The sequence below is a fragment of the Hydrogenovibrio marinus genome (assembly GCF_013340845.1).
GTDB classification, from domain to species: domain Bacteria; phylum Pseudomonadota; class Gammaproteobacteria; order Thiomicrospirales; family Thiomicrospiraceae; genus Hydrogenovibrio; species Hydrogenovibrio marinus.
In genome coordinates this window covers 57,672-115,342 of sequence record NZ_AP020335.1, presented here as the reverse complement: position 1 = coordinate 115,342, position 57,671 = coordinate 57,672, and the positions used below count along the sequence as shown (strand labels likewise).

43 protein-coding genes (1 of these 43 only partly in view) are annotated in these 57,671 nt (G+C 46.3%); 26 read left to right on the top strand and 17 right to left on the bottom strand.

All coding sequences use genetic code 11. The features are described from left to right. Positions 1-8,254, bottom strand: the 5' portion of a protein-coding gene (locus tag HVMH_RS00480) for an Ig-like domain-containing protein (RefSeq protein WP_029911263.1). 2,927 nt of this gene lie to the left of the window's left edge; 8,254 of the gene's 11,181 nt are visible here — the first part of the coding sequence; it begins with the start codon at positions 8,252-8,254; its stop codon lies beyond the left edge, outside the window. 234 nt (positions 8,255-8,488) lie between these two features. On the opposite strand from HVMH_RS00480, the gene HVMH_RS00475 reads away from it, so the two are divergent. The 4 genes from HVMH_RS00475 to HVMH_RS00460 all read left to right on the top strand — a co-directional run bounded on the left by HVMH_RS00475 (position 8,489) and on the right by HVMH_RS00460 (position 10,396). After that, positions 8,489-8,824, top strand: a complete 336-nt coding sequence (locus tag HVMH_RS00475) for a hypothetical protein (RefSeq protein WP_035628979.1) — start codon at positions 8,489-8,491, stop codon at positions 8,822-8,824. 338 nt (positions 8,825-9,162) lie between these two features. Then, a complete protein-coding gene (locus tag HVMH_RS00470; protein WP_029911269.1) occupies positions 9,163-9,618 on the top strand; it encodes a hypothetical protein in 456 nt (151 codons plus the stop codon). Positions 9,619-9,705: 87 nt separating this feature from the next. Next, positions 9,706-10,128 carry a thioredoxin TrxC gene (gene trxC / locus HVMH_RS00465; RefSeq protein WP_029911272.1) on the top strand — a complete coding sequence of 141 codons (423 nt, stop codon included), beginning with the start codon at positions 9,706-9,708 and terminating at the stop codon, positions 10,126-10,128. A 28-nt stretch (positions 10,129-10,156) separates the two neighbouring features. Further along, positions 10,157-10,396 (top strand): hypothetical protein, encoded by a 240-nt coding sequence (locus HVMH_RS00460; protein WP_029911275.1) that lies wholly within the window; start codon positions 10,157-10,159, stop codon positions 10,394-10,396. Between the two features lie 22 nt (positions 10,397-10,418). Here the strand turns inward: HVMH_RS00460 and HVMH_RS00455 are convergent, their stop codons facing one another. From HVMH_RS00455 to HVMH_RS00425, 7 genes are all read right to left on the bottom strand, one after another. Further along, positions 10,419-11,891, bottom strand: coding sequence for a BatD family protein (locus HVMH_RS00455; protein ID WP_029911278.1), 1,473 nt, complete (start codon positions 11,889-11,891; stop codon positions 10,419-10,421). After that, a complete protein-coding gene (locus HVMH_RS00450) occupies positions 11,885-14,017 on the bottom strand; it encodes a VWA domain-containing protein (RefSeq protein ID WP_029911281.1) in 2,133 nt (710 codons plus the stop codon). Before HVMH_RS00450 ends, HVMH_RS00455 begins: the two co-directional genes overlap by 7 nt. After that, positions 14,017-15,147: a vWA domain-containing protein gene (locus tag HVMH_RS00445; protein ID WP_035628981.1), complete on the bottom strand. Its 1,131-nt coding sequence runs from the start codon at positions 15,145-15,147 to the stop codon at positions 14,017-14,019. Before HVMH_RS00445 ends, HVMH_RS00450 begins: the two co-directional genes overlap by 1 nt. Next, positions 15,137-15,829, bottom strand: coding sequence for a DUF4381 domain-containing protein (locus tag HVMH_RS00440; RefSeq protein ID WP_029911287.1), 693 nt, complete (start codon positions 15,827-15,829; stop codon positions 15,137-15,139). The genes HVMH_RS00445 and HVMH_RS00440 overlap by 11 nt, the downstream gene beginning before the upstream one ends. Further along, positions 15,829-16,827 carry a DUF58 domain-containing protein gene (locus HVMH_RS00435; RefSeq protein ID WP_051623060.1) on the bottom strand — a complete coding sequence of 333 codons (999 nt, stop codon included), beginning with the start codon at positions 16,825-16,827 and terminating at the stop codon, positions 15,829-15,831. The genes HVMH_RS00440 and HVMH_RS00435 overlap by 1 nt, the downstream gene beginning before the upstream one ends. A 22-nt stretch (positions 16,828-16,849) precedes the next feature. Continuing rightward, the gene (locus HVMH_RS00430) at positions 16,850-17,842 is read right to left on the bottom strand and encodes an AAA family ATPase (RefSeq protein ID WP_029911293.1); all 993 of its coding nucleotides are present in this window, start codon (positions 17,840-17,842) and stop codon (positions 16,850-16,852) included. A 140-nt stretch (positions 17,843-17,982) separates the two neighbouring features. Beyond that, on the bottom strand, positions 17,983-18,636 hold the full coding sequence (locus HVMH_RS00425; RefSeq protein ID WP_029911295.1) for an ArsR/SmtB family transcription factor: 654 nt from the start codon (positions 18,634-18,636) through the stop codon (positions 17,983-17,985). A 164-nt stretch (positions 18,637-18,800) separates the two neighbouring features. On the opposite strand from HVMH_RS00425, the gene HVMH_RS00420 reads away from it, so the two are divergent. Continuing rightward, positions 18,801-20,042, top strand: coding sequence for an MFS transporter (locus tag HVMH_RS00420; RefSeq protein ID WP_029911299.1), 1,242 nt, complete (start codon positions 18,801-18,803; stop codon positions 20,040-20,042). 38 nt (positions 20,043-20,080) lie between these two features. Here the strand turns inward: HVMH_RS00420 and HVMH_RS00415 are convergent, their stop codons facing one another. Then, complete coding sequence (locus tag HVMH_RS00415) at positions 20,081-20,584, bottom strand: hypothetical protein (protein WP_029911302.1); 504 nt, start codon at positions 20,582-20,584, stop codon at positions 20,081-20,083. Between the two features lie 155 nt (positions 20,585-20,739). On the opposite strand from HVMH_RS00415, the gene HVMH_RS00410 reads away from it, so the two are divergent. The 13 genes from HVMH_RS00410 (at position 20,740) to HVMH_RS00350 (ending at position 36,157) form a co-directional block, all read left to right on the top strand. Then, positions 20,740-21,510: a methyltransferase domain-containing protein gene (locus HVMH_RS00410; RefSeq protein WP_029911303.1), complete on the top strand. Its 771-nt coding sequence runs from the start codon at positions 20,740-20,742 to the stop codon at positions 21,508-21,510. Beyond that, a complete protein-coding gene (locus HVMH_RS00405) occupies positions 21,507-22,406 on the top strand; it encodes a DNA/RNA non-specific endonuclease (protein WP_029911305.1) in 900 nt (299 codons plus the stop codon). The genes HVMH_RS00410 and HVMH_RS00405 overlap by 4 nt, the downstream gene beginning before the upstream one ends. 7 nt (positions 22,407-22,413) lie before the next feature. Continuing rightward, on the top strand, positions 22,414-23,595 hold the full coding sequence (locus HVMH_RS00400) for a murein transglycosylase domain-containing protein (RefSeq protein ID WP_051623238.1): 1,182 nt from the start codon (positions 22,414-22,416) through the stop codon (positions 23,593-23,595). A gap of 121 nt (positions 23,596-23,716) precedes the next feature. Further along, a complete protein-coding gene (gene cmoA, locus HVMH_RS00395; protein ID WP_029911309.1) occupies positions 23,717-24,442 on the top strand; it encodes a carboxy-S-adenosyl-L-methionine synthase CmoA in 726 nt (241 codons plus the stop codon). A gap of 7 nt (positions 24,443-24,449) precedes the next feature. Next, positions 24,450-25,442 carry a tRNA 5-methoxyuridine(34)/uridine 5-oxyacetic acid(34) synthase CmoB gene (cmoB, locus tag HVMH_RS00390; RefSeq protein WP_029911311.1) on the top strand — a complete coding sequence of 331 codons (993 nt, stop codon included), beginning with the start codon at positions 24,450-24,452 and terminating at the stop codon, positions 25,440-25,442. A gap of 105 nt (positions 25,443-25,547) precedes the next feature. After that, on the top strand, positions 25,548-26,402 hold the full coding sequence (modA, locus tag HVMH_RS00385) for a molybdate ABC transporter substrate-binding protein (protein WP_029911313.1): 855 nt from the start codon (positions 25,548-25,550) through the stop codon (positions 26,400-26,402). Further along, positions 26,399-28,714, top strand: a complete 2,316-nt coding sequence (locus HVMH_RS00380) for an ATP-binding protein (protein ID WP_051623061.1) — start codon at positions 26,399-26,401, stop codon at positions 28,712-28,714. Before modA ends, HVMH_RS00380 begins: the two co-directional genes overlap by 4 nt. 121 nt (positions 28,715-28,835) lie before the next feature. Continuing rightward, positions 28,836-29,807 carry an AAA family ATPase gene (locus HVMH_RS00375; protein WP_029911316.1) on the top strand — a complete coding sequence of 324 codons (972 nt, stop codon included), beginning with the start codon at positions 28,836-28,838 and terminating at the stop codon, positions 29,805-29,807. A gap of 25 nt (positions 29,808-29,832) precedes the next feature. Beyond that, positions 29,833-30,771, top strand: coding sequence for a DUF58 domain-containing protein (locus tag HVMH_RS00370; protein ID WP_051623062.1), 939 nt, complete (start codon positions 29,833-29,835; stop codon positions 30,769-30,771). Position 30,772: 1 nt separating this feature from the next. Beyond that, the gene (locus tag HVMH_RS00365) at positions 30,773-31,273 is read left to right on the top strand and encodes a DUF4381 domain-containing protein (protein WP_029911318.1); all 501 of its coding nucleotides are present in this window, start codon (positions 30,773-30,775) and stop codon (positions 31,271-31,273) included. Continuing rightward, positions 31,270-32,340, top strand: coding sequence for a vWA domain-containing protein (locus HVMH_RS00360; protein ID WP_029911319.1), 1,071 nt, complete (start codon positions 31,270-31,272; stop codon positions 32,338-32,340). Before HVMH_RS00365 ends, HVMH_RS00360 begins: the two co-directional genes overlap by 4 nt. Next, on the top strand, positions 32,337-34,427 hold the full coding sequence (locus tag HVMH_RS00355; protein WP_029911320.1) for a VWA domain-containing protein: 2,091 nt from the start codon (positions 32,337-32,339) through the stop codon (positions 34,425-34,427). The genes HVMH_RS00360 and HVMH_RS00355 overlap by 4 nt, the downstream gene beginning before the upstream one ends. Next, positions 34,421-36,157: a BatD family protein gene (locus tag HVMH_RS00350; protein ID WP_029911323.1), complete on the top strand. Its 1,737-nt coding sequence runs from the start codon at positions 34,421-34,423 to the stop codon at positions 36,155-36,157. Before HVMH_RS00355 ends, HVMH_RS00350 begins: the two co-directional genes overlap by 7 nt. A gap of 76 nt (positions 36,158-36,233) precedes the next feature. On the opposite strand, the gene HVMH_RS00345 is transcribed toward HVMH_RS00350, so the two are convergent. Genes HVMH_RS00345 through HVMH_RS00335 form a run of 3 tightly spaced genes read right to left on the bottom strand, consistent with a single transcriptional unit; the run spans position 36,234 to position 40,375 of the window. Continuing rightward, positions 36,234-36,818 (bottom strand): CPBP family intramembrane glutamic endopeptidase, encoded by a 585-nt coding sequence (locus HVMH_RS00345; protein WP_029911325.1) that lies wholly within the window; start codon positions 36,816-36,818, stop codon positions 36,234-36,236. A 33-nt stretch (positions 36,819-36,851) separates the two neighbouring features. Beyond that, a complete protein-coding gene (locus HVMH_RS00340) occupies positions 36,852-39,017 on the bottom strand; it encodes an AMP-binding protein (protein ID WP_029911330.1) in 2,166 nt (721 codons plus the stop codon). A gap of 59 nt (positions 39,018-39,076) precedes the next feature. Next, positions 39,077-40,375 (bottom strand): MFS transporter, encoded by a 1,299-nt coding sequence (locus HVMH_RS00335; protein ID WP_162174188.1) that lies wholly within the window; start codon positions 40,373-40,375, stop codon positions 39,077-39,079. A 331-nt stretch (positions 40,376-40,706) separates the two neighbouring features. Between HVMH_RS00335 and HVMH_RS00330 the strand changes: the two genes are divergently transcribed. Continuing rightward, positions 40,707-41,636 (top strand): lipid A-modifier LpxR family protein, encoded by a 930-nt coding sequence (locus tag HVMH_RS00330; RefSeq protein ID WP_029911332.1) that lies wholly within the window; start codon positions 40,707-40,709, stop codon positions 41,634-41,636. Positions 41,637-41,647: 11 nt separating this feature from the next. On the opposite strand, the gene HVMH_RS00325 is transcribed toward HVMH_RS00330, so the two are convergent. Continuing rightward, positions 41,648-43,735, bottom strand: coding sequence for a M3 family metallopeptidase (locus HVMH_RS00325; RefSeq protein ID WP_029911333.1), 2,088 nt, complete (start codon positions 43,733-43,735; stop codon positions 41,648-41,650). Positions 43,736-43,882: 147 nt separating this feature from the next. On the opposite strand from HVMH_RS00325, the gene HVMH_RS00320 reads away from it, so the two are divergent. Together HVMH_RS00320 and HVMH_RS00315 are read left to right on the top strand one after the other, a co-directional pair. Further along, entirely contained in the window at positions 43,883-44,509 is a 627-nt protein-coding gene (locus HVMH_RS00320; RefSeq protein WP_029911334.1) for a TetR/AcrR family transcriptional regulator, read from the top strand. Between the two features lie 29 nt (positions 44,510-44,538). Then, complete coding sequence (locus tag HVMH_RS00315) at positions 44,539-44,994, top strand: hypothetical protein (RefSeq protein WP_051623064.1); 456 nt, start codon at positions 44,539-44,541, stop codon at positions 44,992-44,994. 45 nt (positions 44,995-45,039) lie between these two features. Here the strand turns inward: HVMH_RS00315 and HVMH_RS00310 are convergent, their stop codons facing one another. Continuing rightward, positions 45,040-47,754: a methyl-accepting chemotaxis protein gene (locus tag HVMH_RS00310; protein WP_051623065.1), complete on the bottom strand. Its 2,715-nt coding sequence runs from the start codon at positions 47,752-47,754 to the stop codon at positions 45,040-45,042. Positions 47,755-47,951: 197 nt separating this feature from the next. On the opposite strand from HVMH_RS00310, the gene HVMH_RS00305 reads away from it, so the two are divergent. Further along, positions 47,952-48,371: a secondary thiamine-phosphate synthase enzyme YjbQ gene (locus HVMH_RS00305; protein ID WP_029911339.1), complete on the top strand. Its 420-nt coding sequence runs from the start codon at positions 47,952-47,954 to the stop codon at positions 48,369-48,371. Between the two features lies 1 nt (position 48,372). Next, positions 48,373-48,612 (top strand): hypothetical protein, encoded by a 240-nt coding sequence (locus tag HVMH_RS00300; protein ID WP_029911340.1) that lies wholly within the window; start codon positions 48,373-48,375, stop codon positions 48,610-48,612. Between the two features lie 34 nt (positions 48,613-48,646). Here HVMH_RS00300 and nhaA read toward each other — a convergent pair whose 3' ends face one another. Next, the gene (gene nhaA, locus HVMH_RS00295) at positions 48,647-50,020 is read right to left on the bottom strand and encodes a Na+/H+ antiporter NhaA (RefSeq protein WP_029911341.1); all 1,374 of its coding nucleotides are present in this window, start codon (positions 50,018-50,020) and stop codon (positions 48,647-48,649) included. 74 nt (positions 50,021-50,094) lie between these two features. Between nhaA and nhaD the strand changes: the two genes are divergently transcribed. Further along, complete coding sequence (nhaD, locus tag HVMH_RS00290) at positions 50,095-51,513, top strand: sodium:proton antiporter NhaD (protein WP_029911342.1); 1,419 nt, start codon at positions 50,095-50,097, stop codon at positions 51,511-51,513. 3 nt (positions 51,514-51,516) lie between these two features. Here the strand turns inward: nhaD and HVMH_RS00285 are convergent, their stop codons facing one another. Further along, positions 51,517-52,782: a GGDEF domain-containing protein gene (locus HVMH_RS00285; RefSeq protein WP_029911343.1), complete on the bottom strand. Its 1,266-nt coding sequence runs from the start codon at positions 52,780-52,782 to the stop codon at positions 51,517-51,519. Positions 52,783-52,964: 182 nt separating this feature from the next. Here HVMH_RS00285 and HVMH_RS00280 point away from each other — a divergent pair, with 182 nt between their 5' ends. Both HVMH_RS00280 and HVMH_RS00275 read left to right on the top strand, forming a co-directional pair. Beyond that, complete coding sequence (locus HVMH_RS00280) at positions 52,965-54,749, top strand: Na/Pi cotransporter family protein (protein WP_029911351.1); 1,785 nt, start codon at positions 52,965-52,967, stop codon at positions 54,747-54,749. Between the two features lie 10 nt (positions 54,750-54,759). Beyond that, positions 54,760-55,008: a hypothetical protein gene (locus HVMH_RS00275; protein WP_029911352.1), complete on the top strand. Its 249-nt coding sequence runs from the start codon at positions 54,760-54,762 to the stop codon at positions 55,006-55,008. Here HVMH_RS00275 and HVMH_RS00270 read toward each other — a convergent pair. Continuing rightward, positions 55,005-57,620 carry a putative bifunctional diguanylate cyclase/phosphodiesterase gene (locus HVMH_RS00270; RefSeq protein WP_051623066.1) on the bottom strand — a complete coding sequence of 872 codons (2,616 nt, stop codon included), beginning with the start codon at positions 57,618-57,620 and terminating at the stop codon, positions 55,005-55,007. The genes HVMH_RS00275 and HVMH_RS00270 overlap by 4 nt on opposite strands. Positions 57,621-57,671 lie beyond the last annotated feature (51 nt).

Below are 57,671 nucleotides of genomic sequence, written 5' to 3'. Positions count from 1 at the left end.
CCGAAGAAACCGTTCCTGTTCCAATTACGTTGCCATCCAAGATAATGGAAATCGTATCACCAGGTTGCGCATCGCCTTGAACATAACCTGTAACAGGCACTTTAACCCCTGGAAAAGCTTCTGCAGCAGTCAGGTATCCATCGCCTGTAAGAATATCAACATCAATGTTAGCACCCGCTTGGGTATCAAGAGTGAAGCTAACATTCGAACTGTCAGAAGTATGGCCTTCTGCATCCACTTGACGAACGGAAATGTTGTTAACCCCTTCTTGAGGGTTATATTGAGTCGTCCAAGTTTGTCCACCATCAGAACTGTACTCAATAGTTGCTCCAGACACCAAACCTGTCACTTTCAAAGTGCTGTCATTTGTGATTCTATCGGTGGAACTTGTACCCGTATCATGCTCAATGTCTACGCTAATACCATTTAATTTGAATACACCTGTTGGGACATCGTATGTACCATCAGTAAATTTAACTTTCTCAATATTTCTCAGTTCATCAACATCGCCAACACCATTACCATTGGAATCCGTGCTAACGCCCTCTGTAACTATCAAGCTACCCGTTGAGCTAGTTGATAATGCATAATCAGAGAATTTGCCACTGAATACAGCCGTATCGATGTTATCACCACCATCTACAACGAAATGATCATTTGTATCATTACTGCTTATGATGATTTGGTCTTTGCCTGAACCCATCATGACATAGTCATCATTAGCTTCCGTTGCAACAGAAGACCAATCACCATGCCAGTAGTGAACAGAATCAGAATCTGCACTGACATTGCCCGACGCATCTATTTGAGTTGCTTTAAAGAACTCATTGTCATCAATAGGTGTATTTGGAAGGTTTGAAATATCAACCGTCCAATTCCCATTTGCATCGACAACAATTGGCGTACTTGTTTCAACAGCAGTATAGGTCCAAGAACCAGTGTCATTTCCACCAGTGGTACTACCTTCACGGCTGAGCAGCGTAACGGTTGCGCCAGGCTCACCTGTACCATGCAATATCACATTTGAATAATCACCATTGGTGTCAGTGATATTTGTTATCACTGGCTTGTCTGGTGCCTGAGTGTCTACGGCATAAGTGTGATCCGCTGTGGTGGTCACTGTGTTGCCCGCGGCATCGCTTGACGCAACACTCGCTGTGAAGCCTTTGTCGGCATCCGCGGCCAGGTCGGAGCCGGCTACATCGACGCTCCAGCTGCCGTCACTGTTGACGGTGGTGCTGTAGTCTTTGCCGTTGATGGTCATCGTTAGCGTATCTCCGCTGCTGATGTCGCCACCGGTCGCGGTTCCTGTCACTGCGATGGTTTGTCCACTCTCCGCGGCATTGATCACGTTGTCTGAAGTCACGTCATTGATCGTGACCGTTCCTTTGTCCGCTGTGGTATCGACACTGTAAGTGTGATCCGCTGTGGTGGTCACTGTGTTGCCCGCGGCATCGCTTGACGCAACACTCGCTGTGAAGCCTTTGTCGGCATCCGCGGCCAGGTCGGAGCCGGCTACATCGACGCTCCAGCTGCCGTCACTGTTGACGGTGGTGCTGTAGTCTTTGCCGTTGATGGTCATCGTTAGCGTATCTCCGCTGCTGATGTCGCCACCGGTCGCGGTTCCTGTCACTGCGATGGTTTGTCCACTCTCCGCGGCATTGATCACGTTGTCTGAAGTCACGTCATTGATCGTGACCGTTCCTTTGTCCGCTGTGGTATCGACACTGTAAGTGTGATCCGCTGTGGTGGTCACTGTGTTGCCCGCGGCATCGCTTGACGCAACACTCGCTGTGAAGCCTTTGTCGGCATCCGCGGCCAGGTCGGAGCCGGCTACATCGACGCTCCAGCTGCCGTCACTGTTGACGGTGGTGCTGTAGTCTTTGCCGTTGATGGTCATCGTTAGCGTATCTCCGCTGCTGATGTCGCCACCGGTCGCGGTTCCTGTCACTGCGATGGTTTGTCCACTCTCCGCGGCATTGATCACGTTGTCTGAAGTCACGTCATTGATCGTGACCGTTCCTTTGTCCGCTGTGGTATCGACACTGTAAGTGTGATCCGCTGTGGTGGTCACTGTGTTGCCCGCGGCATCGCTTGACGCAACACTCGCTGTGAAGCCTTTGTCGGCATCCGCGGCCAGGTCGGAGCCGGCTACATCGACGCTCCAGCTGCCGTCACTGTTGACGGTGGTGCTGTAGTCTTTGCCGTTGATGGTCATCGTTAGCGTATCTCCGCTGCTGATGTCGCCACCGGTCGCGGTTCCTGTCACTGCGATGGTTTGTCCACTCTCCGCGGCATTGATCACGTTGTCTGAAGTCACGTCATTGATCGTGACCGTTCCTTTGTCCGCTGTGGTATCGACACTGTAAGTGTGATCCGCTGTGGTGGTCACTGTGTTGCCCGCGGCATCGCTTGACGCAACACTCGCTGTGAAGCCTTTGTCGGCATCCGCGGCCAGGTCGGAGCCGGCTACATCGACGCTCCAGCTGCCGTCACTGTTGACGGTGGTGCTGTAGTCTTTGCCGTTGATGGTCATCGTTAGCGTATCTCCGCTGCTGATGTCGCCACCGGTCGCGGTTCCTGTCACTGCGATGGTTTGTCCACTCTCCGCGGCATTGATCACGTTGTCTGAAGTCACGTCATTGATCGTGACCGTTCCTTTGTCCGCTGTGGTATCGACACTGTAAGTGTGATCCGCTGTGGTGGTCACTGTGTTGCCCGCGGCATCGCTTGACGCAACACTCGCTGTGAAGCCTTTGTCGGCATCCGCGGCCAGGTCGGAGCCGGCTACATCGACGCTCCAGCTGCCGTCACTGTTGACGGTGGTGCTGTAGTCTTTGCCGTTGATGGTCATCGTTAGCGTATCTCCGCTGCTGATGTCGCCACCGGTCGCGGTTCCTGTCACTGCGATGGTTTGTCCACTCTCCGCGGCATTGATCACGTTGTCTGAAGTCACGTCATTGATCGTGACCGTTCCTTTGTCCGCTGTGGTATCGACACTGTAAGTGTGATCCGCTGTGGTGGTCACTGTGTTGCCCGCGGCATCGCTTGACGCAACACTCGCTGTGAAGCCTTTGTCGGCATCCGCGGCCAGGTCGGAGCCGGCTACATCGACGCTCCAGCTGCCGTCACTGTTGACGGTGGTGCTGTAGTCTTTGCCGTTGATGGTCATCGTTAGCGTATCTCCGCTGCTGATGTCGCCACCGGTCGCGGTTCCTGTCACTGCGATGGTTTGTCCACTCTCCGCGGCATTGATCACGTTGTCTGAAGTCACGTCATTGATCGTGACCGTTCCTTTGTCCGCTGTGGTATCGACACTGTAAGTGTGATCCGCTGTGGTGGTCACTGTGTTGCCCGCGGCATCGCTTGACGCAACACTCGCTGTGAAGCCTTTGTCGGCATCCGCGGCCAGGTCGGAGCCGGCTACATCGACGCTCCAGCTGCCGTCACTGTTGACGGTGGTGCTGTAGTCTTTGCCGTTGATGGTCATCGTTAGCGTATCTCCGCTGCTGATGTCGCCACCGGTCGCGGTTCCTGTCACTGCGATGGTTTGTCCACTCTCCGCGGCATTGATCACGTTGTCTGAAGTCACGTCATTGATCGTGACCGTTCCTTTGTCCGCTGTGGTATCGACACTGTAAGTGTGATCCGCTGTGGTGGTCACTGTGTTGCCCGCGGCATCGCTTGACGCAACACTCGCTGTGAAGCCTTTGTCGGCATCCGCGGCCAGGTCGGAGCCGGCTACATCGACGCTCCAGCTGCCGTCACTGTTGACGGTGGTGCTGTAGTCTTTGCCGTTGATGGTCATCGTTAGCGTATCTCCGCTGCTGATGTCGCCACCGGTCGCGGTTCCTGTCACTGCGATGGTTTGTCCACTCTCCGCGGCATTGATCACGTTGTCTGAAGTCACGTCATTGATCGTGACCGTTCCTTTGTCCGCTGTGGTATCGACACTGTAAGTGTGATCCGCTGTGGTGGTCACTGTGTTGCCCGCGGCATCGCTTGACGCAACACTCGCTGTGAAGCCTTTGTCGGCATCCGCGGCCAGGTCGGAGCCGGCTACATCGACGCTCCAGCTGCCGTCACTGTTGACGGTGGTGCTGTAGTCTTTGCCGTTGATGGTCATCGTTAGCGTATCTCCGCTGCTGATGTCGCCACCGGTCGCGGTTCCTGTCACTGCGATGGTTTGTCCACTCTCCGCGGCATTGATCACGTTGTCTGAAGTCACGTCATTGATCGTGACCGTTCCTTTGTCCGCTGTGGTATCGACACTGTAAGTGTGATCCGCTGTGGTGGTCACTGTGTTGCCCGCGGCATCGCTTGACGCAACACTCGCTGTGAAGCCTTTGTCGGCATCCGCGGCCAGGTCGGAGCCGGCTACATCGACGCTCCAGCTGCCGTCACTGTTGACGGTGGTGCTGTAGTCTTTGCCGTTGATGGTCATCGTTAGCGTATCTCCGCTGCTGATGTCGCCACCGGTCGCGGTTCCTGTCACTGCGATGGTTTGTCCACTCTCCGCGGCATTGATCACGTTGTCTGAAGTCACGTCATTGATCGTGACCGTTCCTTTGTCCGCTGTGGTATCGACACTGTAAGTGTGATCCGCTGTGGTGGTCACTGTGTTGCCCGCGGCATCGCTTGACGCAACACTCGCTGTGAAGCCTTTGTCGGCATCCGCGGCCAGGTCGGAGCCGGCTACATCGACGCTCCAGCTGCCGTCACTGTTGACGGTGGTGCTGTAGTCTTTGCCGTTGATGGTCATCGTTAGCGTATCTCCGCTGCTGATGTCGCCACCGGTCGCGGTTCCTGTCACTGCGATGGTTTGTCCACTCTCCGCGGCATTGATCACGTTGTCTGAAGTCACGTCATTGATCGTGACCGTTCCTTTGTCCGCTGTGGTATCGACACTGTAAGTGTGATCCGCTGTGGTGGTCACTGTGTTGCCCGCGGCATCGCTTGACGCAACACTCGCTGTGAAGCCTTTGTCGGCATCCGCGGCCAGGTCGGAGCCGGCTACATCGACGCTCCAGCTGCCGTCACTGTTGACGGTGGTGCTGTAGTCTTTGCCGTTGATGGTCATCGTTAGCGTATCTCCGCTGCTGATGTCGCCACCGGTCGCGGTTCCTGTCACTGCGATGGTTTGTCCACTCTCCGCGGCATTGATCACGTTGTCTGAAGTCACGTCATTGATCGTGACCGTTCCTTTGTCCGCTGTGGTATCGACACTGTAAGTGTGATCCGCTGTGGTGGTCACTGTGTTGCCCGCGGCATCGCTTGACGCAACACTCGCTGTGAAGCCTTTGTCGGCATCCGCGGCCAGGTCGGAGCCGGCTACATCGACGCTCCAGCTGCCGTCACTGTTGACGGTGGTGCTGTAGTCTTTGCCGTTGATGGTCATCGTTAGCGTATCTCCGCTGCTGATGTCGCCACCGGTCGCGGTTCCTGTCACTGCGATGGTTTGTCCACTCTCCGCGGCATTGATCACGTTGTCTGAAGTCACGTCATTGATCGTGACCGTTCCTTTGTCCGCTGTGGTATCGACACTGTAAGTGTGATCCGCTGTGGTGGTCACTGTGTTGCCCGCGGCATCGCTTGACGCAACACTCGCTGTGAAGCCTTTGTCGGCATCCGCGGCCAGGTCGGAGCCGGCTACATCGACGCTCCAGCTGCCGTCACTGTTGACGGTGGTGCTGTAGTCTTTGCCGTTGATGGTCATCGTTAGCGTATCTCCGCTGCTGATGTCGCCACCGGTCGCGGTTCCTGTCACTGCGATGGTTTGTCCACTCTCCGCGGCATTGATCACGTTGTCTGAAGTCACGTCATTGATCGTGACCGTTCCTTTGTCCGCTGTGGTATCGACACTGTAAGTGTGATCCGCTGTGGTGGTCACTGTGTTGCCCGCGGCATCGCTTGACGCAACACTCGCTGTGAAGCCTTTGTCGGCATCCGCGGCCAGGTCGGAGCCGGCTACATCGACGCTCCAGCTGCCGTCACTGTTGACGGTGGTGCTGTAGTCTTTGCCGTTGATGGTCATCGTTAGCGTATCTCCGCTGCTGATGTCGCCACCGGTCGCGGTTCCTGTCACTGCGATGGTTTGTCCACTCTCCGCGGCATTGATCACGTTGTCTGAAGTCACGTCATTGATCGTGACCGTTCCTTTGTCCGCTGTGGTATCGACACTGTAAGTGTGATCCGCTGTGGTGGTCACTGTGTTGCCCGCGGCATCGCTTGACGCAACACTCGCTGTGAAGCCTTTGTCGGCATCCGCGGCCAGGTCGGAGCCGGCTACATCGACGCTCCAGCTGCCGTCACTGTTGACGGTGGTGCTGTAGTCTTTGCCGTTGATGGTCATCGTTAGCGTATCTCCGCTGCTGATGTCGCCACCGGTCGCGGTTCCTGTCACTGCGATGGTTTGTCCACTCTCCGCGGCATTGATCACGTTGTCTGAAGTCACGTCATTGATCGTGACCGTTCCTTTGTCCGCTGTGGTATCGACACTGTAAGTGTGATCCGCATTACTAATAACCGTTCCGCCAGAGCTGTCCTTAGAGGACACAACGGCTGTAAATGTTTTATCCGAGTCAACCGCCAAATCAGAGCCGGCAACATTTGCACTCCATTTCCCATCTGAACCCACGGTTGTGGTGTACTGTGTTCCATTAATAACCAACGTAACAGTATCGCCCGCTTTAATGTCTCCACCAGCAGCAGTACCGGTTACGGCTACTGTGCTACCACTTTCAGTTGCATTAATTACGTTATCAGCCGTCACAGGGTCAATCGTCACCGTGCCGGTGTGGTTACTTCCAACAGGTTCAACGGAAATATCCAAGGTATCATGCTCATTGATATTCGTGTTATAGGTAAGCTTTGGAACAGTACCATCCCAGTTATGCTCAGGCGTAAATTGGTAACTACCATCCGCCTGTACAACAATCTGACCTATTCCAGAGATGGTTGCTGTCTGTCCAGCAGAATAAGTTTGTGTGTCACCGGCAATAGTGAAGTTGGTTACTTGTAAAGTATGATTTGGATTGCTGTCGTTGGACAAAACATTCCCCGTACCAATCGTATTTTCTTGAATGGTTAAAGAATCGCTTTGAGTAACACGCGTTGAAAAGTCCTGCTCACCTTTGATTGCAGGGTTACCAGAGGAATCTACCGCATTAGCAACCACATGGTAATTTGCTTCATCAGGCCAACCACTCATATCAACGCCTGAAATTGACCATTTTCCGTCAACACCTACAGTTGCAGAGCCAGTGTATTTTGTAGCTCCAGCCTCATCAAGAACGTCAACCGTAACCGTTTGACCTGCTGCAATTGAAGTGGTTTTACCGCTGATTGTGACGTTTTGATCTTCATTACCCGCAACAAGGTTGTCACCCGTAATTGGATCAACATACACACGACCGGCACTTGTATCAATCAAGTAAAACTCAGTAGAAGAACTGGTAGCTTGATCTCCTTGCTGGTTATAGCCCGTAGTGGTTGCTTGGATGATTTGGTCAGAATCATTAACAAAATCGGTTCCAGGAACCGCAATAGAATATTTCCCGTCCGAACCGTAAGTTCCTGAATAATCTTTTCCGTTAACTGTTAGCGTGACTGTACCGTGGTCTAAATTCAGCCCAGTAACCGTACCGGTCACATTAATCGTACCGTTGGCTTCTTGCGCATTAACCAAGCTATCTGAAGTGATTCTGTCAATATCAAGGGAAACTGAGAAAACTGCTTGCTGAGTTGCAAAAAAGCTGTTCTGGCTGTCACCATTACCTGTTTGATTATCAGGCTGTCCAGTACCCTGACCATCTGAATTTCCAGTATCAAATCCACTGGTAACATTACCTTGTGATCTATCAGCTTGAATAGCATCCGGTGACTGAGAAGAAGAAGATAATGGCTGCCCGGTTTCCCCTGCTGCAGTAGCATCCAAGTCACCGGCATGGCCAGAAAGAACCTTCTGAGCCAAATCTTTAACGTCATCCTGGTTCTTTGCCTGCAAATCTTCAGCAGCTGCTCTTGGCATAATATCGTCATCCAAACGAGCAACTGAATTTTGTCCCAAAGTGAAGACTGAGCCATCTGCCAAGTAAACTAGAATGGATCCTCCATCAGCCGTCACGATAACATCGTTAGCATGGACAACCATACCTTCCTTAAGTTGTACCAACTCTCCAGAAGGAAGTTTGATGTAAACTACCCCGGTAATTTCTCCAACTCGACCGATTACAACAGAATTACTTGCAGCCATTAGACTTCTCCAGCTCATGCTTTTTTACTCAGTAAAAGCACTATAGAACCTTGGTCAACCAAAATCTATTGTACCTAGGGACAATATTCCCCCGTTTTTCTACCACTTGCTTTTTAAGAATCACTAACTAATTGAAGAAACTAGACTTTTTGTATTTTTTTCTTATAATTGAGTTTCATACTGAAAGAAATGTGCGAGGAACGCACAATTCCGATACGCAAAAGGAATGCTGTTATGAACAATGTTAATCCTGTTTTAGCAAGTGCAACCCAAGCCACTTATATGCAGTCTAATGGGTTATCTGATACGACGGCAAAAGAACCTAAAGTCACAGAAAAATCGACGACAACTTCCTCTTCTGCGGGTAATTCAACCGTAACACTTTCGGATAAAAATCAATCGCTGCAATCAGACTATCTCAATTTGGCGAAAAGTCGTAGAGTGAACGAAAAAGATTCCGCTAGCACTGAAGCGACAGAAAAAGGCGAAACCACCAATGGTTTGACCTATTCTGCTAATTTTCAAGCACAAGCTAATTACAACGTACTGAATTCAACTGACAAAAAATAAAAACAACAATCCTCCTCTTCCATCGCCTTTTCGCTGATTTACTCAGCGTTAGGCGAAGGCTTTTAGCATCCAGTCAGCTTTCTTCAATACAATTTCACACTCCCTCAAATCTCTTGTATTAAATTTAGGCGTAAACTTTATTTCAGGTTAACGAATAAGGATTTTCGTTAACTGGGTTTCTCCGAAACCTAATTTCATTAACTCAAATAATATTCAATTAAGACCTCCTAAGCTTATTTGAATATGCTCCTCAGTTGAAAATCGCGCCGATTTATTCGGCGCTTTTTTTTGAAAAATCTCCTAAAATAATCTTTCACCATCCTACTCAAGGACTTTCTATGAAAACTGTTCATGGCAAACCTTATCGTCATGGTCATGGTACTGACGAACAACATAAGCAAGACCAAGCGCTTTTCTCAAAACTACTTGAACAACACGAACAACTAGAGCGCCACACGCAAAAAATCGACAATGGCATTATTGCCACGACCACTTCTCAAAACTCAGAACTGGCAAAAGTACTGCAAGATCACGTAATCGGCATGGGAAAGCGATTTGGCATGGGCAGAGCGATACGCTCTTGGGATCCATTATTTGCAGCATTATTTGAATACAAAGACCAAATAAACATGCATTACGAAGCGATTGAAAACGGCGTGCAAGCGACACTGACAGCGGAAGACCCAAAATTAGTTGAGTTGATTCATTGCCACGACCTTACGTTGCATGGTTTTGTAGATGAAGGCTTTGAAGCCGGCGGACGTGAAAGTCCTAAACCTGATTGGTTGGATTAAAATCTGAAGACCTTTCTGTGACTCTTGAATAATGAAAACAACGACCTTATAAATACGCCAAACACAGTCACTTGAAAGGAAACAAATATGATTATTATGTGCCCACACTGCGGTGGATTAAATCGCATTCCTGATGAAAAGTTGAGTCAATCTCCATCCTGCGGTAAATGCAAACAACCTCTATTTACCGGCACGCCAGTCGAAATGTCCGGTGAACAATTGATGCGTGCCATCGACAAAACCGATCAGCCGATTGTTGTAGATTTCTGGGCACCATGGTGCGGACCTTGTAAGATGTTTGCGCCCACTTTTGCCCAAGCTGCACAACAACTAGAACCTTATGCCAAGCTTGTCAAAATCAATACAGAAGTTGAACAGCAAATTGCAGGAAAATTTAATATTCGCTCTATTCCGACACTCGCCATCTTCAAAAATGGAAAAGAGATCGCCAGACAATCAGGTGCAATGCCTCTGCAAAGCTTTGTACAATGGGTCAAACAATCTATTTAATTTAAACCCGTAATCAAGGAAACTCTTTATGGAAATTGGCTCACCGGAGCACAAACAGCTCTTAACTAAAAGCATCGTCAAAATTGCGGTAAAAACTATCTCGATAGGATTAGTGATTGGGTTATTTCTGATGTTTCCAAGCTTGGTTCGTGAAAATGCGTTTTCTAATGGCTTGGCCATTGCCGGACAAGTCATTATCATCATCACTTTGATTTATGCGTTTAGCATAGCCTTCTCAAAGTACTGGAAAACCTTAAGAAACCTCTGAAACGGTAGGCTATTAAAGGCGTTTAAGCACGTTTTAGCTTAAACGCCAGCAGTCGATCACGGACACGTTGCCACTTAAACAGGGGCAGCGACTTCGCCCATTCCAATGCCAGACTCCGAACATCCTCATCATCCAAACTGAAATGGTCTTTATCCAAAGCATGAACTAGCTCAGACAGCGAGAATGAGTCTCCATAATGGGTACGGATTTTATTTTCCCACTGCCCGAAGCTTAGGTTTTTCACCTCTGCACCAAACTGAGAAACCGTCCAAGTTACAAGAATTTGCCACATCTCATCTCTGCTTTGCGCCTGTTTAATCGCTACAATCAAACGCCACTTATGCCATGCATCCATGAATATCCATACCAGTAACAACAATAGAAAGATAACGGATGCATAGAACAAAGCGTTCATCAGCCAATATACGACTCTAGGAACAGAAAACACCCATTGACCGGCTATAAACTGGTCGACGAGCTTACCGGAGGCAGGGTCAAAATAAGTGATTCTAATATCCGGTAGTCGAATCAATCCTAATGAAACAAAGCGCAACGGCTGCTTAATCAATCTCTCCGATATCAGTCCGCTCTCCGTCCACTGCTCATGTTTGTTCTGATCTGGCATCAACCATTCAACCGCATGATTATAGGCAAACTGACTGGTAGGGTCCGGCAAGGTGTTTGGATCCAAATTTTCACCTTTTACCGTTAACTCCCAATCCAGCTGCTGGTTCTCTACCTGCCAGAAACTTAGCTTGCTAGGCATCAATGAGACCTTTCCTATCGGCATGGCAACCGGCAGATAACTTGGTAAAGGTTTCACGTGAATCCAGTGGGTTTCATCAAAAAACAACCAAGGGCGTCCGTTACCTGTATTTTGTACTTCAACGATAGGTGTGCGTACCTTCACCTTACCAGGCTGCTCGCTTCCCACCAGCATTTGAAACATCCGCTGATTTCCCAACCAACGTTGATTGCCGCCAACCGGTTGTTCGGTGAAAATATGCGTTACCTTATCATTGGCATGTGGATGCAAAAGCATACGCGCACCCAAACTCGGATCAGAAGTTTTGACCAGCACTTTCCAACCCTGCAACTGGTTCATATAAGCCACGTTTTTAGGGGGTTGCCATTCGATAGCCACATCGTTATTTGGATCAACTTGAACCACTGCACCATCGAACTGCAAGCCACCGATATGGAGGGCAGGAAAACGCACGCGTCCTGCTTGGCGTGGATAAAGCACTAACCGCATGTAATCGGAATCACCATCCACATCATAGATTTCAAACTGATTACGAATCTTTTGTTTATCGAATTTTGCGAAGTCACCTTCAATATTGTGCCCTTTCAAAATAAGGGTCACCGGCTCACCCAACGTAATCTGCAGCGGCGACAAATTCACACTGTCAGCTTTTGCCGACATCGCCACCAAGGATAATGCCAGCACCAGCCCTGCGTGACGCATCAAAACACTTGTCCATCTCATTACCATGGCTTCACTCCTGGCAGATCATGTGCCTGCTCTTGCTCAGCCTGAAAGCCTTCTTCCCGCTCAAAAAGGTGTTGTAATAACAAAGACTGTTTATCTTGAACTTGTTGCATTTTTTGCTCAAATTTCTCAATGGTTCTTCTGCGTTTTTGCTGATCTAAAATCGCATTCGCGGTTTCTTCAGCCTTGTCAGTAGCTTCTAGCTTCTCAGATGGTTTTAGACGGAAATCGGTACGGTCTTCTTCATCCGGCAAAACAAATTCTTTCGCCTGCTTTTCTCCCTCTGGAGAATCACCAGACACACCTTTACCCGGCTCATTATTTGGCTTTTGTCCGCCATAAAAGCTGCCTTCCGCATCACGAGACTGATCGCCCCTACCGCTTCCGTTGCCCTTCTCGTCGTTTTGCTGTTTACCTTTTCTTTGCTGACGTTGCATTTTTTTCGCCAACTCCAGATTATGTTTGGCTTTGTCATAATCTGGCAGATAGACCAAGGCTTGTTCATAAGCTTCTATCGTTTGCGGAAATAAGTTGGATTTGAAAAAGGTATTCCCTAAATTAAACAATGCCTGAGCACGCTCTTTATCGTTTCGCCCGCCAACAGCAGCTTGCGTAAAGTACAACACTGCCGACTCATAATCAGCGGCGCGATAAGCAGCGTCTCCAGCGCCAAACCAACCCTCATATTGGTTCAATCCATCATAAAGTTGTTCAGACAAATCAAAATCATTCGATTGGAAGGCTTGGTATGCCTGCTGTTGTTTGGCGACTTGTTGGCTGGCACTTAAGTTCATTGATGAAGCTTCCGCATCATCTTGCGCCTGAGAAGGCGTTGGCAACCCAAGCAGACTTGCAGAAAGCAATCCAACCGCCAGCACACTAACTGAACCGGAAACTTGTGATCCCAATTTAACTGGATAGAACGCCAACACCAGTAAAATAAAGGCCGCCAACTCAAATGGCCAAGCATGGTCTTGCCAAATCGGCGTTGAAGACACAATAGTACGTTTTTGCGCCTGCTCTGTTACCGCACTCAGGAGTTGTTCTAAAAATGCGCCCTGATCCGTTGCTTGCAGATACTGTCCCGCCACTTGTCCTGCAAGTTTTTTCAAAAAGTCCGCTTCCAAGCGAGACGTCACCAACTTGCCAAAAGCGTGTAAATATCCGGTTGGGTCGGTAAACTCAGGAATACGGCTTGCTGCGTTTTTACCAACACCGACCAAAATCACTTTAGAGCCTGAAACATCATTGTCTGCCGTTTTATCGCTTCTCTTTGCCAAATCTTCCGGCAGCGTTTGCGGCTGATACTCGACAGGTTCACCATTGGTCAACATCACCAATACTTGCGCCTTGCCTGCCGTTTGTTTGAGATGTTTCAATCCAAAATCAAGCGCTGGATAAATCTGCGACCCTCTGGTCGGTAACATGCCCGGACGTACCAAGCCCAAATAATGTTTGAATAGCCCTCTGTCAAATGCCAACGGCGTCACCAAATGCGGTTTTCCAGCATACACCATCAACCCGACACGATCATTTGGCTCCAAACGGTTCAATAAGGATTCAATCAAAGCACGGCTGAAAATAAAACGATTACCCCCCATATCTTGAACCAACATAGAACGGGATACATCCAGACCAATCAAAATATCGACGCCAGCACGAGAGGATTCATTTGGCGCGGGAATCGCACTTCTTGGTCCTGCAAGAGAAATAATCATGGCGATCCAGGCAAAAGATAAGAATGCCATTGGCGATACAAGTTTGCTCAAACCACGCTTAATAAAATGCCATAAACAAAGAACTCGCCGCCCGAAGGGGTAAGGCGAGAAAAATCTGCCAGGTTGGGGGGTCGTACTCCTGCCGTCGCCATCAGCCAGATTCGCAGAAGAGCCCATTCCATTAAGTGCAGCAGCATCGGCTTTTACCCAAGGCAGTAACTCGGCATCAGCATAGTGTGCGGTTTGACGTTTTTTAATCACATAAGCAACCAGCCACCAAATGATTGGTACCAACACAAACCAGAGGGTCTGCGCATCACGCCATTCCCAACCGTCAGGCCAAACGAGTGTCCACATCTCATTGAAGAAGCGTATTAAGTGATTTTCTATAGAAGACAGCCAACTTTGCATTATGCCGCCTCCTCTGTCTGCAAGCGTTTCGCCAGCAGTTGCACCAATGCAAAATAGAGCACAAATAGCATCAATGCTAATGCGACAAAATAAGGATAGAGCTCTATTTTCGCGGTTTTCTTCTGTGGTGTTTCCAGTTGCGCACCTTCAGTTTGATCAATGGCCTGCAATACTTTCTGTAAGCTGGCTTCACCGTTTACCTGATAATAACGTCCACCGGTTTCAGCCGCCAAATGCTGCAACATACCACTTTTCAATGGTTGATATAACAGACCGGTAAACGCGCGCTTATCAGCTTGTGCACTCCCCGCGCCGACCCCGATGGTGTAAATAGGCACATTCAAACCTTGCGCGTAAGTAATGGCATCATCCAACGGAATCCGGCTAGCACGAGATTGCCCATCCGAGATAAAGATCACTACGCGTTTTTGTGTGGTTTTCGTCGAGTTTTCAGTTTGTTGAAGCCCTAACCCCAAAGCTTCACCAGCGCCTTCATCCGTACGACCCGCTAGATAAGGTCTCAGGCGTTTGAGCATCAATCGCGCCGTAACGGCATCCGTAGTCAGTGGCATTAACGTGAATGCCTGCTCAGCATAAACAATAAAACTGAAGCGGTTGCCCTGCAGCCCGGAGACAAACTGATCAAGTACCGATTTCACCACTGCCATACGCGTAGTCGGTTGACCATTCATTTCATAGTCCGGCAACAAAAAGCTGGCAGAAGACTCAATCACAAACACCAAATCCCGCACGGTTTTGGTTTGCGGCTCAGGCGGCAAAGGCACCTCTTTCACCGGACTTGCCAAAGCAATCGCCAATAGCGCCAAGATACTCCAGCGTAGAACTTGCAACGCCCAGCGCCAAAAACTTGATTTGGTTTGTGGCTGCATAACCCAATGCATGCGGTCAATCAATGGATGACGGAAAGACATGGATTTCATTTCCGCGACTTCATCCCAATCACTTAACCCGGATAGGCGCGCCTTGCTTTTAGATGCCGCCCAGAAAATTAATGTCAAAACGGGTGCTAAACCAACCAACACCAAAGCCGTTGGATGTTGGAAAATCCAAGTCGACCATTGTGGGATCTCTTGCCAAAACGCCGTCCAAGTCATGCCATCACTGACCATGATGTTCTCCTTGGCTGGAATTGACCGAATTCACGGACTTTCCCTTAATTCGGGAAAAAATGACTGTTATTGTAGCACGCCACCTACCTGCAAGCATGCCCGGTAAAGTTTTCAGCAGATGTTTTTCATGCGCATTCAACGCCTGTTTCAAGGCATCCAAAGTGGCAACCAATGTTTCACGTGAAGCATGACTACGACTGAAACAAAGTGGTTCTAAAGTTTGCTTTAAGATCAACGCATCTTCAGCCAACAATAACTGATGGCGTTTAGCATCATCGAAAATTTGGAATAGTTTTAGGGCTTCTTCATGACCCTCATCTTGATCACCCATGCTCGGTTGCTTAGACCAATGATTGTTCAATTTTTTCAACTGCCAACGAAGGTGAAAGCGTCTCCAGTAGCGATTACGCAGCCAATAAAGCACGCCTGCTAAAATCAGCACCCCCACTGCAATCAGCCCGATTTCCAACCAAAACCACCAATTCGTTCCCGGCTGGCTGGGCAACTCAATATCAATCAATTGTGCCGACAAGTCTTGAGCCTGTCTGGCTGAATCGGCAGACGTAGTTGCAGGTGCATCTTGTGCAGCAACGCTATTGGTGAGGAAAAATACAAGCAGACTGGCTACTGCAAAAGAGAGTCGAGACAATGGCTGTTTTATAAAACGTCGAAGAATATTCATCACGCCGCCCCCGCAAAACCAACATGACGGTGTAGCTTCAACAAATCGTCTTGAGTCGAGATTTCAATAAACGTCACGCCTACACGTGACAGTTTTTGGCGCAAGGTCTCAAAATATTGGCTTGCCCAGGTTTCATAAGCAACGTAATCTTGATGGGTCAAACTGTGCGCCTGTGTTCGGCCACTCAAGCTTTGCAGTTTAAGCCCGGAAATCGCCGGAAGTTGCTTCTCAACCGCATCATAGACCAACACCGCTTTGAGCATGACTTTCTGCTGCAACGCCGCCATGACATTCAAAGTGGCATCATCCAAATCCTGAAAATCACTGATGATGATAAGACGTGAACCCACTTGCAATCGTTTCTGGCACTCCAACAGCTCATCATGCAGGCGAGGCTCTTTCGCCACTGTCATCGGCGGCTGAGGCACCGACAGGAATTCCATCAACTGTTCGTAGCTGCTACGGCCTTCAAAAATCGGCGTGGATTTCACCGTTTCCGATAAACGAATGGCATCTACCGGCAGTCCTGCTATTTGAGCTTGCCAAGCATAATACCCGGCAACACGAACCGCTTGCGTGACCTTTAACCGCTGCTGAGTACCAAACCGCATGGACTGGCGTTGGTCGACCAGTAACGTCCAACTTTCCTGGCGCTCTTCCTGAAATAATTTGGTATAGGCTTGTCCGGTACGTGCCATCAAACGCCAGTTGATGCGACGAACTTCATCACCCGGTTGATACAAGCGGCTTTCTTCATACTCCATACCGGAACCTAAAAAACGACTGCCCTGCTCACCCTGCTTCAGGGACTCGCTGGCTTTTGGGTTCGGCGTTGCTTTCGGCACCATTTGCGATAACATTTCACCCAATTGATGAATGTCTTTTTGCGACAAAATCGGCTGTCTAACTGCCACAGTATCAGGCTGCACAGGCTTGAAAAGCTTGCGCAACCAATCAGATAGACGATTCAGCTGTAAAAACACCGACGTTGATGACATGAGAAGCCTTGCTTAAAACGGTTTATTGAGCGGCAGTTTGTGCGGTCTGAGTCATCGGCACAGGAACACGTTTGATGATTTCGGCAATCACCGAATCTTCCGTCCATTGCTGCGCACGACCTGAGAAACTGACACGGATACGATGTCTTAAAATATCCGGCAACATTGCAATCGCATCGTCTGGCGTGACAAAATCACGGCCCTGCAGCCAAGCATAAGCACTGGCACTATGCAGTAATGACAGCGTAGCACGAGGCGAAGCACCAATTTCGACAATACCCGCCAAAGAAGCATCATATTTCTCAAGTTTACGCGTCGCGGCCGTCAGATCGACGATGTATCTTTCCACTTCAGGCGAGACATATTGCTCAGAAATTTTATGGCGTGCTGACAACACCATCTCTGGCGTCAAGAATGCGTTCAACTGTTCTTTATCTTCGCCAAAGTGATGCGAACGGTCACGGCGAAGGATTTCCAATTCTTCTTCATCCGTCGGATAATCCAACACCACATGCAGCATAAAGCGGTCAAGTTGTGCCTCCGGTAGCGGATAAGTACCGCTCTGTTCCAGTGGGTTTTGCGTCGCCATAACAATAAATAAATCTGGTAGCATACGCGTCTTACCACCGGCCGTTACCTGCTTCTCAGCCATGGCTTCCAACAATGCCGATTGCACCTTTGGCGGCGCACGGTTGATTTCATCCGCCAGTACGATTTCATTGAAAATAGGGCCTTTAACGAAATTGAGCTGCCCAGATTGCGGATCGAGGATGTCTGACCCCATCACATCGCCCGGCATCAAATCCGGTGTGAACTGAATACGTTGAAAGCTCGCTTTTACAGCTTCAGCCAAGGTTTTAACCGCGGTGGTTTTCGCCAGGCCCGGCGGCCCTTCCAACAGCAAATGTCCCCCTGTCAGCATCGCAATCATCAAACGCTCCAACAGAGACTCCTGACCTACGATTACTTTTTGTAAATGGGTTTTTAAATTTTCAAAATCATTCAAGGTAGACATATGCTTTCCTTTTAAAGCTGCTTCTTTGCTTCAATCTTCTGTATAAGAAGATGCTAATTTAATCAATTTTGTAACCAAAAGAGAAATTCATTTTTCGGACAAACTTATCAACAAATCTAATCACAATCCAGCATATTTCATTAAGTCATCCACGGGAATCCTTCAGCTTTCCATTCCGGAAACCCTTCTTCCAGTTGGTAAGACTGCTGGCCATTTTCTTTTAATGCATTTAATAGTTGTTTTGAGTATACACAATAGGGTCCTCGGCAATAAGCGACCACCACCTTGCCCTTTGGCAGAGTTTCAACGGCTTCATTTATCTGATCCGGTGAAACGTTGATCGCGCCTTTAATATGTCCCTGTGCAAACTCTTTCTCTGGGCGGACATCAACAATGACAAAGTTCTTTTCATCCAAGCGTCCCAAAAGCTCCTGTCTGCTCATCTGCTTGCTAAAGATCTCGTTCGCATCCAAATCTAACAATAACCTGTCCATCTCGGCAATATGCGTTTCCGCAGTTTGCCTTAAGCTACGTACAAGCAAAATGACATCCTCACCTGAGATTTCATAAACACGGCTTTTACCCTGTTTTTTAACCAAAACCAACCCATGATTTTTCAAAACCTGAAGATGCCGAGACGTGTTGGCAAAATTTAATCCACTTAACTGGCTCAACTCTTCCACACTTCGCTCTGCTTGAGCCAAATAATCCAGTAATGCAATCCGTTGTGGAGACGCTAAGCAATGCGCAACCATCGCCAGCCTTTCAAACAATTGTTTTTTGATATCTGCCATCAAACAACCCGTTTCTCTGCCAATTTATGGCGTTATTACGTTATTTACTGCTCTCAAAAAGTGAATCTATCCAACTGAAACAATACATTCAATCAAAGAATTGAATGTTAAAGTAACCAACAGTACAATGCAATTCGTTTTTATTTCCGGACGACATCATAACAATGACCGAACAACACATTTCCCATGGGATATTGAGCAACAAACATCAGTTTGGACTCCATCTTGTCCAGATATTTCTCGTAGGTTTAACCATTGGCATGACAAGGGTCGCCGTACCGGGATTAGCGGAAACCGACTTCGGGTTGGCTGATCAAGCCTTTTTCCTTCTCACGTCTTTTGTTGTCGCTTTCGGCATCGTTAAGGCGATCATGAACCTGTTTGCAGGCAAATTGAGCGAGCATTACGGTCGAAAACAAGTACTGATCTGGGGCTGGTTAATCGCCATTCCAATTCCCTTTATGCTGCTTTACTCGCCTAATTGGAACTGGATTATTGGCGCAACTATTCTGCTCGGCTTCAATCAAGGTATGTGTTGGTCTATGGCGCTGAACAGCAAACTTGATTTGGCCAAAACCACCCAAAAAGGTCTGGTGAATGGCGTTAATGAATTCTCCGGCTACGCTGCGGTAGGTATTGCAGGTGTGATTACTGCCTATTTTGTTGAGCTTTGGGGGGCAAAAGAGGGTCTGTTCATTTTCAGTTTGATTGTGATTTTGTCAGGTTTGTTGCTGGCCAAACTCACTATCGTCGAAACCCTGCCCTGGGCACAATTACACGTGCAGCAAGCGCAAACCTCAGGACAGGACACCAGCCATCAAACACTGAGCCAACTCTTTCGCACTGCAAGCATCGAAAATAAGCCCCTAGTTGCCTTAAACCAAGCTGGCTTAGTCGAAAAATTTACCGATGCCATTGTTTGGATTTTCCTTCCCGTCTACTTTCTTTCACAAAACCTAACGCTTATTCAGGCAAGTTCTATCATTGCCGTTTATGGAATTGTTTGGGGTGCCAGTCAACTTATTACCGGACCACTGTCTGACAAAATCGGCCGCAAAGTCCTCATTGTCTGGGGCATGGTTTTCTGTGGGTTAGGCGTTCTCGCCATTCCTTATACATCCGACGTTTCGCTCTGGACTCTTGAAGCCGCCTTTATAGGCTTTGGAATGGCAATGCTGTATCCAAATCTAGGTGCCGCCGTTGGCGATTTTGCACCGCCACAACATCGAGCGAGCTTAATTGGGATTTACCGTTTCTGGCGGGATTCAGGCTATGCATTTGGGGCGCTTGCAATGGGCATCATGACGCAATGGTCGCAAAACCTTATCTTACCTTTTTGGTTTGTCGGTGTGACGATGCTTTTATCGGGAATAGTCGTACAGTTGTCACTCCCCAAAAAGTCATAAAAATCTGCCAGGTTGGGGTAGAAGAATTAAAAACAGACTCAAAAAAGCGATGCGCTCATTTGTTGGTCAGCATTGGATTTTTTGTCCTCAACATCATCCATTGCCTTTTCTTCTTCTGACAAAAACTGTGCAAAAGGTTGGTCTGGAAAGTCCTTTTCATACTCTGTTACCGCTTGCTCTGCCAACACTGCGACCGATTTATGTGTCGAATGCAATGCGTTGTGAATAAAATGGGCCAGCGCGGCTTGTTGCGGCTTTGGATAAGGATGTAAGAAAGGTAAACATGCCAGCAGGTTTTCCTGCGTTTGCCAGCTTTGCGTCACACAGAGACTCTTCAAAATACTGGTGGTTGAACCTTCAGGTAACTGACCTTGATTGCCAAGATAAATTTTCAATAGTTCACTGGCGCCGCGTTGCTGTTTTTGTTTCAACAAGGGCAACAACTGCATAACAAAATCCGGTTGGATTTTAAATTGGCGGTAAATGGACTTAAGATCGTCCGGGTGACCGTTCCAAGTGTTCAAAGTGCTTTCTAAATTCATCGTTGCAGACTCATTTTGCTAAACTTTAAACTCCTGATAACAAAAGAAAAAGGATAAGGCCAAATCTAACTTCACCTCTATTGAACCCATTTCAATTGCAGATTGCAAATTTGTTTTCTGTAAAATAGGCAAACCAAAAACGAAACTGCCAGAAAATGAAAAAAAACGCCCCAGCAGATCGCAACTTTGACAACCTCGTCCACAAATTTGAAAAACGGGTTTATGACACCGTTAAGGGCGAATGGCGCCTGAAATTGCTTAAAGAAGATCTTGATCATCTATACCAACAATCGCAATTGAACATATGGGATGCGGGTTGTGGTTTTGCCCAAGTGTCGCAGTGGCTGGCGGAAGCAGGACACCAAGTCACGTTATGTGACCTCTCCAAGAAGATGCTGCACAAGGCAGAGCAAAATTTTTCGGACGCCAAGCTAAAAGCAAATTTTTTGCACGGCGCGGCACAAGATTTAGCACCCGAATTACCGGAGTTCGATTTGGTGTTGTTCCACGCCGTGCTGGAATGGTTGGCTACGCCTTTAGAGACGTTGAAAACGGTTGCTGACAAAGTCAAAACAGGCGGCACGCTTTCTTTGCTGTTTTATAACCGCAACGCTTTTGTGTACACCAATGTCCTGAAGGGCGAATGGCGCTGGCAGTTTATTCTTGAAGACGCCTATATCGGCAAGGGCAAAAACCTTACGCCGCCAAACCCACAATTTCCACATGAAGTGATTGCCACTCTTGAAAGCTGGGGATTTGAAATCGAGATGCAAACCGGCATCCGTGTATTTCACGATTACCTCAATCCGCAAGTACTGGAAAAGTCCGATACTGAAGAACTCTTCGCTCTAGAATATCAATATTGCCGAATGCCGACTTATCGAGACATGGGGCGGTATATTCATTTGGTTGCTAAAAAACAATGAATCAAGCTACTCAAAGAAAATTGCTGAAAGAAGCTTTCAGACAGCTCAAGCGTCAACCCAAAATTTTACAGATCAGTTTTTTCTGGTGGCCAATGATTTTAGGCTTCGCCCTGCTGATTGGTGGCTTGAAATATGTTTATGAAACTGAATACGCTCGCCCCCAAATGGCCTATATGGGGGTACCGAAGACACAGAATGATTGGCAAAATCTCACCCACACATTGAGAAACGATGGCTACATGGTGGGTTACTCGGAAAAGTACGGCAATCCGCTTTGGGTCACCTACAAAGTCACGCAAAACAAGGAAAAGCTCGGCAAACGTGGCGAGTTCCATGCTGACTGGCGCAGTCTGCGCCATGTCACCAGTGACGACTATCGCCGCACAGGTTATGACCGAGGTCACATGGCACCTAACTATGTTATTGGCAGCCGTTATGGTCGTGAAGCTCAGTTACAGACGTTTCTCATGACCAATATCACACCGCAAAAGCACAGCTTCAACGCTAAAATCTGGCAGCGATTGGAAGAAGTCAGCGCAGATGTCTTTTCCAAACAGTTCACGTCTTTTTGGGTAGTAACCGGCCCTATTTTCAGCCAAAACCCGAAAATGCTGAAAGGCACCGACATCGCCATTCCCTCCGCGTTCTACAAAATTTTCGTACGTCCTGCTACAGACGGCAATCCTCCAATCGCCTTGGCGTTTATCATGCCTCAGACTGCGAAACCGGATGATTCTTTGATGAAATATGTGGTGACGATTGACGAGGTGGAACAGCGAACGGGTATCGACTTTTTCTGGAAACTGAACGATACTGTTGAAAACAAGCTGGAAGCTCACTCAAACATCAATGCTTGGGGATTACCAGCCATAGCGAACCGACCTAGCCGTTATTGAAATGGAAATGCCTGAAAAACAGACCGACAATCCACTTGCATTCAACCGCAGACAATTCCTTAAAAATGGCGTGGCCTTAGGCGTTCTCGGCGTGCTTGCCGGTTGTACGCCCACACAAGTCCGCAGAAGTTTCACCTCGGCAGAACAGCTGTACAACGGTGATGTGCCTAGTGCATTGACTTCCCAGATTCCGGTCACGGGTATTCCGCAAATCGACTCCTTGGTTCGCAAACAAATCAACAAAATGGTGAAAGAGCTGGCAAAAACCTGGGGCGACAAAAAAATCGCGTCGCAAAAGGAATATGTCAAGTACACCGACAAATACAAAAGCCGAGCCATCATCAATTTCACCACCGGACATATCCGCGTGGAAACGGTTGTCGATAAAGATGAGAAGACGGCGCTCAAAGCCGCCATCATCAGCACTCTTTTAACGCCGGACGACCCGAGCACCGTTGATCTGCTATCCGACAAATCGGTGAAAACTGGGAAAAAACCATTTTTATATGGCTTGGTTGTCGACCAGGATCAACAATCCGTCACCACGCAATGGCGAGCCAATCGATATGCCGATTATCTGATGGCACATGCCTATCAAAGTGATACCTATAATGGCAAACCACGTCATTATGTCACTTTCGAAATGGTTAAAGACCATGACGCAAATCAGCAGAAAAAATATTCCACTCAAGTCAGTCGTCAAAGCAAACGCTTCGATATCGAACCGGCTTTGGTGTATGCGATTATCGAAACCGAAAGTGCTTTCAACCCTTACGCCATGAGTCACATTCCGGCTTACGGGTTGATGCAAATCGTGCCACAAACTGCGGGTCGTGACGCTTACCGTTTGATTCACAACAAAGATGTCGCACCAAGCAAAAACTATCTGTTCAAACCGGATAACAATATCGAGATGGGTACGGCATATTTACATATTCTCGACACCAAATATTTAGGTTCCGTCAAACAAGAAAAGTCACGTGAATATTGTGTGATTGCCGCCTACAACACTGGAAGCGGAAACGTACTGGCAGCTTTTGACAATGACCGAGGGCGCGCGGTAGAGAAAATCAACCAGCTTTCCAGCCAACAGGTCTACCAACACTTGGTGAAAAACCTCAAATACGAAGAAGCCAGACACTACATACAAAAAGTCACGCGCAACAAAGCCAAATACTTAAGAGCTTAACCCCCAACCTGGCAGATTTTTCGTCACCCATCGTCAAAGTTGCGAATCCATTTTTCCGAACAGACGAATCCTTTATAATAAGCAACAAAATTGATTTCGTTTAACTTCAGAAGAAAGACTTGTGAAAGACACCATTTACGCTCAACCACATGAAGCTCTCGCCGCATTTCAGTTCGACGAATCGGTGGTTGCGGTTTTTCCGGATATGATTCAACGCTCAGTGCCGGGTTATCAAACGATTTTGACCGGCATTGGCGAGTTGACGGATGCCTTTTGCCAGCCGAATAGCAAACTATATGATTTGGGCTGCTCATTGGGAGCGGCGACCATCACCATGCGTCGTAAAGCAAAACACGGTTGCGAGATTATCGCAGTGGACAACTCCAAAGCAATGATTGAGCGCGCGAAAGAACACATCCTCGGCTTTCATTCGGATGTCCCGGTGAATCTGATCTGTGACGATATACAAGCTGTCGATATTGAAAATGCATCGATCGTGGTCATCAACTTCACGCTACAGTTCATCGCCCCCGAAGATCGCCAGACGTTGATTAGCGATATCTACCAAGGCTTGAAACCGGGTGGGATTTTGATTTTGTCGGAAAAAATTCACTTTGACCAAGCAGAAATTCAAACCGCCATTGAGCACTTGCATTTGCAATTCAAAAGAGCCAATGGTTATTCCGAATTGGAAATCGGGCAAAAGCGCGCCTCTCTGGAAAATGTATTGATTAGCGATACTGAAGCAACGCACCTTGAGCGTATGAAAACCGCAGGATTTGCTTCTGCTTCCATTTGGTTCCAAGCGTATAATTTTGTCTCCTTTTTAGCGATCAAATCTAAATAAGTGCCACGTGAAACATTACTTTGAACACTACGAACCCCTTTGGGAAGAATTAACCGGCTCCAGACTGGAAGAGTGGAAAGACGTTCTGTCACCACTTTTGGAAGAAGCTTTCACACCGGAAAATAACGGCAACCTCCCTCGTTGGCAACCGGCGCTGGAAGCTATTTTTAAACTGCCAAAGTCCGACACCTACACCCTGAATGCTTCGGCGATAGCGGTTCATTCAGACAGCACCAGCGAAAGTGCACGCGAACAACTCAAGACTCACCTCAAAGGTTTGATGCCTTGGCGAAAAGGGCCTTTTGACATCGAGGGCGTGTTTATCGACACCGAATGGCACTCGGACTGGAAATGGGATCGTGTACAACCACACCTAAGCAGCCTGGAAGGTAAAAAAGTGCTGGATATCGGCTGTGGTAGCGGTTATCACATCTGGCGAATGATGGGAGAAGGTGCGTGTTTCGCCGTCGGCGTTGATCCAAGTTTGTTGTTCATGAGTCAGTTCTTGGTGATGAAGCATTTTATCGGTGACTCGGTTCCGGCATACTTTCTGCCGCTGACATTAGAGCAACTGCCCGTTATCAATAAAGCAGAAGAGTTCGATACCGTCTTTTCCATGGGCGTTTTATATCATCGCCGTTCCCCTATCGACCACCTTCTGGATTTACGCAAACATATGAAGCCCGGTGGTGAGCTGGTACTGGAAACCTTGGTTGTTCCTGAAACCTACGGGCAGCTATTGGTTCCGGCAGACCGCTATGCACAAATGAACAATGTCTGGTTCTTGCCTTCGGTTCCCGAGCTGATTCGCTGGATGGAAAAGTGCGGCTACAAAAATGTACGCTGCGTCGATTTGGATCAAACCTCCATTGAAGAACAACGCGCCACCGAATGGATGGACTGGAAATCCCTAGAAGACTTTTTAGACCCGAATGATCCTTCCCGTACCATTGAAGGCTACCCTGCACCTTTAAGGGCTGTTGTTTTAGCAAACAAATAGGCTAAAATACTAAAGACTTCTGGGATTGTGCTGGCGATTTTCCGGTTTTTACTGATGTGTGCCGCTACCTTGTATAAGTCATAACCGCCTTGAGGATAACAAAGCATGAATGTTCGCAATGTTGCCATCGTCAGTATTTCTGCCTTACTGTTCTTTATCCTGCCTGTTTTCGAGATGGTCACCCATCAAAGTCCTCATGCCGCAACTCAGAACAAATCCCCGGATTTGGTTATTTATGCCGGCATCACCATGATCAAGCCTCTTAAGGTTTTAGCAGATGCGTTTGAAAAACAACATCACGTCAATATAGAAATCAATCAAGGTGCGTCGGGTTTTCTTTACCAAACCATCAAGAAGGAAAAACAAGGGGACATCTATTTTCCAGGGAGCGACTCCTTTCGTAGAATTGGTGAAAAAGAAGGACTGATCTTAGAGCATGTGCTGGTCGGTTATAACCGTGTAGCTTTGGTCGTTGCCAAAGACAACCCCAAACATCTGACCAACGACCTTAACCAGCTTATGAACCCGGAACTCTCGGTTGTTTTATCCTCGCCAACCTCAGGCGCTATCGGCAAGGCTGGGGATACCATGTTGAAAAAAGCAGACATCGCCGAAAAGGTCTATAAAAACGTCACCTACTTCACCACTGACTCGCATCGCCTGTTTCATGCCATTAAATCTGGAGATGCCGACATCGTCATCAACTGGTATGCCGTCACCAAATGGCCGGAAACCAAAGATTACCTAACCCTCATTCCCATTGATCCCAAATGGTCAAAACCGAAGAAACTGGAACTGGACTTATTGAACTACTCCAAAAACCCGGCTCTTGCCAAAGCATTCATGGCTTATGCCGCTTCTAAGACTGGTGTCAAAGTGTTCTATAACTATGGCTTCTTCACCCAGCAAGAATATGATCAGCGCATGAAAGAACTCTCCACTGAAGGGCAGGGAAAATGAGCCCCTTTACGCTTTTCTCACACACGGCTAAGAACCGACTCTTGGCGCTATTGATTTTGTTTGTACTCGGATTTTTTGCTCAAACCATCATCAATTACAGCATCGAAAACTTCATCAATGCGCTGGATAAACATATTCAAAACGCTGACGTGCAACGCGTTGTCACCTCTGATATCAGTTTGGAAATTCGCAATATCGAATCCCTGTTCTACCAGATGGCAGCATTTCCAAACAAGCACATGCGTAACATCATCTTGCGAAAAATCAGTGAAAAAGAATCCAAGGTGTATGAGTCATTTTTCATATTGAATAATGGTGGTAACTTTTATCATAGCTATGACTTGAACCTACCGGATGCGGATAAACTGGAAAGTTTCCAAACCTACCAGCCCGAACGTTTCAACCACTTTTCCTTTGCAGCAGCAGATATTTTGCCTAAATTTCGTCTTATCAACGAAAAGCTGGTCGAGTTAAACGATCAACTTGAGGAAATCGACAAGCTTCAACAAGAAAAATCGCCGCTTCTCTCGCGCAAAATTACCGAATTTCAGCTCAACATGAAATTCTTCACACCGATCTTTCACCGCTTGAAAGAAAGCGCGAACCGCGTCTTTTTGACCAATGCCTTGGATTACAAAAAACTGAAACAACGTGTACAAAAAGACAAGGAAAGGTACCGAAACTATCAAATACTCCTGTCCATCAGTTTGATCGTGATCGGACTTTGGATTTTCTGGCATCTCAGCCGAAGCATCAATCAATCCATTTCGGAGCTTACTGAATCGCGCGATTACTCACGCAATATCCTGGAATCTCAATCGAATATCATCATCATTAACGATGGCGAGAAGTTAATTGATGCCAGTGGTGGCTTCTTTGCGTTCTTTGAAGATTATGACTCTTTGGACGCATTCCAGCATGAACACGAATGTGTGTGCGACTTCTTTGTCAAAGAAGAAGGCTTTATCTATAAATTTCCAGACAAGAAGTGGATTGAATACCTCGTAGATCATCCTCATCAAACTCATAAGGTAAAAGTACTCCATAAGGGTGAAATCTCACTTTTTCAGATTTCTGCCATGAAATCGAAGCTCTACGATCGTTTTGTTATCTCCATGTTCGACATTTCAGAAAATGAGCGCATCAACGAACACTTGATGATCGAAAAGGACAAAGCCTTGGCTGCCACCAAAGCCAAAGGGGAGTTCCTCGCCAACATGTCACATGAAATTCGCACGCCACTCAATGCGATTCTCGGCTTCATTGCGCTGTTAAAAGAAAAAAATCAGGATAAGGAATCCAGAGAATATCTGGATATCATTGATACTTCCAGCCAAGCTTTGACGAGCATTATCAACGACATTCTCGACTTGAGCAAAATTGAAAGCGGTAAACTGGAGATCGATCCTGTGGTCTTTGACCCTCAAAAGTCCATCAGCCAAGTTGCCGACTTGTTCTTAGCGAGATGCAGTGAAAAAAATATCGACTTGATTATCAACATTGATCGCATGCCACCAAGACTTGAAGCCGATGTACTGCGAATCAATCAGATATTGAGTAACTTCCTATCCAACGCGGTTAAATTCTCAGACGCAGGACAATCTATCACCCTCACGGCAAGCTATGACTGGGACAAGGAGCAACTCCTCTGCAAAGTCATGGACGAAGGGATAGGTATTCCTCTGGAAAAACAAGCTGATATTTTTGAATCCTTTTCTCAAGCGGAAAGCTCTACCACCCGAAAATACGGCGGTACAGGGCTTGGTTTAACCATCAGCGCAAAATTGATTCAGCTTCTGGGAGGAGACCTTCAACTTAAAAGTGAGGAATCAAAAGGCAGTTGTTTTGGGTTCACCGTTCCAGCAAAAATAGTGAAAATGGCAACGGAAATCGAGCGTAAACAAACCCTGCAAGACAGTTTCGAAGGTCATATTTTGCTGGTGGAAGATAACGTCACCAACCAAATGCTGATGTCTGCCATTTTGAAAAAACTGGAGCTTACCTTCGATATTGCTCAAGACGGTCTAGAAGCCGTTGATAGGGTTCAAGAGAGCCGGTATGACCTGATCCTTATGGATGAGAACATGCCTAAACTCAACGGTATCAACGCCACCAAACAGATTCGTATGCTGGAAAAGGCCAACCAAATCATACCTCAAGTCGTGGTAGCCCTCACGGCAAATGCCATGAAAGGTGACAAAGAACGCTTCCTAATGGCTGGCATGGACAACTATTTGCCAAAACCAATTAATATCGACGACCTAAAATCGGTATTAATGGAATATCTTCCTTCCAATCAGAACGAAGTTTGACGCTATCGCCCCACAAATACGCACAAAATCCAACTTCTTTTAAGTATCTTGAAAGACTTGCATCAATTGAAGCCGATATAATGAACCCCTTGTCATTGGCGAACTAATAAAAGGCGTATTTATGTCCGCAACCACTTTGTCCGAAAAATTTTCTGCATTATTGACGAGACTGAATCAACACATTCTCGGTCAACCTCACTTAACAGAGCGTATGCTGGTCGCCTTACTGGCAGATGGTCATTTGTTGGTGGAAGGCCCTCCAGGTTTGGCAAAAACCAAAGCCATTAAAACCCTGTCAGAATTGATTGAAGGCGATTATCATCGCATCCAATTCACGCCGGATTTATTGCCTTCTGACATCACCGGGACAGAAGTCTTACAACCCAATGGTGAATTCGGGTTACAAAAGGGGCCTATTTTCCATAACCTGATTTTGGCCGATGAAATCAACCGCGCGCCCGCTAAAGTACAGTCTGCATTATTGGAAGCCATGGCTGAAGAACAAGTCACCGTTGGTAAACACACTTTACCGCTTGAGCGCCTGTTCATGGTCATGGCGACGCAAAACCCAATTGAACAGGAAGGCACTTATCCTTTGCCGGAAGCACAACTTGACCGTTTCATGCTTCATGTCCGAATCGATTACCCAAATGCAGAAACGGAAAGACACATTCTCGACTTGGTGGAAGATGAAGCTAGAGAGAATGCCGCAGGCTTTCCTTACTTCGAACCACTAAGCCAAGTAGATTTATTCGAAGCACGTAACGAAATTCTGAACTTATATCTGTCGGAAGAAACCAAGACTTATATCGTTGAATTGGTCATGGCAACACGCCAGCTCGAAAAATACGACCCCACACTCGCCAAGGCCATTGAATTTGGTGTGAGTCCACGTGCAACCCTAGCACTCTCTCGCGGTGCGCGCGCTTTGGCTTGGCTGAAAGGTCAGGATTATGTCAGCCCGGAAGAAGTTCAGGCAGTGGTGCATGATGTGTTCCGTCACCGTATCCTGCTAAGTTTTGAAGGTGAAGCGGCAGGCATGACCGCAGATAAACTGGTTGACCAATTGATTCAACTGGTTCCTGTCATCTAATTCAGGCATTTTGTCGGACGCAACCATGTCAGAGACCAATAGCTCACCTACTTCATTTTTCGATAATCCAGCGATCTATTCACAGCTGGATAGTCTGCTGCAACTTCGGTTTCATGTGAAACGTCTGCGGTTGAACAGTCAGCAGAGACTTATTTCCGAAAAAGCCGGTTATCGCCAAGCCATCCGTAAAGGACGAGGCATGGAGTTTAATGAAGTTCGCGAGTATGCGCCTGGTGACGATATCCGACATATCGACTGGAAAGTCAGTGCTCGCACCCGAAAATACCACACCAAACTTTTTACCGAGGAGTTGGAGCGCCCTGTTCTGTGTATTCTGGAGCAAAGCCCCAAATTGTTTTTCGGCAGCCAGACCCGTTTCAAATCAGTGCAAGCACTGAACATTGCCGCAACCCTGGGTTGGGTGACGTTACAGGAAGGTGATCGTTTCGGCGGTTATGTTTTCAACCACCTTGGCCATAAATGGATAGAACCGAAACATCAGGCAAAGAATGTTCTTCAATTTTTGAATGCCGCGACCACTCTTCAACAACAGGTCCTTAGACCCGGCACCAGAGATAACTGGCAGCACCACCTCTCACAAGTTTTACCCCATTTGAAGTCCGGCACGCGTGTGTATTTGATTGGCGATTTTCTGGACATGGAGCCAACCTTTTTCGATACGCTCTCGCACTTCAAACGCCAGTGTGAAATTGTATTGATCCATGTATTCGATCCCGTCGAGGCCGACCTGCCTAGCCAAGGCATTTTGAAACTGACAGACGGCGAAAATCAAACGGATTTCGACACTTTTTCGTCGCGACAATTGGCGGACTATCATACGCAATACGCTTCTAGATTCGATGCTTTGCAGCAACTGAGCTATAGCTTGCAAATCCCAATGCTGTCGGTACCCACACAGGATAATGTGTTGGAAAGTCTGCGTGCGCAGAAGGTGGTGAGCTGATATGGCAAACCTCACACCAGAACTTTCTCCACAACTACAAGCCGCTTTGTCACGGCTAAACGATATTGTGGTGCCGCCACCTGTCGGTTGGTGGCCTATTTCTGATTCACTCATTGCGCTATTTATCGGGATAGGCGGCATCTTGATCGGTTCGACCTGGTACTTTCTAAATCAACGCAAACAAAACCAATATCGCCGTCAGGCACAGTCCCTGTTCGACAATGCCATCGCTCAATCCGATGACCCGAGACGCCAACTGCAAATCGCCAACCAATTATTGAAACAAGTAGCTATCACCAGCTATGGGCGTAAACAAGTGGCTGCACTGACAGGTCAGGATTGGATTTATTTCCTCAAACAAAATGCTTCCTACGTGCAACAGCCGGATGGTTTAGAGGCGTGCTTCGCTTCGCTTTACAATCCAAATCAACCGCTTGAACCTCAGGATATCCAGCAAACGCTGGACTATGTGAAACACTGGATCAAAGGGCATCACAAATGAACCTGGATTGGCTAGACTTTTTCGATAGCTTCAGTTTCCTGTGGGCATGGATGCTGGCATTCCTGCCATTGCCATGGATTATCCGCCTGATTCTGCCACCAGCTTCTCAAAAGCAGTTACCACTATTCGCCCCGCACTTGATGGCAAGACTCTCAAAATCTGCTAGGTTGCCCTCCCTGGAGGCCAATGGCCAACAGCGTCGAATTCCGTGGTTATTTGTGCTGCTATGGCTGTTCTTGGTTCTAGCCGCCATGCGCCCGGTTTGGTTTTTGACTCCGGCCGCCTTCACTCAGACCGGTAAAGACATGATGCTGGCTGTCGATTTGTCCGGCAGTATGGAAAAGAATGACATGACCTTGAACGGTCGACCTGTCGATCGCCTTACATCGGTGAAAACTGTAGTGTCGCAATTCATCAAAAAACGTCAAGGCGACCGCATGGGCTTGGTAGTTTTCGGCACACAAGCTTTCTTGCAAAGTCCACTGACTTATGACCTGAAAACGGTCGAATCCCTGTTGAACGAAACCGAAATCGGCATGGCAGGCAACAACACCGCCATCGGTGATGCTATTGGTATCACCCTAAAACATTTACGTCAGGCGAATCAGAAAAACGCGGTGATGATTCTATTGACCGACGGCTCCAATACCGCTGGTACGGTACAACCGATTGATGCTGCCAAACAAGCGAAAAAAATGGGGCTGAAAATCTACACCATTGGCATCGGTCAATCGCAGGAAAGCGCGATGAATGTCTTCTTCGGTGGTAGCGATATGGATTTGGCCACTCTGAAAAATATTGCCAAAATCACCGGAGGTAAATTCTTCTATGCTGCCGATACGGACAAACTCAATGAGGTTTACGCTAGCATCGACAAGCTGGAGTCGACCCCTCATTTACTACACCAGTACCGCATGCGTGAAGAACTGTTTGTCTGGCCTTTAGGTCTGGCGCTATTGCTGAGTCTATTGATGGTTGCACATCGACTTTACCGCTCGCCCATGCAGCACTCCGCTACGACCAATACCCCCGACAACGCTGAAAGTGCTCAAGGAGGTCAATCGTGAACGCCACGCAAATGACCTTCCATTTCCTACGCCCGGAATGGCTGCTGGTATTGTTGCCTGCCGCTTGGTTAGGTTGGAAACTTTGGCAACGCAGAAGTGAGCAAAGTAGCTGGCAGGAAATTATCAACCCGAGCTTCAAACCCATCTTGCTTGGTAAATCTGCAGAAAATGCTGACAAACCCTGGGAAGTGGTTGGCTTGATGGCGATTTGGTTTAGTGCCATCATCGCATTATCTGGTCCAACATGGGAACAGGTTAAGGTCCCCGCGGAAAAATCGACTGAGGGTACCGTTATTTTGCAGGATCTGTCACTTTCCATGTTGGCCGACGACCTGAAACCGAATCGCATCACCCGCACGCAATACAAACTCATCGACTTGCTCAAACAACATCCAGAAATGGCAAGCGGCATGGTGGTGTACGCGGGCACAGCGCATACTCTGGCACCGATTTCCGACGACAACGAAACCCTACTCTCGCTGATTCCACATTTGAACCCGACCATGATGCCAAAATACGGTTCTAACGCTGTTGAGGGTGTGAAGCAGGCACTCAGCCTCTTCAATGGCGCGCATGTGAAGCATGGTCACTTGATTTGGGTGATGGACGATATCGAAGCCAAAGAAGTCCCTGAAGTGATTTCCTTAATCAAACATGCCGATGTCAGCGTCAGTATTCTCATCAGTGGTACGCCCGATGGCGGCCCGATTCCGGTGCCGAATTATGGCCTGTTAAAAGATGACTCCGGCAAAATCATCATGGCAAAAATCCCAGTGGAACAAATTCAGAAATTGGCACAATCTCTGGGTGCTCGCGTTACGCTGATGCAAAACTCGGATGACGACCTCTCTGTGCTGTTGCCGCCCTTCCTGAACCAATTACCGACTCAGCAGGCAAAAGATAAGCAAACACCACCGAAATCCTTCGTTGCCTGGCTGGATAAGGGCGTATATCTGCTGTATTTGTTGATTCCGTTGGCAGCATTGGCTTACCGTCGAGGCTGGTTATTTAGCGTTTCCATCAGCGGCTTACTGGCTGCTTGGCTACTGGCTGCCGGCAGTGCTTACTCTCCTTCAAGCTATGCCGCCGAACCAATCGATAAAAACAGGCATGAAGATGCCAGTGTACATTTCACTGATGTTTTCAAATCTCCCGATCAGCAAGGCTACGAAAAATGGCGACAAAAAGATTATGAAACCGCGGCCGACCGCTTTGAAAGCCCAGCATGGAAAGGCGCAAGCTACTACAAAGCCGGAGATTACCAAGAGGCGCTCAAGCAGTTCAAACTGGATCCATCTCCACAAGGTCACTACAACCAAGGCAATGCCTATGCTCACCTTGGAAAGCTGGAAAAGGCCAAAGAGCAATATGAATCTGCCTTAAAGTCGCGCCCAGATTGGCAACAAGCTAAGCAAAATCTACAATTGGTTGATAACCTGTTAAAGCAAAAAAATCAGCATCAGAAGGATGCTTCATCACAATCGCAAGCTCAGGATAATCAACAGAGTAACCAACAAAGCAAACAAAAGGGTTTCGGTGGCAATCAACCGCAAAAACAAGGACAAGAAAATTCCAATGCGAATCAGTCCGGTAAGTCAGATGCCAAAAACGACTTGAATCAACCCGTACAACCTAAGTCACAGCAAACGCCTTCAGACCATAAGGATCAACAAAACAAACAAGCCAATGCACAAAAAGCTGCCGAAAAAGAAAAACAGAACAGCAAACAAGACAACCAAGAGTCAAACGATCAAGGCAAACAGCAAAAAAATAAACCGTCTGATGCCAGCAAGAAAAATGGACAAACCGGTCAACAGGCAACAGAAATGTCACAGGTGAACGCAGACAAAAATCAACAGAGTTTGGCGCAAAAAAAGACGTCGCCAACGCGACTTTCTGATCAAATGGACGGCAAGACATCTGCACAATCCGGCAAAAAACTGACAGAAGAAGAGCAGGCGGAAAAAGCTTGGTTGAACCAGATTCCTGACCAGCCGGGACTTTTCCTAAAACGAAAATTTGAATACCAATATCAGTTACAACACCAAAATGCCGATGAGGCACAAGAGCCCGACAAATCATGGTAAAAATCAATAATGAGACAAATGGTGAAACGATGGCAATGAGATTTGTGCAACCTTACTCGAACATGGCTGCCAGAATGTTACTGGCCGTCGCGGTTTTAATGACACTGTTCACGTTGAATGCCTATGCGTCGGACAAAACCCTTTCCGTCTCGACAGACCGCCAAAAAGTGGAAATGGGCGATGTAATGGATTTGGTGGTGCAAACCAATTTCCAGACCTTTGATGACTTGGATTTGTCGCCGTTAAAAGACCAGTTCAAAGTCTTGGGCACCCAACGCTCGACGAATGTCAGCATCGTCAACGGCAATTACCAAGCGCTGACACGTTGGGACATCAGCATCACGCCAAAACAAATCGGGGAACTGATGATTCCCCCTCTGACCGTGGATGGCATTGACAGCCAGCCTTACAAACTCTCTGTTTCGCCTATGACGCAAGCGGGCAAACAAGGTGTGAGCTTCTTGGAATCCTCCATCAGCACCCACAAAGCCTACGTTCAACAACAAGTCATCTACACCCTGAAATACTACCATTTGGGGCGCTTTATCGATGGCAGCATTCGTCCGCCTATTTTCAAAGATGCCATCAACAAACAACTCAAAAATCAGGTCAATTATCAAAAAGACATCAACGGTCAACGCTATGAAGTCTATGAATGGAGCTGGGCGTTTTATCCTCAGAAAAGCGGCACTTTGACCATTCCGCCTGAGCAGTTCGACGGTAGGTTGCAATATCGCGGCGCCATCAAGATGATTCGTAACAACAGCAAGCCGATTACCCTGACAATCATGCCGCAAAATGCAAATTACCCTAAAGACAAAACCTGGTTACCAACGCCAAACCTGACATTGACGCAAGATTGGCAGATGCCTAACTCACTTCGAGTGGGCGACTCCATCACGCGAACCATCCGCTTGCAGGCACAAAACCTGATGTCGTCACAGTTGCCGGACATCAGCTTGGAAGACCAGGCGGGCTTCCATGTCTATCCGGATGACCCAAAACTATCGGATCAGGAAGTTGATTCAGGCATCAACTCCGCTAAAACCGTCAAGATGGCAATCGTACCTTTGGAAGCAGGCAAAATCACCCTACCGTCCATCACCATCAATTGGTGGAACACGCAAACTGAGAAAATGGAAACGGCAACTCTGCCAGCAAAAACACTGGATGTACTGCCGGCTCTGAAACCGCGGACCAATCTAACGCCACTGACACCACAAAACAAGCCGGTTAATCAGGAAGTTTCACATGAAACCAGCGATAAGGTTTTAGGCACTGCGCGGCTTTGGCAGGGAATCACCGCTGCGTTTGCACTGCTCTGGTTAATGACCGCTGTGCTTTACTGGCGTGAACGCCAGAAGAAAGTTTCTGTAGGACCGAATCTAATGACTTCTATGGATGGCACTGGACAATCCGCCAACGCTCAACGCCTGCACCCAAGCCTGGAACACATCTGTACACTGAGTATGGAGGGAAATGCTAAAGGTGTCTATCAAGCTTTTAATCAATGGTCTCAGGAGTTCCCAGTTAAAGCACAGGCCTTCCTCGCCATTAACGAAAACGCTTCATTGTTGAATCGCTTGAAGGGACATTTGTTCCATCAGGAAGCTTTAGACAAAAACCTATTGCCGAGCTTCTGTCAGGCACTAAAAGCATCAGAAAATCAACAAACGAAAGAATCGAAACAGCAGGAAGGTCGACAGCTGGATCCGATTTACCCTGAATAGGGACGTAAGAATCGATAAAATCTGCCAGGTTGGGGTCAACGCTCTTATTGCCGTCACCCCAACCTGGTAGATATTCTTAAAGATAAATATCCAACAACAACGCACCCAAGTGTAGCCAAGCAACCAATGCAATCCCTTTAATCGTCTGGTCTTTTTGCTTGAATTTGGCATAGATAGCACCCAACACCAATCCGAAAAGGAAGACTGCCAACGATGACTCGAATTGCGTGTAGATATTGGTGTGAATACCCATAAACAGCAACGCGCTTAACAAGACAATCATCGCGGGTTTAAAACGCGGCCACAGCAACTCGAAGAATGCGTAACGCACGATCAATTCTTCTGCCACAGCAGTGGAGAGCATCAACATGAAAATGCCGATACCCAACCCCGGTTGGTACCATTCCAACACAATCGATACCAAAATCAAACCGACAAAATTCAACGCGATAAACCAACAATCATTGGAGCCTCTACGCAAGAAAATCGCTCCGGCGGCTATCATGAAGACGGTCAGAATCAACGGCCAGTTGATGATAATCGGTTGCCCGATAAACTGACTGTCGAGCTTGATAGCTTCAAACGCGTGTAGTTTGGTAATAATTAAAACGATAAACAACAATGCAAAAATGTTCTTTGCATTCAGCGTTTTTTGAATCATGTTCTTTCCTTCCATAGACATACTGATGATAAGTTACTCGTTAGTGTCGGCATTGTCGAAATGGCCGTCGGCAATTTTCTGCACTTCTGGATAGTTGGTTTTCCCCGTACCCAGTACTGGGATTTCTTCTACCAGAATAACGGTCTTCGGAATCATGATTTCCGACACTTCAGCAACTCTCGCCGCTTCTTTCACGGTATGGCGACTGAGACTTTCGTCATTGGTGACCAAAATCAATTGCTCACCTTTCCTCACATCGGCCACGGCGACCACCACATGGTGCCCTTCCGGGCTAGCGCAGTTGATATAGTTTTCCACCGCCGCCAGTGAGATCATCTCGCCACCAATTTTCGCAAAACGTTTAGCGCGCCCTTTGATAGAGACAAAACCGTCTTCATCGATGTCAGCAATGTCTCCGGTGTCATGCCAGCCATCTTTCGGTTCAATCAGCTTCCCAGGTTGATCCGGCAGCAGATAGCCCTTCATGATATTAGGGCCTTTCACCACCAAACGACCGCCATGCTCAATACCATCGACCGGATCCAAGCGATACTCAATCCCCGGCACCAACTGCCCGATAGTGCCATGCTTGAATTTCTGCGGGATGTTGACGGCAACCACTGGTGCGGTTTCGGTCACACCGTAGCCTTCGAAAATCGGGGTGTGGAATTTATCCAGGTATAGCTGAAGTGTTTCCGGACGCAACTTCTCGGCACCGGCCACCAATGCGCGAATACTGTAAAAATCATACGGATCGGCCTTTTTCGCATAGCCATTGAAAAAAGTATCGGTCGCAAACAGGAACTTAGCGTTCAACTGATACACCATTTCCGGAATCACTGCATAATGTAGCGGCGACGGGTACATAAAGACGCTAGCGCCCTTTAATACTGGCCAAAGTGTCCCTGCCGTCAACCCAAAGCTGTGAAAAGTCGGCAAAGCGTTGAAGATTTTCTCACCTGGTAACAGCGTCAGTACTGCGGAAATCTGCTCGACATTACTGTTGATGTTCTTATGCGATAGCACCACACCCTTCGGCGCGCCTTCCGAACCGGAAGTAAATAACACCGCCGCTTCTTCTTCATGATTCAACGCATAACCCGGTAAGGATTTCGCATTACTCCACAATAAGCTCAATTTATCGGCTAAGCTGATTTCGCCACGAATATCTTCCAAGTAAAGAAAAGTTATTTGATCTGAAAGGCTCTCAACCAAGGGTGCAAGCTGAAAGCCTTCTACAAACTTGTGAGAAGTGATGACTGTTTTTAGCTCTGCCGTTTCACAAGCAGACTTGATTGGCCCTAAGCCCGCAGTGAAATTCAACATTGCCGGCACATGTGCATAGGCTTGTAGCGCAAAGAAAGTAGTCGGTAGCCCGACGACATTCGGCAACAGCACACCCACACGCTTTTGTTCTCCTAAATGCTCATGCAACTTCTTACCGAGCACCCTGCTCGCTGCCAGCAGTTTTTTCAACGTCAAAGTGGTCTGATTGAAGTCTTCCAAGCATATTTCTGAGGCATCGTAGGTGTTTCTAGCATTCACCAACGCCTTAAAGAGAGATTGCGGCTCAAATTCACCATAGAAGCTGGCATCTTTCAAAATATTGAAAATGCGGTCTTTGAAATATTCGTGTTTTCGCGTGCCTTTGTAGCCTTTTGGCAGTTCAAGCTTGATGCCCGGCTGAATCGCCAGTTGAATCTTCGGGAACCACTGACGTTTCACATAAGCAAAGTGCTGACCGTCCAAATAGGACAACTTACTTTTATCCGCACCGGAAATATGAATCGGCAGGATCGTTGCATTGCCCTTGGTAGCGACCATTGCGGTCCCTTCATAAACCTTCATCAAGCTCCCGGTAGTGGTGATGCGCCCTTCCGGGAAAATCATGCAGTGGGTGCCGTTTTTCAACTCTTGAATAACACGTTTGGTGGCGTAGGGATTGTGAAACTCAACCTTGAAGTGATCAACAAAGCTTAACAGGAATCGCTCATACCATTTTTTGGTGTGTTCTTCGGCAATCATGAAGGCCGTTTTTCCCGGTAGGAAGCTGGCGATCAATAAGCCATCCAACAAAGAAGTATGGTTGGCGATAATCAACATCGGCTCACCACTCTTATCCAGAGTGTGATAATTTTCTATCCCCTTTACCTTGACGCGAAAGAACACCAAAAGAAGCAATTTCACCAGCAACTTCATCTATATTTCCCTATTTCTGTTTACACCAATTTTCTTATTTTTATCCGAAGCCTTTGTCGTCATCTATCAGGAGCTTCTACAATCAATTTTTTTGAACGCCATGACACCCAAGCTACCGCGACCAAATTCAACGCCGCTATGGTCATCAAAATCGACACCAAGGACCAATCATAGGCATAGAGCAACATGATCCACAAGGAAGATGCCACCATGAAAATCGCATTCAGAATATTGTTGGCGGCTACCATTCGTGAACGCTTACCTTCCGGCGTTTGAATCTGCAACAACGTATAAAGTGGGACAATGTAGGTACCGCCCAACATAGCAATCAATCCCATTAATAACAGCACAATGTCATGAACTGGATTGTTCAAGAATTCAGGCAACGTCAGCAAATTGTCCTGATGAGAAGAGGATTGCATCAGAACATTAGACAACAGCATCACCAAAGTGATGCCCAGCAACGGTAGCACCAACCAACGCAGTTGACGAATGCTATGAATTTCTAATTTGACCTGATTGACCAGCCAGGCGCCGAGTCCGATGCCAACGGAAAATAGGGTCAAAAATAACAGTACCACGGAATCGTTAGCACCGAGGACTTCTTTCACCAACACTGGCATCTGGCTCAAATAGGTTGCCCCCAAAAACCAAAACCAGGAAATGGCCAATACTGCAAAAAAGGCCTGTGGGAACTGGCGGGCATGACCAATTTCTTGCCCAATGGCTTTAAACAGGTTCCACTCCAAACGCACCGGTTCAGGTTGCTCATCGACCGATGGTACCTTCAAACTGACAAGGTAACCCGCCAACGCAATCAAAATAACCGCAAGTGAGACCCACTCGAGTCCTCCATCAGTCAAGACCATCCAACCACCGAATAGCATCCCCAACAGGATGGCGATAAAGGTTGAACCACTGAACCAACCATTGCCCTTCAAAAGCTCCGATTCCGACAAATATTCAGGCAAAATCGCATATTTTATCGGCCCGAAAAATGCGGATTGCGCGCCCATAAAAAACAAAACGCCCAATAACAAATGCACATCCTGAGTCCAGAAAGCGAAAGCGGCGGTCAACATAATCAAGACTTCTGCCAGTTTGATTTTTCGAATCAAAACCACCTTATCATTACTGTCGGCAAGCTGACCAGCAAACGCGGAAAACAGAAAAAACGGTAGGATGAATAAACCCGCTGCCAGCGTGATGAACAAACCTGCTTCATTGGGGGTCTTTGCCAACTTGAAAGTGATGAGCATCACTAAGGCATTCTTGAAGACATTATCATTGAAGGCACCAAAAAATTGGACGCAAAAGAGTGGGAAAAATCGTTTTTCGAAAAAGAATGACCGTGTCACAACATCTAACCTTGGTAAAACCAGTGTGTAAATTTCAGAAACCGTAAGTTTAATCGACTTTTAACAAAACCCCTAATGAATTGCCTAGGCCGACGGCGGATTATAACAAGTTGATTTATCAGCAGGTTCATTCTTATTTATAGGGCAAATCATTTTGATAATGGTGCGCCATAATTAAAATCATAAGTAAAATTAAGTGATTTTTAAAAATAAAAAGTGTAATATTCACTACACTTTTATAAAAAAACAATTTTTTTGCATGGTTATTAGCATTAGGCATCGTGTTATCTTCCCCCTAATCGTTAAGAGCTTACTGGCTCTGGGGTTAAACATGTCTAGTACAACGAGCTATGCGGGACCACTCATCAACGACCAATCCAGCCAGTTCATCTTCAATTTAGATAACGATATTCTTTTTGGCACAGATAGCGAATATACTGCTGGTACGCATCTGATCTGGACAGAACACAAAATGGACTTTAACGAGTGGTTATTCAATCCATTTTTTAAGCCTTTGCGTAGTAACCTGTCTCCCAAAACAGATCAAATCGACCAGTTCATGTTGGCAACGGAAATCTTCACTTTAAGGGTCGACAATGGCTCACAAGTCAAACCACTTGCCAATACTGGTTGGAGCTATGTTAACTTCCGTCATGTAGAAGCCTACCAAGGTCAGCAGTTGGGTATGGAGTTGAATTTGGGGTGGATTGGACCGGGTAGTGGCGGAGAAGAAATTCAAAATGGTGTGCACAAGCTAATCGGCAACAAAAATGAAGATGGCTGGAACCACCAATACCCGGATCAACCGACTATCAACTTCCATGTCAGTTTACAGAATGATATTGATGCTTTGACCCGGAATGGCTTTAAAAGCTTTTATACTATAAGCAGTCAACTGGGTACTTTAAGCACTAATGTCGGTGGTGGTTTGGGCGCCAGCTATGCTGACAATTGCGCCCCAAACTTTTTCGACAACCAACTCAACACCATCAAATTCAACAAAGGATGGGGTTGGTTTGTTTACTCAACCGTCAACATTGATTATGAAATCTATAATCGCCTGACAGATGGGCGTTTACTCACTGACGACAAGCCTATCGTCAACCGACGACATTTCTGGCCGCTATTTGATGTCGGCATCGGCTTTACCTATAACCAATTCAGCTTGAACTACAGTACCAAATCGACTCCTCAGTATTATGATGATCAGCCGGAAAAACGTTTCCGTTATTCCAGCTTAAACTTCCATTGGGGATTCTAATTCCCCATCACCTACGCTGCGTTGTCTGTATCAATACCCGAGTGCCTTAACAGGGCATCAACACTCGGCTCACGTCCGCGGAAATTCTTGAATAACGTCATCGGATGAACTGAACCCCCGGCAGCCAAAATCGTGTTCTTGAACTTGGCGCCCGCATTAGGATTCAAGATGCCCTGTTCCTCGAACAGACCAAATGCATCTGAAGACAGGACTTCCGCCCACTTGTAACTAAAATAACCTGCCGCATAACCACCAGCGAAAATATGGCTGAAACTCTGGGCAAAACGGTTATATTCCGGTGGTTGGATGACTGCAATTTCATCACGAATTTCCTGCGCCAATTGCAGAATTTCCTTCGGCTCATTCGGGTCATAATCGGTATGCGCAATGAAATCGAACAGACTGAACTCCAACTGGCGTAACATCATCATTGCCGATTGGAAGCCGCGGCTTTTCTGCAAGGCATGCAACAAGTCATCCGGCAAATGCGCGCCCGTTTCCACATGCGAAGTCATCAAATCCAAGCTTTCACGATGCCAGCAGAAGTTCTCCATAAACTGAGATGGCAACTCAACAGCATCCCATGGCACACCGTTAATACCGGAAATATCAAAGTGACTCATTTCCGTTAGCATGTGATGCAAACCATGACCAAATTCATGGAAAAGCGTTGTCACCTCATCATGAGTCAAACAAGCTGGTTTGTCAGCAACTGGCGGCGTAAAGTTACACACCAAATAAGCTACCGGCGTCTGAATCGTTCCAGAAGGGGTTTTCCAACGACTGATGGCCGAATCCATCCAAGCGCCCCCGCGTTTGTTTTCACGCGCATACACGTCCAAATAAAAAGCCGCAACAACCTGACCCCCTTCCATCACTTCATAGAAGCGAACATCTGGGTGCCAAGTTTCTACCCCTGCTTTCAGCTGTACTTTTACCCCGAATAACGTCTCGGTGATTTCAAACAGACCTTTCAATACGGTTTCCACCGGGAAATAAGGCCTAAGGGCTTCTTGCGATAAAGACAGGGTTTCGTTCTTGTACTTCTCGGAATAATAGCTGACATCCCAAGGCTGAAAATCTGCCAGGTTGGGGTCTAGCGCCTCTGCGAAAATCTTCAATTTCGCCAACTCGACTTCTGCTTGTTGTTTGGATTGTTTTGCCAAATCACGAATAAACCCCGTCACCTGCTCACTCGACTCCGCCATTTTGGTCGCTAATGACAACTCACCAAAATGCTCAAAACCAAGCAACTGAGACTTTTGATGTCTGAGCGCTAAAATCTCGCGAATCAAATCCGAATTGTCATATTGAGGATCATCCGCCAACTCGGAAGCACGCGTCGCAAAAGCACGATAAACCTCTTCTCTCAAGGAGCGATTATCGGCATAGGTCATCACCGCCAAATAAGACGGAAAATCCAGTGTTACCACCCAACCGGAATAGTCCTTGCCATCTTTTTCACTGCGTTGTTGCGCCAACTGCTTCAATAGCCCCATTGAGGTTTCAGGCAGACCGGATAAATCGGATTCGTCAGTAATGTGTTTTGACCACGCCTGTGTACTTTTTAAGACATTGTTGCTGAACTGGCTGCTCAACTGAGAAAGCTTCTGGGAAATGGTTTTGTATTCCTGTTGGTTTTCCGGTGGCAAATCGATACCAGACAAACGGAAATCGCGCAATGCGTTTTCCACTACCTTCTTCTGCGCCAAGGAATAATCTTTGTATTCTTCAGATTCGGCAAGTGTCTCGAATTTATCAAATAACCCTTTGTTTTGCCCCATCTGCGCATAATAATCAGTGATAGGCGCCAAACACTCATTATAGGCCTCATGCCAAGTATCGTTGTTCTTGACCGCATCCAGATGGCTTACCGGCCCCCAAACACGCTCCAAACGACTGCTCAATGCCTCCAAAGGCTCGACAAAATTCTGCCAGGTTGGGGGCTCTGCCTTATTCACCAGTGCTTCAACGGTTGCCAGATTTTCCTTTAACAGCGTTTCTACCGCCGCTTTGATGTGTTCCACATGAAACGCGTTGAATTGAGGTAGCCCTTCAATTGATAACAGAGGATTGGTTGAAACGTCGGAATGCTGCATGGTGTTCGCCCTTATTTTTCGACTTTATTAGAATCTGTATTGGTTAACTCAAATTATAGTGCATCCCTGTCCTGTTGAAAATTTTTGACAAATTTAACTAAATAGTTAAACTAATCAGTTAATAATATTCAACAATTTGGCAAAATCATGACAGAGATCTCCATAAAAGCCGCAAAGAAGCGTTCAAAAACCGCATTAACAATACAGCAAGCCGCAACGGAATTGTTTGCAGAAAAAGGCTATGACGGCACCATCATGGATGAGTTGGCGGAAATAACTGGCGCAAATAAAGCCAGTATTTACTATCACTTCCAGAACAAAGAAAACCTTTATGCCGTCTGCTTGGAAGATTTGTTTGCCACGGTCGCCGAAGCCGTTATTCAACAAGTGGATTGTGCTGACAGTGCGGAGAAGAAGCTGTGGTCATTTGTTCAGACCTTTGCATTACAAACTCAAACCCATAGACAGATGCCCGCGGTATTAATGCGGGAAATTGCATCTGGCGGCATTCACATGCCTGTTGCCGCAAGACAACAGATGCAGCGCCTGTTACAAACTCTCAAAACCATTTTAATTGCTGGCGAACAGCAAGAGGTCTTTGCCCGTGTTGATCCTTTAACCACGCATTTCATGATTATCGGTAGTTTGTGTTTCTTTATTACCAGTAAACCGATGCGAGATGCCATTCAATCCGATAAACCGCTTGATCCAACGTTGGAAGAAGCAACTGATGAGATTTACCGCCTCATCAGCAACGCGCTGAAAATGCACTAATATTTTCAAAACTCAAGGGAGAGTTTGTTATGTTTAAAAAACCCTTAATCATCCTTATCGCGATGGCAAGTTGGCTGTCTTTTCACGCAGCCCATGCGGATAATCGAAGTGTTGTGTGGCTATCTGCCGATCAAAAATCTGCTTTCTTACAGGAAATGCGCGAATTCATGTCTGCCAGCCAACAAATTCTTGAAGCCAGTTTGGCTGACGATATGAATCGCGTAGAAAAAGCCGCCCGGGAAGTCGGCATCAAAATGATTAACAATACACCCGCTTCTCTCAAAGCAAAACTGCCTCCAGGTATGATGAAGCTGGGCCCTGCTACTCACAGAGGGTTTGAAGACATCGCCAATGAAGCCGAAACGTTAGGCGATAAAAATGAAATTCTGCATAAATTGGCGACCCTGCAAAAGAACTGCATTGCCTGCCATCAGGCCTACCAAATCAAAGTTGCAGCCCCCAAATCACTCAAACCCATCCAATAAAAAAGGGGGAAATGTCCCCCCTTCTATCTTGACTGCATCTGCCGGTTAGAAATTTTCTAATCGGTTGGAAAGCTGAAATTGAGAAATCGACTGTTCCAATTTCTCCGCCATTTCTTTCAAGCCATCCGCAGCACTCGCGGTTTGTTCAGACAGTGCCGCATTCTGCTGATTATCCGCATCAATTGACATCATGGAGGTGTTTACCTGCTTGATACCAATGCTCTGTTCAGCCGTTGCGTGGCTGATGTCGGCCACAACATCGTTCACTTCCTTGATGCTTAGATGAATTTTGTTCAAGAACTCCATCGAAGAATGCGTCAACTTGGTACCCGTATCAACCTTAGCAACCGAGTCTTCAATCAAGACTTTAATATCATGAGCTGCTGAAGTTGATTTACCCGCCAAGGTTCTCACTTCGGACGCCACAACGGCAAACCCTCGACCTTGCTCACCCGCTCTTGCCGCTTCTACCGCTGCGTTCAACGCCAACAAATTGGTTTGGAAAGCAATACTTTCAATCAGCTCGATAATAGCCGGAATACGTTGGCTCGATTCTGCAATTTCCATCATCGCACTTTGAAGCTGTTGCATGACGACACGCCCTTCTTCCGTCGTTTTGGCCGTCATTTCCGCTTTTTGTGCCGCGCTATGCGCATTCTCAGCATTTTGCGCCACCGCGGAATTCATCTGTTCCATAGTTGCCACAGTTTGCTCAAGTGCCGCTGCCTGGTTTTGTGTTCGATGCGATACATCTTCACTTCCCTGCGCGATTTCCTGAGCACTGTCATAAACCGACTGAACGTTCATACTTACTTGATGTAAAGCGATTTGGCTGGCTTGTGTCGCATCGTTCAAATCCTTCGCCAGAATTCCCAAATCTCCTGGATAACTTCCTTGAATCTGCTGAGTCAAATCACCTTGTGCCTGCGCTTCAACTACCTGTCTGATTTCAGAGAAGGCGCTCTGTAACGCATCAAGTGATGCATTGATATTATTTTGAAGATACTTCAGCTCACCTTTGGCTTCGGATTCGGAACGATGGTTGAAGTTACCATGCTTCATTTCACGCATGACTTGGTTGATTTCATTGATAATCAAATTCAATCCTGACATCGCCGATGCTAGGTTGGAAAGGATTTTCTGGAAGCCCCCTTGAATATCGCCATCTACCAGAATCTTGGTCTCAAAATCCCCTTTTTCAAGGTTTTCAAGCGCCGTACGAATAACATTCATGGTTTTTTCGATCATTTCCACCGAATTGTTCACGCCGGTTTTCAATGTCGCCAAATCACCGGAAAACTCTCCAGAAATCTTGTGTTGGAATTGCCCTTTTGAAATCTGGTCGACAACAAAGTTGATTTCTTTGAAGATCGCTGACAAGTCACCCGTCATTTCGTTGAATGCTTTCGCCATTTCACCGATTTCATCTTTAGACTTCAGTTCCACTTTCAATGAGAAATCACCGGTTTTACCGACCGTACGAATAAACTCAGAGATTTTCAAAATCGGCTTGGTAATACTATGACTTAAAGCAACACCAACCAAAACTAGGGCAATCAAAATGACGCCCGTGATAATCATGATCAACTTCATGTATTGCGTCAACGAGGCAAATGCTTCTTTTGTATTGATCTCTACGATCATCCCCCAATGCTTACCAAGAATATCGATAGGACCATAAGCCGACAGAACCGATTGGTTTAGGTAATTTGTGGTTTCCATCACCCCTTTTTGACCCTTAGTAGCATCTTTAACCTGAGGCGTTTTAATGATGTACTTGCTTGGATCACGGAACGCATTCACCACGCTGAAGTGAGAGATATCCAAATGCGGGTCCGAACGCAACAAACCGTCAGGTCCAACCAAATAGGATTCTCCAGTTTTACCCATGCCTGAACGAACGCTCATGACCTGAGTAATCTTGTCCAACGGCAGCTGGAATACCAATGTGCCTTGGCGCCCATCTTCATCAAAGATCGGCGTGGCGATAAAACTGCTCGGCGCATCATAGTAAGGCGTGTAAAGTGCGAAGTCCTCTAAATACACTTCACCTTTTTTCAACTTCTTCGCCATGCGGTATGCTTGTGCCAAACCTGAGTTTTTCCAAGGTCCTTTATTCAAGTCCGTTCCGAACTCCAGGTTTTTATAAACACTGTAGCCTACTCGTCCGTCATTACTGATAACGAAAATATCAAACAAACCGAAATTCTTAAGGTAACGGTTAAAGTAAGCATGGTTTAACGAATGGAAGTCTGAATAGGGTGATTCATCTTGTTTGGCGGTCAACATCTTGTTTTTTTGACCCAACGGAAAAGGATTGGATGCCAGATATAAATATTGTGCACTGATTGCAGAGGAGTCCATTTCTGCAAACAATTTATCCAAGTCAAGATCACTGTTCGGGTTATGTTTGCGGTACTCCTTGGCAAAATCTGTTTCCCAAAAATGTTTAACCGCTGCTTTCTGCTCGTCCCTCTTTACCGCCAGAAAGTCGACCATGTAGGCAAAATTGGGTGCAATATAACCTGCCATGCGTTGTACGCGACTGGTTGAGGACAAATTGACCAATTGTGCTTTTACTTGCTGGAAATAGTCGGTTAAGGCATGTTCTTTAAGATCTCTGACAGCTTCCAAATGACTATAGGTTGTTTTGGAGATTTCCTCTTTAGTCAAAAACCAAGAAATGGAAACCACCACCATAAGTGGTAAAATTCCTACAATCATTAAGTTCAGAATAATCTTATTCTTTAATTTCAACATCCTGTTTTCCTTATCCAAATTTTTGGCACACAATAGCAAAAAGCCGATAAGAGAATTTTTAACCTTTTATGAAAAAAGCCTTTTAAAACAGCTATACTTCAAATAAATTAGGGTTTTTACTTAGGTTTTTCGTTCCATGTGGAACATATTGGCTGTTTAGGATTTTATTTTTCTCTTTAAAGCAAATGAGAAGCGATATGAAAACATTTCAAACCTTATTGAAAATCACTACTCCAAAACGTGGCACTTACTCAATAACGGATAAAATAGAACAATGTGTTAAGGAATCTGGCATTCAAAGCGGTTTATGCCATGTTTTCTGCCAGCATACTTCTGCATCGCTGATCATCACCGAAAATGCCGATCCGACGGTCAGAGAAGATATTGAATATTGGATGCAAAAAACCATATTGGACGGTGACCCGGCCTATCGACATAATTATGAAGGCGATGATGATATGAGTGGTCATATCCGTAGCATGATCACCCAATCCAGCCAAACCTTACCGGTCTCAAATAACCGACTAAATCTTGGAACATGGCAGGGAATTTTCCTTTATGAGCACCGTACAGGAAGATTTGAACGTCGTTTGGTTGTCACCACACAAGGAGCGTAAAATGAGCGACACAGACAATACCGAGTTCATCGGAACAGAACACTTTGTACTAAAAGTCTATGGTAAGCATAACCTAATGTTTAAAACCAAGCACAAAGACCCTGATTACTTAAAAAAGGTCGGGGAAGAAATGATTTCTCAAAAAGACACAGACTACACGCATTATGAAGTGCATTTCAACTCAGAAGCCAATGAAGAAATGACCCATCCAGAAACCTTATTGCATATCACTCTGGACTAGCCCTTTCCTCATCACATTCAGGTGATTTAAAAAGCTAACCCAGTGCTTCCTCTTTCAGATGTGTCGGTTTCGCAATGAAGCGCAACCAGATAAAACCAAACAAGCCTGCAAACAGCGAAGCTAACAGAATCCCAACTTTTGCTTGAAGCAAGAAGGTTTCATTGCCCGGCCAAGCCAAGCCTGCGATGAAGATCGACATGGTGAAACCAATCCCGCCTAAGAAAGACACCCCCAATAACTGCGAATAGGTTGAATCTGACGGCAATCTGGCGATACCCAATTTAATCGCCAACACAGAAATACCGGCAATCCCGATCACCTTACCGGCAACCAATCCAACAATAACGCCAAGCGTGACCGGCTCAAAAACCATCTTTTCAATTTCAGCAAAATTAATCGCAATCCCAGCATTCGCCAGCGCAAACAGCGGTATGACAATTAAACTCACCGGCAAATGAAAGTCATGCTCCAAGCGGTTCAATGGTGCTTGCACCCCGTGAACCGTATGGGTTATTTCATGAAGCACCGGCTCCTGTTTCTCGTGCAATTGGAAGTTATCTTGAACATTGTAAGACTTGAATTTCTCTGTTAGATCCTTCATCTGAGTATCGAACACCTGAGGGTCAAATGAAGGCTTGGCAGGGATGGCCATCGCTGTCAAAATCCCTGCAATGGTCGCATGTACGCCTGATTCCAACATGGCAATCCACATAAAGCCACCGATAATGAAATAAGGCAAAGGCTTACGAATCCCGAAACGGTTGAATAAAATCAGAACCAAGAAAAATCCTAGTGCCGACATCAGAGGAATCATATGAATCTGCTCGGTGTAGAACAAAGCGATCACGATAACCGCCATCAAATCATCGACAATCGCCAGCGCGACCAAAAACGTGACCAATGCCGTTGGTACTCTTCTACCCAATAACACCAAAGCACTGATGGCAAAAGCAATATCGGTTGCCATCGGAATCCCCCAGCCATTTTCACTAGGCAACCCTTGGTTTATGCTGTAATAAAAAACTGCTGGCATAATGACACCACCCAGAGCCGCAACAATCGGTAGCATCGCATTGCGGACATCGGAAAGCTCACCTACCAGAATTTCTCGCTTGATTTCTAAGCCGATGACAAAGAAGAATAGCGCCATCAAGCCATCGTTAATCCAATGATGCAGGGAATGATCTATCTTGAAATCACCGATTCCAACCACAATATGGGTATGGAAAATATGTGCATAGGCATCCGCTAAAGGCGAGTTTGCCAAAATCAGCGCAACCACGGTCATAAACATCAGCACCAAACCGGTGGTGGTTTGTTGGTGCAAGAAACGCTCAAATGGCGTTGCGAAACGATTGAATACCTTTTCCCAAGGGGCGTACAACTTGTATTCTTTTAAACTCTGCATCTACTTTGATTAATCCCATTTATGACATCAATTCCTTATAATACACATAATTACAGCTTTTTAAAGGAATATAGATGAAGACCCTGTTCTCCGCATTTTTCGCTCTGATGCTGGTTTTTGTTCCGGGAATGGTGCTTGCCGCCGAAACACCAAATGATCTGGATTTAACGACTCACTGGGCGGGTTATCTGTCTTTGGGGATTTTTGTTGTTGCCTATCTACTGGTGATGACGGAAGAGTTCACCCAACTGCGAAAATCAAAGCCCGTGATTCTGGCTGCAGGTTTGATCTGGATGCTGATTGCCTATGTCATGCATACACATGGCTTTCCCAATGCGGCAGAAGAAGCTGTACGCCATAACATTCTCGAATATGCAGAACTGTTCTTATTCTTACTCGCAGCCATGACCTACATCAATGCGATGGAAGAACGCCATGTCTTCGACGCATTGAGAGGTTGGTTGGTGTCTAAAGGTTTCTCTTATCGCCAATTGTTCTGGATTACCGGTTTTCTGGCTTTCTTCATCTCTCCCGTTGCCGATAACCTGACCACAGCATTATTGATGGGTGCAGTTATCTTGGCAGTAGGCGTTAATTCAACGAAATTCGTAACACTTGGTTTTATCAACGTGGTTATCGCAGCGAATGCTGGCGGTGCATTCAGCCCATTTGGTGATATCACCACCCTGATGGTTTGGCAAAAAGGGCTACTACAATTCCACGAATTCTTTGATTTGTTCATTCCGGCTTTGGTGAACTTCGTGGTACCGGCAATTTTCATGTCACTTGCTTTGCCAAAAGAAAAACCTGATGCGCTTGAAGAAGTAATTAAGATGAAGCGTGGCGCCAAGCGCATCATCTTCTTGTTTTTCGCGACTATCGCCACAGCAGTGTCATTGCACAACTTCTTAGAATTACCGCCTGTACTGGGAATGATGACCGGTTTGGCTTACTTACAGTTCTTCGCTTTCTATTTGAAGAAAACCGGTGAATTGTCTTATGAGATGAATACCGGTAGCGATGGTTCCATCAAACATATCTCTCAGCCTGTCAGCTTTGATATCTTCAACAAAATCGCTCGTGCCGAATGGGATACGCTGTTGTTCTTCTTCGGCGTGATTCTAGCGGTTGGCGGATTGGGGACCATCGGCTACCTAACCATGGCTTCCGATGTGATGTACAACCAATGGGGTGCTACTGAGGCGAACATCACCGTCGGCTTCCTATCTGCGATTGTTGATAACATTCCCGTTATGTATGCAGTGCTAACCATGAATCCTAATATGGCAGACGGTCAATGGCTGCTGGTAACCCTTACCGCCGGTGTTGGGGGTTCTTTGCTGTCTATTGGGTCTGCCGCTGGTGTTGCACTGATGGGGCAATCAAAAGGCAAATATACCTTTATGGGGCACTTGAAGTGGATGCCTGCGATTCTTGTAGGCTATTTCGCCAGCGTATGGGTACACAGCCTAATTAATGCTAATTTATTCTAGAGCTTAGCAGTACTCAATGCGGTTTTTACCGCTGTGTTTTGCTTTCAATAACATTCGATCGCAAACATCTATAAAGTGCCTTGCAGAAGGCACTTTTTCCATCGTCGCAGGATGATAAGCTGCGATACCGATACTCGCAGTAATTTTCGTTGTTCTATGCATACCCAAATCAAATGGGTGGTTTTCTATCAGTTTGCGCAATCTCTCGGCAATACCGGATGCCACGTCGATACCTGCGCCGTCCAACAAAATCAAAAACTCCTCGCCTCCATAACGGAAAATCTTGTCTGATTCACGCACTACTTGTGAGAAAAGTTCACTGACTTCCTTCAACACATGATCTCCGGCCAAATGTCCATGACTGTCATTGATGAATTTAAAATCATCTAAATCCAACATGATGATTGCAACATTGCGTTTATCTGCAACCGACAGATTCAAGGCACTGTCTATGAGGGTTTCCATATCATGTCGAAGATAGAAATGGGTCAAAGGGTCTTTTTGTAACTCTTGAATAAAAGACATTTGAAATGCTAACCCTATACGGTTCGACAAATCCAATGCCATGCCATAAAACCGAGACAACAGGAAAACCGCCAAAGCATATTCCTTGCTTTTCACAAAAAATAGAAAGTTGTGACCCATGATGTGCTGCAATGAATGTAGCTTTTCCAACTCGATTCTTTCTTCGCCATTTAAGCAGGTATGGTTAGCCAACTGATCGGTCAAAGGACAAACTTCATAATCCATTTCGGGTAAAGGTGATTCCTCGTCCAGCAAATGACCAAGAATCTCCTTCAAACAAATAAGTGGTTGGTTCGCCAGTTCAGCATAGCTAGGGCGCAACAGCAGGTTGCGTTTTTCGACGGTTATCGCTATTTCATGTGCCATTTGCTGAATATAACTCTGAAAGTAGCCCTCGGCAGCAGCCATTTTTTGCAAACTAAGTCGTCTGAAAAGCTGATGATCCACCAACCAATGTTCGTTAAAATAGATGGGAATAAGCTGTTGAAGTTTGTGATAACCGGCATATAAATCTTCAAAGGGAAGGCCGATATTGATATGTATTTTGCCGATTTTCAATCCATTTTCATGGATGTCTTCATCAGACAGTTCAAGCAGTTCTAAGAAAGATTGACCTTGTTTTTGACGAATCAAATCCACGTCATAGCGCTCAAAAAACACGGCGTAGTGAGGTTCAGAAAGCAACTCCCGATAAAAATGTCGGAAAAGCTCATCAATGATTTTTTGCGTTGATTTTTCAGTCATAAAATCCGTCTAAGACCTCCTGAGCAACAGCGCTAAACTCCATAATACAAAAAATACCGTACCCCGATGTAAAATTACATTTATGGAAAATCAAAAAAATTTATCAAAATTGCTCCCTTCCATCTTCAAACAGGTTCAAAATAAACCTGTATTCACTCTGTATTAGACTTTGAAAGGGCTCTATGCAAATTCAAATCCGTCCATTCAAAACCCTTTTATTGCTACTGCTTTGGTCAAGCTTAGCTTTTGCTGTCGTGCCGGAAACTGCGATACCCTCTTCTGGAAAGGCTGCTTTGAATTGGTACGAGATGATTTTGCAACTGCTCGGCGGCCTGGCGATCTTCTTGTTCGGCCTAGACTTAATGGTGAAAGGCCTGCTATCGATAGCCGGCGGACGCATGAAAACCCTACTCGCCACTCTGACGACCAACCGTGTGATGGGCGCCCTATCCGGTACGCTGGTCACTGCCATAATCCAATCTTCATCCGTTACCAGTGTTCTGGTAATAGGATTTGTTGCCTCAGGCATGATGACGTTGATGCAGGCCGGAAGCATTATCATGGGCGCCAACCTCGGTACAACCATTACCGCTCAGATTGTCGCTTTCAAAATCTACAACTTAGCACTCATCATGGTTTTTGCCGGGTTTCTGATTCAGTTTATCAGCGAAACCCATGTCCGAAAAAATATCGGACAACTACTTTTAGGGCTAGGGTTGCTGTTTATCGGGATGAATTTGATGGGTGAAGGTATGTCTCCCCTCAAACACTACGAACCATTTCTCGAAACCTTAAAAGAACTCGACCATCCTCTTTTCGGCATACTCATCGGTCTCGCTTTTACCGCTTTGGTTCAATCTTCTTCCGCCACTATCGGGATAATCATTGTGATGGCAAACCAAGGGTTTTTGACGCTACCAACCGGGATTGCATTATCTATGGGAGCAGATATCGGTACTTGTATCACGGCGATTCTCGCAACGATTGGACAGTCTCGAGATGCGATAAGAGCTGCCCTCATTCATGTGATGTTCAATGTTTTCGGGGTCTTGTTATGGTTACCATTTATTGGTACTTTGGCGGCATTGGCCATCTATATTTCTCCAGAAGGCGGTAGCCACCTCAACGAGATGGCGAACTTAGCAGCTGATACCCCTCGCGAAATCGCGAATGCTAATACTCTGTTCAAGCTTTCCGCATTAATTCTTTTCTTACCGCTACTTACGGGGTTTGTCTGGCTGACCTATCGCCTGTTACCCATATTGGATGACGAAAAACAACAATCATTCGACCCAAAATATTTGGATGACAATTTCCTACAAACTCCTCAGTTGGCATTTGGTGCCGTTATTATGGAATTGAACGTGTTTCGGGAAAAATTGAACAACTTGTTCCAACACTTCATCAACAATAATTATCCGGTACAGTTGAATGCCCTTAAGTTTGAAGAAAAGGTGCTCAGACAACTTCGCCAATACCAACATCAAATACTGATTTATCTCAGCAAGGTTTCGAGGGCTGACCTTGATGAAAAACAACAGCAAAAATATGTTGAGTTGATTTCTGTGGTGAATATTCTGGAATCGGTGATGGAAACTATCGAAAATGGACTGTTAGATGCCCGTCATCAAACGTTCGAGTATCAACTTAAGGTAAGCCCTACCATGCAGGAATTAATGGGCAATATCACCAAAGAAGTGGTTAAATCTCTAAACAATGCACTGATGGCTTTGGATGACCAACAAAAAGAGAAGGCTTTGGAAGTCTTTTCTGCAAAATCCGCTATAGACGAAATGATTCAGATTGCACTTAAGCATCAGGTGAAACACATACAATCTGACGAATCCAGATTGGTCATTTTCCGAATGGAAATGCAAATCGTCGATGCCTTGAAACGGTTGCATACTCTGGCAAAACGTATTGCAAGATTACAAAACAAGGGATTGTCATCCCCTGCTCAAACCTAAAAGGATGTTTATGAAAAAGTTATGGATAGTCACCGGCCTGCTAGTTCTCGGCGGCTGCGCGCACAACCAACAGTTCGTCAAAAACCCTGGTCAAACCAATGATTCATTCAGAAATGATATGCTCTATTGTAAAGGTGAAGCCACTGGCGCATGGAATGACCGTAATGGTGTGTCAAAAATGAATATCTATAAGGGCGAGATGGGCGCCATTTCCTATGAAGACTGTATGCGTCAGCTAGGATATAAACAAGCCTACTAAAGGGTGTCGGATGCCAGCGCGGATTGAACTCTATCAGGAACTTCCGTTAAGAATTCCGGTTCGGCTTTACCAATGAAATACCCTTGTGCCATAGTGATACCACAGGCTTTAACCGCCTTGAGTACTTCTTCAGACTCGATGAACTCGGCGACGGTTTCAATGCCTACTGATCTGGCAAGCGTCACCGCGCTTTCCACAAAGGCGAAGTCAATTCGATCATTCAACATATTGCTGATGAACTCGCCTTCTATTTTCAAATAATCGATTGGGAAACGCTTCAGATAATGGAAAGACGAAAACCCAGAACCAAAATCATCAATTGCAAACATAAACCCTTCGAACTTCAGCTCTCTTACGAATTTTTCCAATAGGCTAATGTTTCTCACCGTTTCACGTTCGGTAATCTCCAACACAATACGATTCGGCGCGATTTCATATTCCCTGGCCAATTCTTTTACTTTATTGATGAATTCGTTCAGTATCAGCGCACGTGGGGAAATATTAATGAACATCAAACCTTGATAATTCTGCTCTTGCATCTTGATGAAGGCTTTCTTAATCAGCAGGTAATCCAGTTGATGTACAACCCCCATGCTTTCAGCAATATCGATAAACTCACTTGCCGAAATCAGTTCATCATCTTTGCGGATACGCATTAACAACTCATGAACCTGTATATCATCGTGATTACCAAAAGATAAAATCGGTTGAAAATGCGGTTCGATGCAATCTTCATCCGCCAGAGATTGCATGATGAAAGCACTTTTCTCGGTATTGCTGCGATAAAGATCTGCCAATTCGTTTTCATCAGGAAAGCAGAATTGATTTTTACCGTTTCGTTTCCCCTTGTACATCATATTATCGGACACGATAAACAAATCTTTGGCGTTCTCGGCGTGCTCAGGATAGTTCGCCAAGCCGATTGAACAAGTCAAGTGAACTCGCTCACCACTGGGATCGATTTCTTCAATCTGGTGAATTTCGTCCATCACACGTTGGGCAATCAAATGCGCTTGCTCAATATCAGTTTCCGGCAATAACACACAGAACTCATCACCACCATAGCGGCTGAACATATCTTCACTTCTAAGGGCTTCCTCAACCTTATAAGCCAAAGCCTGAAGCATCTGATCACCAAATGCATGTCCATAACGGTCATTGATAAGTTTGAAGTTGTCACAATCAATCATCATCAACGAAAAGTGATAATTGTTACGATCGGCACGCTGAATTTCGTAATCCAACAATTCGTGGAAAACACGACGGTTATACAAGTTAGTCAAAGGGTCACGCGTAGCGTAATACTCCAAATCATGAGTATATTTGTTGATGGCTTTGATTGAGCCGACAACATTGATTAAGGTCGTCAAAATACTTTCAATAACGATAGTGCGGGTTAAATCCTGATTGACTGCCTGCACCCCAATACCCACAACCCCCCCGATACGAGGCTTTTCAAGAATCAAACTCTTCGCTTGGGTTTCAATGTCTTCTTGAATACCATCCAACGTGACTTCTTCATTGGAAATGCTGTGATGGATGTCAATTTGTGGATTCAGTTTCAGAATCGGGTGTTCCAAAATCTGAGATTCAGCAATTTTTTCAAAATGCTTCTTCATCTCTTCTGAAGGCTTACCTGCCCAGAAAATCTCCATACCGAAACGTTCTTCATCATCCGTTCTGAACACCACAAATAGCCCATAAATAGGCAAAATTTTGGTGATTTCGATAATCAATTGATTTACATGTTCTTTCCAATCACGAACCACTTCTGAGGTGATGATAAACTTATCGAGTAATTTGATTTCAAATTCAAGAATGTCCCTATCAACAGCAACCGTTTGAAGTTTTTCCGAAAGCTTTTCAAACTCAACACCCAACATCTCGAATTCTTTAAAATCGTAAAAAATATCGGAGGATTGAATCTGTTTCAAATCACGAACTTTGTGAATGTTTTCAACCTTGGAGCGCAGTGAATCAATAACTTTCTCTAAGAAACTGTTCAATTTCAAACTGATTAAATAGGCAACAATAATCGGCAATGGCAGCAGGAAAAGAAAGAATAATAAGAAACGCTGGTTAGCCTCGGATAGCGTGTGAGACATGTCTTGCCGAAAGTGCATCACCCCTAAAACATCTCCGACCTTTGCCTGGGTATGACACACCAAGCATTTCTGCTCAGCTTTTAGCGGGAACCAGCTATCCAAAACCGTATCTTGAGTAGTCGACAGAGATTCTTTGCTTAAGAAAACTTGATCCAATCGCGCTTTGAAATGCGGTGAGAGGGATTGCTTTTGGGGGATGGCGCCGAATTGCTTGCTGACCACCTGGCTTCGAAAAATATCGATACTGATATCCGATAATTCATAAGTTTTTTGGGTCTTTTCAAGGAATTCATTTAGCTGCTTTCTCGTCCAACCTTCACTCATGATTTGATACATGTTGTCGAAAGTCAGTCTGGAAAAGGTCACCGCCGTACGATGATTGTTTTGGATAATCGAGTTTTCAAAAAGCTTTGAAGAAAAGTAATAAGAGCCGACAAAAATCAGCAAAGACGACGCAAGGGCGCCTAGCAAGATGATTTTTCGAATGCTCGGTTTTTTAAAATCCATTTTAAACGATGACTATTTTCAACTGATAATAATCAACATAGTGTAGTCAAC

Coding starts and splice junctions, on each gene's coding strand:
- HVMH_RS00475 (WP_035628979.1), top strand. CDS start 8,489: ATGAACAATGTTAATCCTGTTTTAGCAAGTGCAACCCAAGCCACTTAT.
- HVMH_RS00470 (WP_029911269.1), top strand. CDS start 9,163: ATGAAAACTGTTCATGGCAAACCTTATCGTCATGGTCATGGTACTGAC.
- trxC (WP_029911272.1), top strand. CDS start 9,706: ATGATTATTATGTGCCCACACTGCGGTGGATTAAATCGCATTCCTGAT.
- HVMH_RS00460 (WP_029911275.1), top strand. CDS start 10,157: ATGGAAATTGGCTCACCGGAGCACAAACAGCTCTTAACTAAAAGCATC.
- HVMH_RS00455 (WP_029911278.1), bottom strand. CDS start 11,891: ATGGTAATGAGATGGACAAGTGTTTTGATGCGTCACGCAGGGCTGGTG.
- HVMH_RS00450 (WP_029911281.1), bottom strand. CDS start 14,017: ATGCAAAGTTGGCTGTCTTCTATAGAAAATCACTTAATACGCTTCTTC.
- HVMH_RS00445 (WP_035628981.1), bottom strand. CDS start 15,147: ATGGTCAGTGATGGCATGACTTGGACGGCGTTTTGGCAAGAGATCCCA.
- HVMH_RS00440 (WP_029911287.1), bottom strand. CDS start 15,829: ATGAATATTCTTCGACGTTTTATAAAACAGCCATTGTCTCGACTCTCT.
- HVMH_RS00435 (WP_051623060.1), bottom strand. CDS start 16,827: ATGTCATCAACGTCGGTGTTTTTACAGCTGAATCGTCTATCTGATTGG.
- HVMH_RS00430 (WP_029911293.1), bottom strand. CDS start 17,842: ATGTCTACCTTGAATGATTTTGAAAATTTAAAAACCCATTTACAAAAA.
- HVMH_RS00425 (WP_029911295.1), bottom strand. CDS start 18,636: ATGGCAGATATCAAAAAACAATTGTTTGAAAGGCTGGCGATGGTTGCG.
- HVMH_RS00420 (WP_029911299.1), top strand. CDS start 18,801: ATGACCGAACAACACATTTCCCATGGGATATTGAGCAACAAACATCAG.
- HVMH_RS00415 (WP_029911302.1), bottom strand. CDS start 20,584: ATGAATTTAGAAAGCACTTTGAACACTTGGAACGGTCACCCGGACGAT.
- HVMH_RS00410 (WP_029911303.1), top strand. CDS start 20,740: ATGAAAAAAAACGCCCCAGCAGATCGCAACTTTGACAACCTCGTCCAC.
- HVMH_RS00405 (WP_029911305.1), top strand. CDS start 21,507: ATGAATCAAGCTACTCAAAGAAAATTGCTGAAAGAAGCTTTCAGACAG.
- HVMH_RS00400 (WP_051623238.1), top strand. CDS start 22,414: ATGCCTGAAAAACAGACCGACAATCCACTTGCATTCAACCGCAGACAA.
- modA (WP_029911313.1), top strand. CDS start 25,548: ATGAATGTTCGCAATGTTGCCATCGTCAGTATTTCTGCCTTACTGTTC.
- HVMH_RS00380 (WP_051623061.1), top strand. CDS start 26,399: ATGAGCCCCTTTACGCTTTTCTCACACACGGCTAAGAACCGACTCTTG.
- HVMH_RS00375 (WP_029911316.1), top strand. CDS start 28,836: ATGTCCGCAACCACTTTGTCCGAAAAATTTTCTGCATTATTGACGAGA.
- HVMH_RS00370 (WP_051623062.1), top strand. CDS start 29,833: ATGTCAGAGACCAATAGCTCACCTACTTCATTTTTCGATAATCCAGCG.
- HVMH_RS00365 (WP_029911318.1), top strand. CDS start 30,773: ATGGCAAACCTCACACCAGAACTTTCTCCACAACTACAAGCCGCTTTG.
- HVMH_RS00360 (WP_029911319.1), top strand. CDS start 31,270: ATGAACCTGGATTGGCTAGACTTTTTCGATAGCTTCAGTTTCCTGTGG.
- HVMH_RS00350 (WP_029911323.1), top strand. CDS start 34,421: ATGGTAAAAATCAATAATGAGACAAATGGTGAAACGATGGCAATGAGA.
- HVMH_RS00345 (WP_029911325.1), bottom strand. CDS start 36,818: ATGATTCAAAAAACGCTGAATGCAAAGAACATTTTTGCATTGTTGTTT.
- HVMH_RS00340 (WP_029911330.1), bottom strand. CDS start 39,017: ATGAAGTTGCTGGTGAAATTGCTTCTTTTGGTGTTCTTTCGCGTCAAG.
- HVMH_RS00330 (WP_029911332.1), top strand. CDS start 40,707: ATGTCTAGTACAACGAGCTATGCGGGACCACTCATCAACGACCAATCC.
- HVMH_RS00325 (WP_029911333.1), bottom strand. CDS start 43,735: ATGCAGCATTCCGACGTTTCAACCAATCCTCTGTTATCAATTGAAGGG.
- HVMH_RS00320 (WP_029911334.1), top strand. CDS start 43,883: ATGACAGAGATCTCCATAAAAGCCGCAAAGAAGCGTTCAAAAACCGCA.
- HVMH_RS00315 (WP_051623064.1), top strand. CDS start 44,539: ATGTTTAAAAAACCCTTAATCATCCTTATCGCGATGGCAAGTTGGCTG.
- HVMH_RS00310 (WP_051623065.1), bottom strand. CDS start 47,754: ATGTTGAAATTAAAGAATAAGATTATTCTGAACTTAATGATTGTAGGA.
- HVMH_RS00305 (WP_029911339.1), top strand. CDS start 47,952: ATGAAAACATTTCAAACCTTATTGAAAATCACTACTCCAAAACGTGGC.
- HVMH_RS00300 (WP_029911340.1), top strand. CDS start 48,373: ATGAGCGACACAGACAATACCGAGTTCATCGGAACAGAACACTTTGTA.
- nhaA (WP_029911341.1), bottom strand. CDS start 50,020: ATGCAGAGTTTAAAAGAATACAAGTTGTACGCCCCTTGGGAAAAGGTA.
- nhaD (WP_029911342.1), top strand. CDS start 50,095: ATGAAGACCCTGTTCTCCGCATTTTTCGCTCTGATGCTGGTTTTTGTT.
- HVMH_RS00285 (WP_029911343.1), bottom strand. CDS start 52,782: ATGACTGAAAAATCAACGCAAAAAATCATTGATGAGCTTTTCCGACAT.
- HVMH_RS00280 (WP_029911351.1), top strand. CDS start 52,965: ATGCAAATTCAAATCCGTCCATTCAAAACCCTTTTATTGCTACTGCTT.
- HVMH_RS00275 (WP_029911352.1), top strand. CDS start 54,760: ATGAAAAAGTTATGGATAGTCACCGGCCTGCTAGTTCTCGGCGGCTGC.
- HVMH_RS00270 (WP_051623066.1), bottom strand. CDS start 57,620: ATGGATTTTAAAAAACCGAGCATTCGAAAAATCATCTTGCTAGGCGCC.